We start from the raw sequence: 56,715 nt of genomic DNA on the forward strand, positions 1-56,715 counted from the left end.
GCGAAATTCCTTGTCGGGTAAGTTCCGACCTGCACGAATGGCGTAACGACTTCCCCACTGTCTCCAGTATAGACTCAGCGAAATTGAATTCCCCGTGAAGATGCGGGGTTCCTGCGGTCAGACGGAAAGACCCCATGCACCTTTACTATAGCTTTACGCTGGCATTTGTGTCGGCATGTGCAGGATAGGTGGTAGGCTTTGAAGCAAGGACGCTAGTTCGTGTGGAGCCGCAAGATGAGATACCACCCTTATCGTCATAGATGTCTAACCGCGGCATAACAGTGTCCGGGACAGCGTATGGTGGGTAGTTTGACTGGGGCGGTCGCCTCCCAAAGAGTAACGGAGGCGCGCGATGGTGGGCTCAGACCGGTCGGAAATCGGTCGCTGAGTGCAATGGCATAAGCCTGCCTGACTGCGAGACTGACAAGTCGAGCAGAGACGAAAGTCGGTCATAGTGATCCGGTGGTCCCGCGTGGAAGGGCCATCGCTCAACGAATAAAAGGTACGCTGGGGATAACAGGCTGATAATGCCCAAGAGTCCATATCGACGGCATTGTTTGGCACCTCGATGTCGGCTCATCACATCCTGGGGCTGGAGCAGGTCCCAAGGGTATGGCTGTTCGCCATTTAAAGTGGTACGTGAGCTGGGTTTAGAACGTCGTGAGACAGTTCGGTCCCTATCTGCCGTGGGTGTAGGAATATTGAGAAGAGCTGACCCTAGTACGAGAGGACCGGGTTGGACGAATCTCTGGTGGACCTGTTGTGGCGCCAGCCGCATTGCAGGGTAGCTAAATTCGGACGGGATAACTGCTGAAAGCATCTAAGCAGGAAGCCTCCTTCAAAACTAGTATTCCCTTGAGAGCCGTGGAAGACCACCACGTCGATAGGCCGGGTGTGGAAGCGTAGCAATATGTGAAGCTTACCGGTACTAATAGCTCGATTGGCTTGATCGTTCTCATTAATCTATGTCCGCATAGACTGTGAAATGATCGGCTCAGACACCAGACCAACACTCCTTGCATGGGAGAGTTGTTGGTCCAATACAAAACATAACCAGAATTCACTCATACGTTTTTCGCTGACCTTGTGGTTCTTGCGAGGAGCCCAAGACCCGATCCCATCCCGAACTCGACCGTCAAATTCCTCCGCGCCAATGGTACTAAGTCTTAAGGCTTGGGAGAGTAGGTCGCTGCAAGGTCTGCCAAAAACGTATGATCTCATTACGATGTCGAAAAAGAATAAAAGAAGCCCTCACTGGAAACAGTGAGGGCTTCTTGCGTTCAAAAAAACCAAAATAACAAACAAAACAAACGCCAAGGGCCGCTGGAACAACGCCGTGCTCAGAGGGTTGCACAAGGGGAGAGGCCGAGATGGAACAGGACAGGCTGAAACCCGACTGCGACAGCTGTGCAGCATTGTGCTGCATTGCCCTGGCGTTCGATCGTTCCCTGAAATTCAGCTTCGACAAGGCGGCCGGCGAGGTGTGCCGGAACCTTGATGGCTGCCATGCCTGCACCATCCACAGTTCGTTATCTGCGCAGGGCATGGGCGGATGTGTCCAGTTTGATTGCCATGGCGCGGGTCAGCGGGTGACCCAGGATTTGTTTGGCGGTCGCTCCTGGCGGGACGAGCCCGCCATTGCCCCTGCCATGTCCGCGGCCTTCCTGAGCATGATGGATGTTCACGCTGTGCTGGCGCTGATTGATGCAGCCAGGCAATTGCCCCTGTCGGCGGCGCGTGAGCGAGAGAGGGCGACCATAGCAGCTACGCTTGCTCCATCTGAGCCGTGGACCCTGAGTTCATTGCGTGAAGCGGTCGCGGGCGACGTGGTGCCGCGTGCGCGCGCGTTTCTCAAATCACTGGCAGCAGAGCCACAGGTTGAGAGTTTACGGGGTTCTGCCCGGTCGATACGTTGAGGGGGCGGGTGACATCAGAACCCGTTCGTCGTGTCTGTCTCCTACACATGCAAAGTTGGTCAATGCGCTACTTCTTCATTCTCGTCAGTTTGCTGGCCCTGATGTTCCCCGCCCATGCACAGACGAGCCTGTTGGGGCTTGGGGACTCGAGTGAGACCGCCTCTGAAGCGACAGGGAGCACCGACGCCAGTATCGATGCGCTGATCAAGATCATCGAGAATGACGAAACCCGGGCAGCGCTGATCGAGCGGCTGCAGCAGGCAGAGGGCGGCGAAGCGAGTGCGTCCGCCAGCGAACCGGCGTCTGCGGATCTGAGCATTGTCCGACAGGTGGCGGAATATACCCAGGCAGCGGCCGAAGGGGCTTCGGCCACCATTCTATCGCTGGGCGCGGTGTTCATGGATCTGCAGGCCGGAATCAGCGGGACCGATGGCGCCAGCCTGTCGATGTTCATGGATGTTGTCGGTCCGGTTCTGCTGGTGGCTGTTGGGCTGTTCGGCAGCTATCTGGTGCTACGCATGCTGGCGCATCTCTTGAGCGGCCGCATGGCTGCCGGCCTTGAGCGCAAGGGATGGCTGCGCCGTGTGGTTGGTGCCTTGCTCGCTGTGCTGATTGACCTGAGTACCGTGTTACTGGCCTGGGGCATCGGCTATGTGGTGGCCCTGAACTTTTCCGGCGCGACGCCGGGCCGGATGGGTATCAACCAGTCATTGCTGCTCAATGCTTTCCTGCTGGTGGAAATTACCAAGCTTGTGGTGCGTGCCGTATTGGCGCCGCGACTGCCAGCGCTGCGCATGCTGCCGGTGACGGATGACAATGCTGCCTATTGGTTTTTCTGGATCAGCCGGATCATTTCGCTGATTGGCTATACGTTCCTGTTTATCGCGCCGCTACTGGCAGCCAATCTGTCCCCCGCCATGGCCGCGGCGGTCAAGGTGCTGGTCATGGCCACGGCGGCCACCATTGCCATCATCATCGTGATGCAGAACCGGGATGATGTCCGCAACTGGCTGAACAGCCGTGCGGAAAAGCGTGAGGACGGCCTGGGTCACTTTCTGGTGGCGCTGGGGCGCTCCTGGCACGTAATCGCCATCGTCTATCTGCTGGCCCTGCTGGTGGTGTGGTTTGCCAATCCCGAGGAGGCATTGCCCTTCATGCTGGCGGCGACCGTGCAGTCGGTACTTGCCGTTATTGTGGGGGTGGTGATCGTCAGTGTGATTACCCGTTTTGTCAGTACCGGGCTCAACCTGCCCAGCGACATCAAGGACCGTTTGCCGCTGCTCGAGACCCGGTTGAAGGCCTTCGTTCCCAAGGTCATGCAGGTCGTACGCTGGGTGGTGATCGTGGGCGTGGTGCTCGCCATCGCGCAGGCCTGGTCGGTGTTTGATTTCGCGGGCTGGATCAGTACCGATGAAGGGCAGGGGTTTGCAGGGTCGGTGATCTCGGCTGCGCTGATCATTCTGGTGTGTCTGGTGCTCTATGTGGCGGTATCGTCATGGATCGAGTTCCGGCTCAACCCCAATTTCGGCTCGGTACCGACAGCGCGTGAAAAGACGCTGCTGGGTCTGTTCCGCAATGCCTTCACCATTGCTCTGGTGGTGTTCGGGGTGATGCTGGCGCTGGCCCAGATCGGGGTCAATATCGCGCCATTGCTGGCCGGTGCCGGTGTCATCGGTCTGGCCATTGGCTTTGGTGCCCAAAGCCTGGTGCAGGATATAATCACGGGCATCTTCATCCAGTTCGAGAATGTGATGAACGAGGGCGACGTGGTCGCCGTTGGTGACAAATCCGGCGTGGTGGAAAAGCTCACCATCCGCTCGGTGACCATTCGCGACCTGAGCGGCACCGTGCATCTGATCCCGTTCTCCTCGGTGTCTCAGGTCAGCAATATGGTGCGTGGGTTCTCCTTCCATCTTTCGGAAATGGGCGTGGCCTATGACAGCGATATTCCGGCGGTCAAACAGGCGATGTTTGATGCGTTTGATCGTCTGATGGAGACCGAGCACAAGGACCATATCCTGGACAATCTTGAGATGCATGGCGTCACCGGGTTTGGCGATTCCGCCATTACGGTGCGGGCGCGCATCAAGACGGTGCCGGGTGAGCAGTGGTCGACAGGCCGGGCCTATAACGAGATCATCAAGAGCGTGTTTGAAGAACGCGGTATCGAGATCCCCTATCCACACGTCACCTATGTGGCGCCTGCCAGTCCATCAAAGCCGTCCAAATCCACCAATATGCCACCCCAGGTGGAGGGCACCGCCAAGGCGCTGGAAAGTGACGGCCCCAATGAGGCTGATGATGGTGGCAGCGAGCGCTAGCGGCTAACGGCTTTGTGAAGCGAACAGAGGTTTGCCTTAAACCCCTCTTAATTTGGTGGGTTAATAATGTGATACGCGCCTGTTGCGGCACAGCCGGCGCAAGCTTTGCAAAATTGCGTATCACGAGGCTCGTCATGTTTTTTGCGGACGGCAACACTGTTCCGTTTTCTCGCCGCCTGTCGGCTCTGGCTCTGGGGGCTCTGCTCAGTCTGGGCAGCCTTGCGCCCGCCTGGGCCAATAGCGCCGATTTCGTGCGCTCGCTATGGCCACAGGCTGAAGCGCGCGGGGTCAGCCGGTCGGCGTTCGAGAAAGCCTTTGCCAGCTATAGCTATCAGCCCAAGGTGATGGAGCTGACGCGCAAGCAGCCCGAATTCAGCCAGACCGTGCAGCAATATCTGGCCAAGCGGGTCACCGATGGTCAGGCCAGCAAGGGCCGGGCCATGCGGCAGGAGTGGAACCAGACCCTGACCGGGGCGCAGCAGCGCTGGGGCGTGCAGCCCGAGATCGTGCTGGCCATCTGGGGCATGGAAACCAATTTTGGTGGCTTCATGGGGGGCGAAAATACCGTGCATGCGCTGGCCACGCTGACCGAGGGCGGCTATCGCACGAGCTTTTTCCGCGAAGAATTGCTGACAGCGTTGCGCATCATCAGTGACGGGCATGTGAGCGCTGATAACATGACGGGATCATGGGCCGGTGCGATGGGTCATACCCAGTTCATGCCGACGAGCTTCATGCGCTATGCGGTCGACTATAATGGCGACGGACGCAAGGATATCTGGAACTCGGTGCAGGATGCGCTGGGCTCCACGGCAAATTACCTGAACAGTTTCAAATGGCGACCCGGCGAGACCTGGGGCTATGAGGTCAAGCTGCCCAGCGGTTTCGATTTCGCCAAGGCACGCAGCATGGACCGGGCGCCGCTGAGCCAGTGGCAGGCCATGGGCATCCAGCGCACATCGGGGCGGGCCTTCCCGCGACCCAATGATGTCGGCCGGCTCTATATGCCGGCGGGGGCCAGCGGACCGGTGTTTCTGCTGCTGCCCAATTTTGATGTGATCAAGCGCTACAATAATTCGGACAGCTATGCCCTGGCAGTTGGTCATCTGGCGGACCGCATTATCGGCGGCGGCGATTTTGCCACGCCATGGCCGGCCGGGGACTTTGCGCTGAACGCGGCGCAGCGTGCCGAGCTGCAGACCCTGCTGACGCGCGCCGGTTTTGATACCGGAACGCCCGATGGCAAGATCGGTCCCAAGACCCGCGCGGCGGTGATCGCCTATCAGAACCGGGTGGGTCTGCCTGCTGACGGATTCGCTTCCGGGCGCCTGCTGCAGCGCCTTCAACGTTAGCAGTCTGTTAACCATACGGTAACGGTTTGGGAACACTCTGGACCTGCTTAAGTAGAGGGCAGGCGAGTCTCAGCGATCGAGACGCCTGCCCTCGCCCATTTCCGTACCATGGTTGGACTGCCACAAATTGTTCGGTTTTATCCGCTACCGATCCGCTTTCCTTGTCGAACGCATAAGCTCATGAAAATCCTGATCATCCGACTTCGTCGTGCCAGCGCGGCGCTCTTGCTGCTGGTGGCCGTTCTGCCCGTGCCCGCTTTTGCGCTCTCGGTGATGGACCCATTCAACCTGCCCACCGCCATGGATGGTGGCACCGTCAAGGTCGGGGATGGCGTTGCCTATGCAGATGGGCCACGGCATCGGCTTGACGTCTATGCGCCTGAGGCGCGGGGGGCAGCGGCGCCCGTGGTGTTCTTCATCTATGGCGGCGGCTGGAACCGTGGCGAGCGCAGCGATTATCAGTTCGTGGGGCGGGCCCTTGCGGCGCGTGGCTTCGTGGCGGTGATCGCCGATTACCGTCTGGTGCCCGAGGTGCAGTATCCCGGGTTCCTGGAAGACAGCGCCAAGGCGCTCAAATGGGTGCAGGACAATATTGCCAATTATGGCGGTGATCCCAAACGGCTGTTTCTGGCAGGCCATTCGGCGGGCGCCTACAATGCGACCATGCTGGCGCTCGACCCGTCATTCCTGCGCGAATACGGGGTGAACATGAACATTCTGGGGGTGGCGGCGCTATCGGGGCCGTATGACTTCTATCCCTTCGAATATGGCGAGGTACAGAATGCCTTTGGCGGTGCGCCGAACCCGGAAGGCACCCAGCCGATCAACCTTGTGACCAGTCAGACCCCGCCCATGTATCTGGCGACCGGCACCACCGACCCGATCGTGCGCATGCAGAATACCGAGCGGTTTGCGCAGAAGCTCAAGGATAGCGGGATTTGGGTGACCACGCGCTACTATGAAGGCTTTGGCCATATGGAGCCCGTGATTGCCATGGGTGCGGTGTGGCGTTGGCGCATGCCGGTGCTGGACGACATGGTGGCGTTCTTCCAGATGTTTGGCGCCTTTCCAAGCGGTGTGCCCTATGTGGCCGTCGCGCCCGATGCCCCCGAGCAATTGCCGGAGGCGATCGCGCCGATGGACCAGATCGTGCAGCAACTCAATGCGATGTTCCAGCCCATCGAGAACTGACGCTGGCGCGGGAATCGCGCTAGCGTTGCGGCATGGGCGATCATCTCAAGTTTGCCGGCGCTGATGCCGCGACGCAACGCGCGGCGCTGGTGCAAATCATGCGGTCGCAACCCGAACTGATGGATGTGCTTGAGGGGCTACGCGCGTTGGCGCTGCCCGATCCGTTGCTGACGTCCGGCGCGATCTACAACACGGTCTGGAACCATCTGACGGGGCGACCGGCCCTGTCCGGGGTCAACGATATAGATGTATTCTATTTCGACGGGACCGATCTCAGCTGGGGCGCCGAGGACAAGATGATCAGGGCGCTTGAAGCGCGCTTTGCTCACCTTCCCGTGCCCGTGCAGGTCCGCAACCAGGCGCGGGTACATCTCTGGTTCGAGCAGAAGTTCGGTAGTCCATTCACGCCGCTGACATCGTCCTCCGAGATGCTGGGGCGCTACGCATCCAAGACCCATGCTGTTGGTGCGAGATTGCTGGCGGATGGGGAGTTCGAGGTCTTCGCGCCGTTTGGGCTCGACGACATGTTCTCGTTCCGCATGGTGCCCAACCCCGTGCTGAACAATCGCATCGCCCATACCAAGAAGGGCGAACGGGCGCTAACCTTCTGGCCTGAGCTGACCCTGGTACCCTGGCCCGATTGAGGGCTTTGCGGCCCCAAACAAAACCGCCCGGCGCACGGCCGGGCGGTTTGAAATTGTCTTTGGTGCGATTGGCTCAGTCTGCCTGATCGGCAGATGCCGAATTGAGCTGGCCGTATTTCTCAGGACCAATCTTGTCGAGCAGTTCGAGCTGGGTTTCAAGAAAGTCGATGTGACCTTCCTCGTCCGTCAGCAGCGCCTCGAACAGGTTCTTGGAGACATAGTCGCCCAGTTCCTCGCACAGCTCACGGCTGGCCTTGTAGGCGGCGCGGGCTTCGTACTCGCCGGCCAGATCGGCCTCGAGCACTTCCTTGATGGTCTGTCCGATGCGCAGAGGCGCAACGCGCTGCAGATTGGGATGACCCTCGAGGAAAATGATGCGCTCGATCAGACGATCTGCGTGATGCATTTCCTCAATGGATTCTGCGCGTTCCTTGCTGGCCAGCTTCTTGAAGCCCCAGTCGTCCAGGAGACGGAAGTGAACCCAGTACTGATTGACCGCACCAAGTTCAAGAAAGAGGGCCTCGTTAAGCCGCTCGATGACTTTTGCTTCGCCTTTCACGACGTACTCCGCTTCGTTGCTGCTTGAGTTTTTCCAGCCCAGACTGCAGTGAAACGAGTTCGCCGGCGGGAAGGGCTTGCTGTGCGTGGTAGTTTTCGGTGACCCGCACGATAATGTCCACCACATTCGGCACGCAACCGCCGCATTTGGCACGGCGATTGAGCTCGCTGTAGACCATTGCCGGCACCACCAGTTGCCACGGATCGGCGCGCAGGAGATCCAGGACTATGTCCTCAATCTCTTTGGACGTGATCATATTGCACTGGCAAACGAGCATTGGGACAGCCGTATAGAACGCGAAAACTTGCTGGCCGCATAAAGCGTCTTCATTAGGTGAATGTCAATGTCAGATTTAGCTGCAGATGTGTCAGCGGCGAGCGGCGAGCCAGTCGAGCAGCGCTTCAGCGGGCATCGGGCGGGCCATGAAGTAGCCCTGACCTTCCTGACAACCAAGCTGACGCAAATGGCTATAGGCGAACTCGGTCTCAATGCCTTCGGCACAAACGCGGAAGCCAAGGCCCTGGGCTATGGAGATGATGTGGCGCAGCAGAAAGTCCTCATCGCCGGGCTCCTTGAGCGGGCGGACGAAGGACTGGTCAATCTTGAGCACATCGGCGGGGATGTGAGCGATATAGGAGAGATTGGAATAGCCGGAGCCGAAATCATCCAGTGCGACATCCACTCCCGCCTCGCGCAGGCGGCCGAGTTGTTCGACCGCACAGGCTGAGTTGGTAGCCAGTGTGCCTTCGGTAAATTCAAGTTCGATATGATGGGGTTCCAGCCCAGCGGCGTCGCAATGGTGCAGTAGCACTTCGTCAAACCCGCCTTCTGACAGGTTGACGGGCGAGGCATTGATTGAGACGCGCATGGCATGGCCAGCGTCGATGAATTGACGGTTCTGCGCCATGGCGCGAACCATCACCCAATCGGTCAGCGGGGTTATCAATGCAGTCTGTTCAGCCAACGGAATGAACTCGGCGGGCGAGATCGCGCCCAGATCAGGATGGTTCCAGCGCAACAGGGCTTCAACCCCATGACATTGGCCGGTCTGCAGGTTGATGCGGGGCTGGTAGTGCAGCGCCAGTTGATCGGTCGCGGCCATGGCATGGGGCAGATCGGCCAGCAGACGGAAGGCGCGCAGATGGGCAGCGTCCGATTTGTGGTTGTAAAAGGCCATGCCATCGGCGGCATTGCGGCTGTCCTGAGCGGCCACCAGCGCCGCGCGCAGAGATTCTGCGGCGCCCTGTGCCGCGCTGAGGGGAACAAGCCCGACGCCCACATGGGTTTTGATGGGAATGGCGTTGATGGTAATTGCGCTGGTAAATGCCTTGGCAATTTCAGACGCAACCGCCGGGTATGTGGTTTTGTCCTGGACCGGCAAGACCACCGCGAAGCTGAGTACGCTAACGTGATAGATGGTCACGCTGTCGGGCAACAGCGACGCCAACAGGTCGGCGCCAGAGCGTACAAAATCTTCGGAAAACGCCATGCCCAGCGCGCGCAGCGTTTCATTGTATTGCCTGGCGTCCGCGAGCGTGATCAACACCAGCATGGAAGTGGACCGGGACTGCGCATAGCTGTCGAAATGCTCGATGAACTGTAGCCGATTGGGCAGGCGCGTGACGTGGTCATAGCGACCAATCTGCGCCAGAAGGGCAGGGTCGAGCGGGACACGCGGGTCAGCGAACGCCGTTGGCGAGGCCATTTTCTTTCGCAGTATTGGCTGGTCCACGCGTGGTTTCCCTCTGCTCCGGCTCGGAGGATTGTCTGACAATATGTCGCAGCGCCTTAAGCGTGCGTGAATCTGTTCGCCATCAATGGGTAATCAGTGAAACAATTTTGACGCCTGGACCGTATCTTCCGAGATATACAACAGGGACATCATGGCCATCTCCATACTCGGCATCATCAATAGCCTCAGCCCCAAGGATGCAGGCTCTCGCAAGGTAGCGCGCAATCTGGCGTATGGCCCTGCGGAGCGCCAGAAGCTCGATATCTACGCGCCACGCGACAGGCAGGATAATTTGCCGGTTGTGGTGTTTTTCTATGGTGGCTCATGGAATGACGGCAGCCGGGCACACTATGATTTTGTCGGGCGCGCCCTGGCGGCGCAGGGCTTTGTCACAGTGATTGCCGATTATCGGTTACTGCCCGAGGTGGAGTATCCGGGATTTCTGGATGATTGCGCTACCGCCGTTGAGTGGATTGCGGGTAATATCGGCTTGCATGGCGGAGACCCGGAGCGGCTCGCGCTGATGGGGCATTCGGCTGGTGCCTATAATGCGGTCATGCTGGCGCTGGATCCAGGCTTGCTGAAGCGGCGTGGTCTGCTGGGGAAGGTGCGGTGTACTGTCGGGCTGTCGGGCCCCTATGACTTTTTTCCATTTGATGGGCCGATCTCGCTGCGCACGTTTGGTGCCGTCAGCGAGCCCATGAGCACTCAGCCCATTCATTTCGTCAGTGCTTCGGCACCGCCAATGTTTCTGGCCAGTGGTGACAAGGATACGCTGGTCTATCCGCGCAACACGCGCGCGCTGGCGCAGCGCCTGAAGGTGGTCGGTGTTTCGGTGCACGAGCGGCACTACGCCAATCTTGGTCATCCCGGAACGCTGCTGGCGCTCGGTCGCCCAGCGCGCAGGATCGCCCCGGTGCTCAAAGAGGTGGGGATTTTCCTGCACCAGCACCTCGACGTGCGCCAGAGCGTCGCTGCTTAGTTTCGGAAACCGCCGCACCCTTGTCATGCTGGCGACGCGCCGCAATGACTGCAGCTGAGGCTGCAGTGCGATGGGCCGAGGAAAAGAACTCGCGATGCGCCAGGATCAGAATGGTCAGGCCACACACCAGGATCGGTAGCCATTCGGACACGAACCAGGCCACTGTTGCGACCGAGAAATAATAGGCGCGGATGCCGCTGTTGAAGTTGCGGGCCCCAAGCGAGTTCATGCGTGAAATGGCGTTGATCTCTTCCTCGGAGGCGCCGTTCTCGTGATCGACTGCGCCCAGCATGATGCAGAAATGGTTGAACTGGCGCAGCGACAGGGTGAAGGCGAAAAATGCCATCACGAACATGATCAGCATGACGACCAGATGGAGCTGGACGTCTAGCGAGGTATAGACGCGGTCCAGTGACAGGGAGTCGAGCGCTGCCATCAAGGTGGGGACCTGCCCGAATACCGCAAAGATCGCCAGGATCAGCAATACTGCGGTGGAGGCCAGAAAACTGACCGAGCCCATGATGTTGCCCGACAGGATTGCATCAAAGGGCGATTCGCGAAGCGCCGCATTGGCCACCCAGCGCCGCCGCTGCATATTCATGATGGTGGAGAGCGAGGGGCGCAGCTTCTCGATCTGCGGCACGATGATATTGTACGTCAGATAGCACAATAGCGGCAGAAAGGTCGTGATCAGTGTGGTCGACAAGGGCGCCCCCGCAATTGCGTGTTCGCCCTTGTTATAGCGTGATCCGTCAAAAAGGCGACGGCCTCAAATCGTGCGCGGGAACTGGCGGTGTACCGCGTCGATCTCGCCGAGCACTTCGGGAGACAGTCTCACATCGGCTGCCCCGATAGCCAGTGCCAGTTGGTCGGTATTGGTGGCGCCAATGATCGAGGCTGTGGTGAAGGGCTTTGTCAGGGTGAAGGCAATCGCCATCTGGGCCGGGTCCAGACCATGCTTGGCAGCGATCGCCAGATAGGCGGCGACGGCTGCCTCGGAATGCTGATTGTAGCGCCAGAACGCCTTTTGATAGTCGCCACGGCTGCCAGGGGGCACCGCGCCGCCCTGGTATTTACCGGTCAGCAAGCCGCCGGCAAGGGGAGAATAGGCCAGTAGGCCAACCTGTTCGTGGTGGCTGAGTTCGGCCATGTCCAGATCGAACTGGCGTCGCAGCAGGCTATATTCGTTCTGCACCGAGGCCACGCGGGGCAGGCCCCTAGCCTCGGCAATGCGCAGCCATTGCGCAATACCCCAGGTTGTCTCGTTGGACACGCCGACATGACGGATCTTGCCTTCCTTGACCAAGGCACCAAGTCCCTCGAGCATATCCTCGATATTGGCCAGCACGTCGGCGGTATCCTGGGTGTGCGGGGCGTAATTCCAGGAGCCGTCAAAATTGTAGCTGCCGCGCGAGGCCCAGTGGATCTGGTAGAGGTCGATATAATCGGTCTGCAGGCGCTTGAGGCTGTCATCCACCGCGATGCGGATGGTCTTGGCGCTGGCGCGGGAATTGTCGCGCATGAAATCGACGGGACCGCCGGCGATCTTGGAGGCAAGGATCCACTGATCGCGCTTGCCGGTCTTTTTGAACCAGGTGCCGATGATTTCTTCGGTCCGCCCCGATGTTTCGGGACTGCGCGGCACCGCGTAAATCTCGGCGGTGTCCATGAAATTGAGCCCGGATTCAAGCGCCATGTCGATCTGGGCGTGGCCCTGCTCTTCGGTGTTCTGGCTGCCCCAGGTCATGGTGCCCAGGCAAATTTCAGTGACCCGCAGATCGGTGCGGCCAAGCGGATTCAATTTCATTGTGACAAATCTCGGGTGCGGTATCGGGATGGGATCACATTAAACGATCTCATCTTGAATGGTAGGTTTGGGGCGCAAAAAACCGCGGCGTCAAAAAAGCGTCACTTAAGCGCGTTTGGGGGTTGAGCTATCAAACGCTTCCCCCTATATAGCCCTCACGTCGCGGCACGGGCCGCACCGATGATAGCCAATCAGGCATTGTTATCGACTTTGACGCGGGATGGAGCAGCCCGGTAGCTCGTCAGGCTCATAACCTGAAGGTCGCAGGTTCAAATCCTGCTCCCGCAACCAAAAAAGCCCAGTAAGCTCATTCGAGTTTACTGGGCTTTTCCTTTTTGGGTTCCCGCTAGCGTTTGCCGGGCAGGGGCATGGCGACGACTTCGGCGAGCATGTCGAGCATGCCGGCGACATTGGCCTGCGCGATAGTCTGGCCCTTCTCGGCGGTGGCGATGGCCGCGTTGCCGACAGCGCCTGATGGATTGATGTCCGAAGCGATCCAGGAATAGACGTGGCCGAAGGCGCCTGTGGGGCGGAGATAGCGGAATTGCTGTTCGTCGCGGGCAGCAACGGAGCCAAAATCCTCGGCGCGCGCCATATCCACAAGTTCCGGGCGAAAGTGCAGGATGAGTGAGGTCTCGGCATCTCCGCCGTGAATGCCGTGGCGACGTTCGAGGTCGGAAAGCACGCCGTCAGGCATAAAGCGCCAGCCGCTCTTGACCGCAAGCATACCCGCTCGCACGCGCAATTCGCGCGCGACGATGCCCATGATCTCTTCATTGCCCCCATGGGAATTGACGAAGACGATCTTGCGCACCCCGGCGCGGGCGACTTCAAGACCAATCTGGGTCCATGCGTCGATCAGGTTGGTCGCGGTGTGGGTTATCGTGCCTTTGGCCCAGATGTGTTCGTTGGACTTGCCAATGGCCTGAACCGGCAGCACGCGAATATCGAGTTCATCGGGCGCGCTGGCGACCAGCAACTCCATCATCGAGGTGTTGATGATGGTGTCGGTGCCCACCGGCAGATGGGGGCCATGCTGTTCGACCGCAGCGATTGGAAGGATTGCGATAGTCTTTTCGGGATCGAGATTTTCGAATTCGCGGGCGGCAAAGTCGGTCCACCAGATTTTACGCATGCGAGTAGTCCTCAGGCTGGTCCGGCCGCAATGGCCTCGATTTCAACGACGAATTCAGGCCGGGCAAAGCCGGTAACGATCATCAGCGTGGATGCGGGATAGGGTGGGGCGAACAGCGCATTGCGCACTGCCATGTAATCGTCCAGATGCGCCCGCCCCGTCACATAGGCGTTGATGCGCACGATGTGCTCCATGCCCATCCCGGCCTCGCGCAGAATGGCTGCGATATTGTCAAAGCAGATCCGGGTCTGGGCGGCACAATCGGGGGGCACATGCTTGTCTGCGGCAATGCCCAATTGTCCTGAGCAGAACACCAGTCGCTGTCCCGCAGGGACGACAACGCCGTGACTGTAAGGCGCAAAGGGCGGGTGAATTTCGGGGGGATTGAGGGGCGGGGTCATGGTTTTCCGTAGGCTTGAGCGCGGAGGCTATCGAGCGGACATACACTTGACCAGTGCAAAAGCGACGAAACTGCACGCATAGCAGGCATTCACCCGATATGCCTATTTTTTGGGTTCACAGCCGCGGTCGAATACGGAAGTCTCTCAGACCGGCGAGAGAGCTCGCGACAATTTCATGCTGCGGCACCAAGACCGCAGCGCAGGGAGCGCAAATATGCATGTTTCGATCAAGACGACCCTTCTGGCTGCCATGGCGCTGGCTGCGCCAGCAGTCTCAGCGCAGGAGCTGGATGCGGTGACCTTTGGCACCAACTGGCTGGCTCAGGCCGAGCACGGTGGCTATTATCAGGCTGTGGCTGACGGTACCTATGAGAAGTATGGCCTGGATGTCAGCATCCGGCAGGGTGGGCCGCAGGCACCAAACGGGCAGCTGCTGATTGCCGGCCAGCTCGATTTCTACATGGGTGGCATGTCCACCATCGACTCGGTCAAAGAGGGCATTCCTGTCTTGGCCGTGGCGTCGATCTTCCAGAAAGACCCGCAGGTCCTGCTGGCCCATCCTGAGGCAGGGTTCACCGATCTGGCCAGTCTGGCCGGCGCGAGCAAGATCATCATGGGCAAGGACGCGTTCTTTGCGGGCTACTACCCCTGGATGAAGTCATCGCTGAGCGGTTTCACCGATGAGCTCTACGAACCCTACACTTTCAATCCGGCGCCGTTCATTGCGGACGAAATGGCGGTGCAGCAGGGTTACCTGACGTCTGAGCCCTACGAAATCGGCAAGCAGACTGGCTGGGATCCAAAAGTATTCTTGCTGGCCGACTATGGCTACGACCCCTACTCGACCACTATCGAGACACGTCAGGACATCGTGGACAACGATCCGGACATGGTGCAGCGTTTCGTCGATGCGACCGCGATTGGCTGGTACAATTACCTCTATGGCGACAACACGGCCGCCAATGAGCTGATCAAGGCCGACAATCCTGAAATGACAGATGGTCAGCTCGCCTATTCGCTCGAAAAGCTCAAGGAATACGGCATCGTGGTCTCCGGTGATGCCGAAGAAAACGGCATTGGCTGCATGACCGATGCGCGCTGGAGCGATTTCTACGCGACCATGATCGAGGCCGGTGTCTATGAAGAGGGCATCGATATCTCCAAGGCCTACACCACGCAGTTCACCTGCAAGGGTGTCGGGATGGAACTGGCCGCGGCCGAATAAGCCTTTGAAAGCTTCCGGTGCGGGCGCTCCTGCCCGCGCCGTTTAGCCCTAATCCGGGTTGGTATAGTGACCGATATTGCCTTGTCTGCGGCTCCGGCCGCATCGCCTCAGACTGCGCGCCGCCTCGTGGTGGCCATGCATGATGTTTCCAAAGTTTTTTCCAACGGTACCCTGGCGCTCAAGGGCATGTCGCTTGATGTGAAGGCTGGCGAGTTCATTTCGCTGCTGGGCCCTTCGGGCTGCGGCAAGTCCACCGCGCTGCGCATTATTGCCGGCCTGGGTGCGCCCTCTTCGGGCAGCATCGACTGGCCGTCTTCGCGGATCAATTCCAAAGGGCTGCCGGAAGGCGATGTCGGGTTCGTGTTTCAGGACCCAACGCTGATGCCCTGGGCCACCGTGTTCGACAATGTCTTCCTGCCGCTCAAATTGCGCGGCATCTCCAAAGCTTCGGCTACCGAAACCATTATGGAAAACCTGGCCTCGGTCGGGCTAGCCGATTTCGCCGCTTCCTATCCGCGCGAACTATCAGGTGGCATGCGCATGCGTGTTTCAATTGCGCGTGCCATGGTCACCAAGCCCAAGCTTCTGCTGATGGATGAGCCTTTCGCAGCGCTTGATGAAATCACGCGACAGAAGCTCAATGACGATGTGTTGCGGCTATGGAAGCAGCATGGCGTCACGGTCATCTTCGTGACCCACTCGGTCTACGAGTCCGCATATCTATCGAGCCGCATCGTAGTGATGCGCGCGCGCCCGGGGCAGGTCTATACCGATATGGCTGTGACCCAGCCGGCCGAGCGTGATCAGGCCTATCGGGTATCGGAGGGGTATCGGCAAACCTGTCAGGATGTGTCCGATGCCTTGCAAGGCGCCATTGGCGCGGCGGAGGTGCACTGATGAGCACTGTTCCAAATACAGCCAGCGAAGCTGGAACCGATAGCGCTGCAGGCGTGCTGCTGGCGCAAACACCCAAAAGCGACAAGATCCTGCAGATCGTTATTCCGGTCACCACCCTGGTGCTGACCATTGCGCTCTGGCAGTTGCTGGTCACGATCAACGAAATCCCGCGCTATATTCTGCCCAGCCCGGTGGATGTGGCCATTGCCCTGTTCACCGATTCAAGCACGCTGTGGCCTGCGATGATGGTGACGGTGAAAATCACCTTGATGGCGCTGGCCCTGGCATTGGTTGGCGGGGTCGGCCTGGCCATTCTGCTGGTGCAATCGCGCCTGCTGGAGCTAGCGCTGTTTCCCTATGCGGTGGTGTTGCAGGTGACCCCGATCATCGCCATTGCGCCGTTGCTGCTGATTTATGCGCCCGATACCCAGACCGCCCTGCTGATCTGTGCGTTTCTGGTGGCGTTTTTTCCGATCCTGTCCAACATGGCGCAGGGGCTCAAGAGCGTGGACCATAACCTGCTCAATCTGTTTGAGCTCTATGGAGCTTCGGGCTGGCAGACCCTGTTCTATCTCAAGATTCCGGCGTCGATGCCGTACTTTATGGCTGGGCTGCGGATTGGTGGTGGTCTGGCGCTGATTGCCGCGGTGGTAGCCGAATTCGCTGCCGGTTCGGCCGGGCAGGGCTCGGGTCTGGCGTTCCGGCTGATCGAAAGCCAGTATCGCATGAACCTGCCGCGCATGTTCGTCTGCCTGATCATGCTGAGCGCTATCGGCATCATCATTTTCGGGCTGACCTCACTGATCTCCTGGCTGGTGCTGCACCGCTGGCATGAGAGTGCCATTCGGCGGGAGAACTGAGATGACGATCACACTTCCGGCAGCGGGCAGCTACACGCTGCGAAATGCTTCGGTGCCCGCCTCGGTGATGGACGACGCTGCTTCCGGCGCGCTGCGCACGGTTGATATCGCGGTGACCGGTGGGGCAGTCAGCGCCATCACCCCCGCCAGTTCATCGCCGACAGCAGGCGGCATTGATCTGGACGGTGGCATCGTCCTGCCAGCCTTTGTTGATCTGCACACCCATCTGGACAAGGGACATATCTGGCCACGTCGGCAAAATCCTGATGGCACCTGGATCGGTGCGCTGATGGCGGTGCTGGACGACCGACAGGCCAACTGGGCGGCGTCGGATGTGGAGCGGCGCATGGATTTTGCGCTGCGCTGTGCCTATGCGCATGGCACGGCAGCAATCCGCACCCATCTGGATATGGCACCCCCACAGCATACGATCAGCTGGGATGTATTCGAAGCGATACGCGCGCGCTGGGCAGGGCGCATTGAATTGCAGGGTGTGGGGCTGATGGGCCCTGACACCATTCTGGATCCGGCTGCATTGCGCGCAATCGCCGAGCGGACCAAGGCGGCCGGTGGCGTGCTGGGCGGCTCGACAGCGGTCCATGCCGAGAACCCTACAATCATGCGGCGCCTGCTCGAAATGGCTGGCGAATTCGATCTGGATATCGACCTGCATACCGATGAGTCGCCTGATCCTGCCGCAAGCGCCTTGCGCAGTCTGGCAGACGCCGTGATTGAAACGGGTTTCACAGGCACTGTGGTGGCAGGCCATTGCTGTGCGCTGGCCAACCAGCCTGCCGATCAGGCGCAAGCCACGATCGAGCGCGTGGCGCAATCTGGCGTGGCGGTCGTGTCGCTGCCCATGTGCAATATGTATTTGCAGGACCGCGACAATGTCGACCGGGTGCGCACACCGCGCTGGCGTGGGGTCACCTTGCTCAACGAACTTAAGGCGGCAGGTGTGCCGGTGGCCATTGCCTCGGACAATACCCGCGATCCTTTCTATGCCTATGGCGATCTGGACGGCTTTGAGGTGCTGCGCGAAGGCGCGCGCATTCTGCAGTTTGATCATCCTCAGGCTGATGCCTTTGCCTGGGCGCGCTCGGTGGGCGCTGACCCTGCCGCGATTGCCGGGTTTGCGCATGCTGCAAAGCTGGCGGTGGGCGTTTCTGCCGATCTGGTGCTGTTTGGTGCCCGCAACTGGACCGAACTGATGAGCCGCCCCCAGTCGGATCGCACCGTGCTCCGCGCCGGTGCGGCCATCGACACCACATTGCCTGACTACCGCGAACTCGACGACCTGATGGGACCACACCTGTGACGATAACCAGCTTCCGTGCCGAACTCGGCGACATTCCTGTTGAAGACCATCCCCGCATCGTGCAGCAGCGCAGCCGCGATCACTATTGGTACTCGCCCGTGCTCAAGGCCAAGCTTGATCATGTGACCGCAGAGATCGTTGTTTCCCCGCGCAACAATGAAGAGGTCAAGACGGTGCTGCGGGCGGCCTTCAAGCACGGCATCGCGATCACGCCGCGCGGCGCGGGTACCGGCAATTATGGTCAGGCCATGCCGCTATCGGGCGGCGCGATGCTCAACCTGATGAATATGGACAAGGTGCTCGAAATCAAGCCGGATCGGGTGCGGGCGCAAGCCGGTGCGGTGATGGAAAAAATCGATCAGGAAACGATCGCTGCGGTGGGTGGTGAATTGCGCTTTCACCCCTCGACCTATCGCATGGCTTCGATCGGCGGCTTCATCGCCGGTGGGTCAGGTGGCGTCGGTTCGGTCCGCTGGGGCGGCCTGCGCAATCTGGGCAGCATATTGGGGCTCAAGGTCATAACCTGCGAGGCCGAGCCGCGTGAACTCGATCTGGTGGGAGAGGACATTCTCAAGGTGGCCCATGCCTATGGCACCAATGGGATCATCGTTGAAGCAGAGATGCCGCTGGCGCCAGCCCATGGCTGGATCGACATGGTGGTGGGCTTTGACAACTATATGGATGCCAGTCGCTTTGCCCTGGGCGTGGCGCTGCAGGACGGTCTGCTGGTCAAGGAAGTCTCGACTTATGCGGCCCCGATTCCGGAGGCCTATTTCAATCGCCACAAACCCTATCTCAAGGATGGTCAGTCGGTTGTGCTGCTGATGGTGGCGCCGGTGGCCGCCGATGCGATGACGCTGTTTGTCAGCCATCACAAGGGTGATCTGCGATACCGCTCCGACAAGGCGACTGAAGAAGAACTCAAGCGCCTGCCGCCGGTCTATGAACTGGCGTGGAACCATACGACGCTACGTGCGCTCAAGGTGGATCCGACCATCACCTATTTGCAGACGCGCTATCCCAGCCTTGAGCATCTGGAAAAGATTATCTCGCTGCTGGGCGATGAATTGCCCATGCATATCGAGGTGACGCGCCAGGATGGCGTGGTCACTTTGGCGGGGCTGCCACTGGTGCGATACACAACCGAGGCGCGGCTGGATGAGATTGTGGCCATTCATGAAGCCAATGGGTGCGATGTGTTCAATCCACACCGCTATACGCTCGAAGAAGGTGGCATGAAGCGCACTGACCAGAAGCAGCTCGATTTCAAGCGACAGTCCGATCCAAAGGGTATTCTGAACCCCGGCAAGATGGTGGCTTGGGAGAATCCGGATTTTGATTTTTCGGCAGGCAAGGTCTGGCTGTTTGATGGTCTCAACTCGGTAGGAGCCGCCTGATGCGTGTCCATGTCATTCACGCACACCCGGTGGAAACAAGCTTTAACCGCGCCTTGTTCAATGCCGCGGTTGATAGCCTGGCCAAGGCCGGGCACAGCGTCGACGCGCTCAATCTTTATGATGAGGAATTCCCCGCCGTGCTGACCCGCGAAGAGCGTCTGGGCTATCACGAGGTGCCGGACAATATCACGCCGGCCATCGCCCCTTACGTCGAGCGTCTGCGCGCGGCAGACGCGCTGGTTGTGGTGCATCCGGTGTGGAATTATGGCTATCCGGCCATTCTAAAAGGCTATTTCGACCGGGTATTCGTGCCTGGGGTGTCCTTCACCATGGAAGGGGGCGACGACCGAGGGCGGCTGGTTCCATGCTTGACCAACATCAGGAAAGTCGCGTTCATCACCAGCTATGGTGGCAATCGGCTGCGCAGCTGGGTGATGGGTGATCCGCCGCGCCGGCTGGCTATGCGCTGGGGCTGGGCAACCTTTCGGTCCCGACCACGCTATCTGGCACTGTACGACATGAACAACTGCACGCCGAACAGACTGGAGGGGTTCATTGATAATGTCCGCACAGAGATGAGCGCCTTCTAGTCGTACCCCACAAGCTGCTCCGCGCGTAATACTTGACACCTCTGCTCTGGATTTTTCCGGTAGCAGGCCAATTTCGCTTGGGTAATTTCTGGGCTGCAGGAAGTTTGACTAAAAGGTCAGTTTTCGTCTTGCCAAGGTCCTGCACTTGCCTCCTAGATAGGCGGCAGGGAAGCTTGGGCAGAATTTGCACAACCATGGGAAAGTCAGATGACCGATAAACTGAAATTGGGCAGACGCGCGTTCGTTACGACGATGGCGTTCGCAACAACGCTGGCATTGTCCGTTCCAACCTGGGCACAGGACGTGCTCAAGGTTGCGGCGATCTGGACGGTTCCGGTGGAGCAGCAATGGGCGAGCCGCCTGCACAATGCGCTGGTGGCTTCCGATGAGCGTGGCGACATTGAGTATGTCTACTCGGAGAACACCTCCAATACCGATTATGAGCGCGTGATGCGTGAATATGCCGAGCAGGGGATTGGCCTGCTGGTCGGTGAAGCGTTTGGCGTCGAGCAGCCGGCTCGCGAAGTGGCCGCCGAATATCCCGAGATCAAGTTTTTGATGGGCTCCTCACTGCCGCCGGCCGAGCCCAATTTCGCAACCTTCGACAACTTCATCCAGGAGCCAAGCTATCTCACCGGAATGATCGCTGGCGCCAAGACAGAAACCAATATGATCGGCATGGTTGGCGGATACGCCATTCCCGAAGTGAACCGGTTGATGAACGCTTTCATGGCCGGGGCGCTGTCGGTCAATCCGGATGCCAAGTTCTCGGTCAACTTCATCAATTCCTGGTACGATCCCCCAAAGGCCAAGGAAGCGGCCTTTGCCATGGTCGATGCAGGTGCTGATATTCTTTACGCCGAACGTTTTGGTGTGTCCGATGCGGCCAAGGAACGGGGCATTCTCGCGATCGGCAATGTCATCGACACGGCTGCCGATTATCCCGGCACCATTCTGGCCAGCGCGCTCTGGCATGGCGAGCCCATGATCGATCAGGCCATTGCCGATGTGAAGGGTGGCAGCTTTTCCGCCAGCGACTACGGGATCTACGCCTTCATGAAATATGGCGGCTCGAGCATGGTTGCCGATGCTGATTTGGCCGGTGCCGACGTGGTAGCTGCCGCTGAAGCCAAGGGCGCTGAAATTACCGCCGGGACCTTCGAGGTCGAAATCGACGACACCGAGCCAAGCTCGACAATGTAGTCTTGTTGCCGGGCGCCAGATGCGCCCGGCACAACATGCCTGGGGGATTTATGCAGCAGGCTGACGTCGTGCTTTCGCTTGAGGGCATCACCAAGCGTTTTGGCAAGCTCGTGGCCAATGACGGGCTTGATCTGAGCCTGGCGCGCGGCGAGATACTGGCCCTGCTGGGCGAGAATGGCGCCGGCAAGACCACGCTGATGAATATCCTGTTCGGCCATTATGTGCAGGATGCCGGAGTGGTCCGCGCGGCCGATCAGGCCGGTGCATTGCAGACATTGCCCAGTGGATCGCCAGGTGCGGCGCTGGACGCCGGTATCGGCATGGTGCACCAGCATTTTACTCTGGCCGAGAACCTGACGGGCCTGGACAATATCCGGCTGGGCACCGAGCCATTGCTGGCGCTGGGTGGGCGTCGTGCTGCTGCACGCAAGAAGGTGCAGCAGATCATTGCCGAAAGCGGCCTGGAGGTCGATCTTGACCGCCGCGTGGCAAGTCTGACCGTAGGCGAGAAGCAGCGGATTGAAATTCTCAAGGCGCTCTATCGCGATGTTCGTGTGCTTATACTGGATGAGCCGACGGCCGTGCTGACTCCGCAGGAAGCCGATGGGCTGTTTGTGGTGCTGCGTCGACTGGCCGAGAACGGGTTGGGCGTGATCTTCATCTCCCACAAGCTGGGCGAAGTGCTGGCCGTCTCGCACCGCATCATGGTGCTGCGCGCCGGCCGCAAGGCCGGGGAATTGGTGACCGCAGATGCAGATCGCCGCGCCATTGCCGATCTGATGGTGGGCAAGGCTGTTGCCGAAGTCAGCCGCACCGCGGCGAGCCCAGGCAAGACGCTGCTTGAATTTGACGATGTGAATTTGCGGCAATCATCAAACCGGCAATCGCTTCGCGGCGTCAGCTTTGCGCTGCGGGCTGGCGAGATTGTTGGCCTTGCGGGCGTTTCCGGCAATGGTCAGGCCGGTATTGCGGCGCTGATTTCTGGGTTGTCGGTGCCCGATCAAGGGGCGTTGCGCCTATACGGCAAGCCCGTCACTCAGTCCGACCCGCGCACGCTGGTCGCGGCGGGGGTGGCCCGCATGCCCGAGGATCGCCAGCATGACGGCGTGGTGGGCACGATGAGCGTGGCCGACAATATTGCCATTGAAGAAATTCGTGCCGATGGTTTTTCGCGCTTCGGGCTGCTCGACCGCAAGGCGATGCGGACCCGCGCCAGCAGTGCCATCACCGATTACGATATTCGCTGCCCGGGGCCAGAGGCCGAAGCGCGGCTGCTTTCGGGCGGCAATGTACAAAAGCTGATCCTGGCGCGAGTGCTCGAGCGTGCCCCTCGCGTCATTTTGGCAAATCAGCCGACGCGGGGGCTCGATGTGGGGGCGCAATCTGAGACTCATCGTCGCATCATTGCTGCCCGCGATCGTGGTGCAGCCGTGCTGGTGATCTCCGAGGATCTTGATGAATTGTTTGCGCTGGCTGACCGGTTTCTGGTTATCCATGCCGGAGAGGTCAGCGAAGCGGGCCCTTCCAGTGCGCTGGACCGGGGCACGGTTGGGCTATTGATGGCCGGACAGTCCGGGAATGTGGCGGTGTCCGTATGAGCTTTCGTCTTGAACCCCGCGCAGATGCCTCGTTTGCGCTCAAGCTGATGGTGTCGTGCGGCGCCGGGTTGGCGGCGTTGCTGCTGGTGGCCATTCCCGTGCTGTTTGCCGGTGCCGCGCCCTTTGAGGCTTATGGGTTGATTATTCAGGGCGCGTTCGGCTCGATGTTTGCCCTGTCTGAAACCCTGACCCGCGCCACGCCGCTGATCCTTACCGGGCTGGCGGCCGCGGTCGCCTTCCGGGCCAAGCTGTGGAATATCGGGGCCGAGGGACAGCTCTATATCGGGGCGCTGGCCGCGGTTCTCATAGGCGGTGGTCTGCTACAACTGCCGGCGGCGCTGCTTATTCCCACAGTGATGATTGCCGGCTTCATTGCCGGCGGATTGATGATGGTGGTGCCGGCCATCCTCAAGCAGCGCTTCGGCGCCGATGAGGTGGTGGTGACGCTGCTGCTCAATTTCGTCGTCATCCTGCTGGTGCAAATGCTGATCGAGGGCCCGCTGAAGGACCCACTGGCGATGGGGTGGCCGCAATCGGTGCCGTTGCTGGCGGAGGCGCGGCTGCCAAAGCTGCTGCCGCGTCTGCGCATGCATTGGGGGCTGGTAATCGGGGTGACTTCGGCACTGCTGCTTTGGGTCATGGTGCGCAAGACGGTACTGGGCTTTGAAATTCAGGCGGTGGGCGAGAACAAGGCGGCGGCCCGGTTTGCCGGTATTCCGGTCAATGCCACCATGCTCAAAGTGGCGCTGTTTTCGGGTGGTCTGGCGGGGCTGGCCGGGGTTAGCGAAGTTGCCGGCGTAAAGGGGTATCTCTCGGCTGATCTGTCGCCGGGCTTTGGTTATTCAGGGATCGTGGTCGCCATGTTGGCGGGGCTGTCGCCCATCGGCACGGTCTTTGCGGCGATCTTCGTGGCGGCGGTGTTTGTCGGTGCGGATTCGATGAGCCGGGCTACGGGCATCTCCAATTACTTAGCGGACCTTGTGGTAGCGCTTTCTCTGCTGTGCGTACTGGTCGGCGGCTTTTTTCTACGCTTCCGCATTCGCTACGAAGCAGCGGCCAGGCCGGCTGGAGGCGCCTAGATAATGGATGTACTGCTTGAGATTTTCGGGTCTGCAAATTTCTGGGCTGCCGCCATCCGCATTGCCACGCCACTGATCTTTGGTGTGCTGGGGGCGCTGATCTGCGAGCGCGCCGGGGTGCTCAATCTAGGCATTGAGGGCATTTTTGTTGCGGGCGCGATGGCGGGCTGGCTGGCGGTTTATCTTGGCGTGGGATTGTGGGGTGGGGTGCTGGTGGCTGCGTTGGCCGGGGCAGCCTTTGGTCTGTTGCACGCCTTCCTGACCGTCATTCTGGGGCTTTCCCAGCACGTCTCGGGCATTGGCATTACGCTGCTGGCGACCAGTCTGAGCTATTTCACCTATCGAACGGCCTTGCCCGATGTCAGCTCGCCGCCGCGCATTGTGCCATTCCAGCCACTGGATATTCCTGGTCTGACCGATCTGCCTTTTATCGGCCCGGTACTGTCGCAGCAGACATTGTTGACCGTGCTGGCTTTTGCCTTGGTGGGCGTGGTGGCGCTGGTGCTCTATCGCACGCCTCTGGGCCTGGCGATTCGCGCAGTGGGTGACAATCCCGCTGCCGTCGAGGCACAGGGGCTCTCGGTGCAGGGGCTGCGCATTGGCGCGGTCGTGGCTGGCTCGGCGCTGATGGCGCTGGGCGGGGCGTTTCTGACCATGTCGGCGTTCGACGCGTTCTTCTTTGGCATGGTCAATGGCCGGGGGTGGATCTGCATTGCGCTGGTGGTGTTTGCTTCCTGGCAGCCCGGCAAGGCGCTGCTGGGGGCGCTGCTGTTTGGTGCCTTTGATGCATTCCAGATCCGGCTGCAGGCCGAGATTGGTCAGGTGGTGCCGGGCCAGGTGTTCCTGATGCTGCCCTATCTGCTCTCCATCGTTGCGCTTGTATTGGTTGCGCGGCGGGCCGACTATCCACGCGCGCTGCTGCAGCCCTGGTTCAAGGGCCAGCGTCACTAGTTCATGTCCTGAGGAATTATCGTGTTCGATCTCAAGCTCACCAATGCCAGTCTTGCTGATGGCACCACCGGCGTCGATATCGGTGTCAGCGCGGGGCGCATTGCCGCCATAGAGCCCCGGCTTGAGGGCGAGGCCGCCGAGGTGATCGACGCCGAAGGGCAGCTGGTGTCGGCCCCGTTCGTGGATTGTCACTTCCACATGGACGCGACGCTATCCCTTGGTCTGCCACGCTACAACGAGAGCGGGTTGTTGCTCGAAGGCATCCAGATCTGGGGTGAACTCAAGCCGCTACTGACGCAGGAGGCGGTAATCGAGCGCGCCATGGCCTATTGCGATCTGGCGGTCAGCCAGGGGCTGCTGGCCATTCGGACCCATGTCGATATCTGTGATGACCGTCTGTTGGGCGTTGAGGCCCTTCTCGAAGTTCGCCGACTGGTCGCGCCCTATATCGACCTGCAATTGGTGGCCTTTCCACAGGATGGCTATTATCGCTCGCCCGGCGCGGTGGAGTTGCTCAATCGCGCCCTCGATATGGGCGTCGATGTTGTCGGCGGCATTCCGCATTTCGAGCGCACCATGGCCGACGGTGCGGCAAGCGTCGAAGCGCTGTGCCGGATCGCGGCGGACCGTAATCTGCTGGTCGATATGCATTGCGACGAAACCGATGACCCGCTCAGCCGCCATATCGAGACACTGACCGCGCAGACGCAGCGCCTGGGGCTGGGTGGTCGCGTGGCTGGATCGCACCTGACCTCGATGCACTCAATGGACAATTACTATGTGTCCAAGCTGCTGCCGCTAATGGCCGAGGCCGGCGTCGCTGCCATCGCCAATCCCAATATCAATATCGGTATTCAGGGTCGGCACGACAGCTACCCCAAACGGCGCGGCATGACCCGCATCCCCGAAATGCTGACCTATGACATCACCTGCGCCTTCGGGCAGGACTGCATGATGGACCCCTGGTATTCGCTGGGGCAGGCCGACATGCTTGAGGTTGCTTCGATGGGTCTGCATGTTGCGCAGATGACCAGCCGCGATGCCATGCGCCAGTGCTATGCGGCCGTTACCACCGGGCCGGCCAAAATTATGCATCTGGATGGCTATGGCGTGGAAGTTGGCTGCAAGGCCGATATGGTGTTGCTACAGGCGACCAATCCGATTGATGCCATCCGGCTCAAGGCCACGCGACTAGCGGTGATCAAGTCGGGTCGCGTGATTTCGCGCACCGCGCCCCGATTGAGCGCGCTGGGGCTGCCAGGGCGGCCACAGCGATTAGATCCATCGAGGGTCGGCCCGCAGGCTTGATCAGACGGGCAGGCGGGAATTGCCGGTCTCGTCGAATACCACGGCGCCATCGGTGGCGATGGTGAGTTGCAGGGTCTGATCGGGCTTGAGGTCGTGATCCTTGTCGAGCACCACCAGCCAGCTTTCTCCCGACGGCAGGCGCAGGCTGACATTGGTTTCATTGCCCAGCCGCTCGACCAGGCTGACCTGACCCACCAGATTGCCCGATGTGGTCAGTGCCAGATTGTGGGGGCGGATGCCCAGCGTGACCGTGTCACCGATCTTGAGACCATCAGTAGTGGCGGGAATGCTAGCGGAGGCAACGTCCTTGCTCGAGACCGTGACCGCGCCGGGGCTGATGGCCTCGATCATTACTTTGGTAAAGTTCATCTTGGGTGAACCGATAAAGCCGGCAACGAACAGATTGGCGGGCCGCTGATAGAGTTCGATGGGCGAGCCAACCTGCTGCACGACGCCGCCATTGAGCACCACGATCTTGTCGGCCAGCGTCATAGCCTCGACCTGGTCATGGGTCACGTAGATCATGGTGGCGCTGAGGTCCTGATGCAGCTTGGCCAACTCCATGCGCATGTCGACACGCAGTGCCGCATCGAGATTGCTCAGGGGCTCATCAAACAGGAACACCTCGGGCTGGCGCACGATGGCGCGGCCAATGGCGACGCGCTGGCGCTGGCCGCCCGAAAGCTGGCTGGGTTTGCGATCGAGCAGATGTTCCATCTGCAAGATGCGCGCGGCGTCACGGATCTTCTGGTCGCGCACATCCTTGGGGGTCCTAGCCAGCTTCAGCCCGAAGCCGACATTGTCGTAGACCGTCATGTGCGGATAAAGCGCGTAGCTCTGGAACACCATGGCGATGCCGCGGTCGCGTGGCTCGACCTGATTGCACAGCACATCACCGATCCACAGTTCACCCGAGGTGATGTCCTCTAGCCCGGCAATCATGCGGAGCAGGGTGGACTTGCCGCAGCCCGAAGGGCCGACGAATACCACGAATTCGCCCTGCTTTACGGTGAGATCGACGCCCTTGATGACTTCGACTGCGCCATAGCTCTTATGCAGTGATTTGAGTTCGAGTCCGGCCATCTGCCTGCCCCTTCTGAATAGTGATAACTGTCAATCAGCCTTTGACCGCGCCTGCCGTCATGCCGGCAACGATCTGCCGGTTGAAGAACAAGAAGACGATCAGCGGTGGAATGGTGATGAGCAGGATGTTGGTGAACAGCAAATTGTAGGACGTGTTGAACTGGCTCTGGAAATTATACAGCGTCAGTTGCACCGTCGCGTTCTGGTTGCCCGGCAGGTAGTAGAGCGGGTTGGTGAAGTCGTTGAAGATGGTCACTGACTGCACCACGATATTTGTCACGGTGACTGGCCATAGCAGCGGCATGATCACGCGGAAAAACACATCCATCGGCCGTGCGCCATCGATGATGGCGGCCTCATCGAGATCACGTGGAATGGTCGCGATAAAGGCGCGATAGAGCAGGATGGAGAACGGCAGGTGGTAGGCGATCTCGATCAGGATCAGGCCATGCAGTTTGGCAAACAGCCCCAGACCCTGCAGCAGCACAATGGTGGGAACGATGGCCGGTGGGATCATCAACCCCGCCAGGATCAAGAATTCGATCATGCCATTCCAGCGGGTCTTGCGGCGCTGCAGCACGAAGCCAACCATGGCGGCGAAGATCACCAGCAGGGTAACGCTTGATACAGTCAGAATGGTGGAATTGATGAAGGCGGTCAGCAGCATCCAGTTGCGGGTGGTGACCACCTCGACGATGTTCTCCCAGAGATAAATGCCCTGCGGCCAGGAAAAGTCGAGCAGATTGGCCTGTTGCTTGCCCTTGAGTGCGGTGAGCAGGATGAAGGCGAAGGGCACCAGGAAGACCACGGCCGAAACCAATATGGAAACGATGGTCAGCCAGTAGCGGCGTAGAAAGCTCATTCGTGACCCTCCTTGCGGTTGAGCAGCATGGTCAGGGGCACCACAAGGATGGCGATGAGCACGAAGAGCACCACATTGCCGGCGGTCGACAGGCCATAAAAGCCGGCCTGGTATTGCTTGTAGATCACCGAGGCGATGGTGTCCGAGGAGAAGCCGGGGCCGCCGCGTGTCATTGCCCAGATCAAGTCGAACGTGCGCAGGCCGCCAATGAAGCTGAGGGTGATCACGGTCACCGTAGCCGGGCGGCAGAGCGGCAGGGTGACGTACAAAAAGCTCTGGAAGGATGTCGAGCCATCAATGCGGGCGGCCTCGTAATAGTCCTTGGGAATGGCGACAATGCCGGCGATATAGATCACGGTGGCGAGGCCAACGCCTTTCCACACATCAACGAGCGCGACCGAGATCAGCGCCAGATTGGGATCGACCAGCCAGCCGGGGCCTTTGATGCCCAGCGCGGCCAGACCTTCATTGATCATGCCCTGTGTGGGGTGCATCAGCACGGTAAAGGTGATGCCCACGCCGACCGTGGAGACCAGCACGGGAAAGAAAACCACCGAACGCAGATAGCCGCGTGCAGCGATCTGGCTGGTCAGTAGCACGGCCAGCAACAGCCCCAGGATCACCTTGAGCCCCGAACTGATGACGGCGTAAATGACGGTATTGAGCAGGCCTTTGATCAGGAAGGGTTCGCGGAAAAACTGCGCGAAATTGTCCAGCCCGATAAAGGTGGAATTGAACAGGGTCCAGCGGGTCAGGCTGAAGTAGAACGAGGCGAAGGTCGGCGCGAGAAACAGCACGCCATAGATGATGGCGGCGGGCAGGAAAAACCAACCCGGATAGGTTGTAGCGCGGGAGCGTGCCGGGCTGGTGACGGTGGCCATCGCGATAGTCCTCAGACGTCAAAAGAGTGGTTCCGGGCAGGAATCTCCGCCCGGAACATGTCATTGTGGGAGTTGCTTACCAGCCTTCGAGGCCGAGTTGCTGGGCCTGCTTGCGCACGTCCTGATCATACAGGGCGGCGCCGTCTGCCGCCGAGCGGATGCCCGACCCGACTTCCACCGTGATCTGTTCCAGGGCAGGCCCCTTGATAGGCGAGAGGAACTCCAGCGCAGGCGCATTATTCCCGCCGTCTGCGAAATATGGCAGCATGTCGCTCACGGCTGGCGGCACATCTGCTGGCAGATCGCAGCCGCTGATCAGGTATGGCCCGGTCGCCCCAACAGTGTCGTTGCGGATGGCACAGGCTTCCGGGCTGGCGACGAAAGCAGCGAATTTCTTGGCGGCTTCTTCATTGCTGGTGCTTTGGGGAATGTACAGGGAATCCGGCATCCAGGTGGTCAGGCCATTGGAGCTGTCACCGGGCTGGGCAAAGAAGCCGACATCGGCCAAGTGATCAGGATTGCCCTCAGCTATCGCACCGATGGCGAAGGTCAGCATGGGATAGTGCGCGCCTTCCCCATTGGCGACCATGCGGATGCCGTCACTGTACTTGGCTGCGCCGAAGTCCTCGTTCATGTAACCAGCCTGAGAAACAGCCTCGAGCCGTTCAAAGCCGCTCATTGCTGCCGGCGTGGTGGCATATTTGGCCGTGCCGGCTGTGTACTCCTCGGCAAAGGCGGGAACTGCTGCCTGTACGTTGTAATAGTCCGCCAACACAAACAGCTGGCTGGTCCAGGTGTCGCCATAGGTCTGGATCACGGCAACCTTGCCGGCAGCCTTGATCTTCTCGTTATTGGCCATGAATTCGTCCCACGTGGTGGGGACTTCAAGGTCGAGTTCATTGTAGATCGGAATATTGTACAGGATGCCGCCGCCCATGGCCGTTGCATAGGGCGCGCCGTAGACCTCGCCGCCCGAAGAGACGACAGACTTGAAGCTGTCCTGCACATTGGCCTGCCAGGGCTCATTGGTCAGGGGCAGCAGGTTCTGCTGGGGGTTGATTGCCTGGAATAGTGAGCCCGAGTTGTAGGTGAACACATCGGCCATCACGCCTGTAGCCAGCCGTGTCTTGACGATGTTGTCACCTTCGCCGCCGCCCGGGCGGGTTTCGATGTCGATGCTGATATCAGGGTTTGCTACTTCAAAGGCTGCAACGTAGGCCTCGAACACGGGGACCGTCTGGGGCCCGTTGTCGATCAGCAGAGTCAGATTGACGCTCTGGGCCCATGATGGCGCAGATAGTGCCGTAAAGGCCAGTAGGCCGACGGCAAAACGCGCCGTCTTGGTGAAATTGGCAGTCATTGGTTTCCTCCCTATTGAACTGCATGCTTGGTCGGCTCGCTATGCGCCCCCTATGGGGTGCGCACATTGACGTTGGGGCGATCGTGCGCTTGGCGCACGGGCACCGAATAGTCGAAGGTGATGGTGTGTTTGCCGGGGCTCAGTGTCGGTTCGGTACCTGCCATGATGGTGGCGCCATCAAGCTGGGCATTGCGATAGGCAGGGGACAGGCGCAGACGCCCTGTGCTGCCCTGAGGGACTTCGACTTCATAGCGGACATGGTCGCCATCAAGTGCCCAGCCAGCCCGGATCAGACCGCGCGGGCTGTCGTGATGGGCGGCCACAGGCGACAGGCCATCGAGGATGGTGGGTTCAAAAATGATGGATTCAAAACCAGGCGCCGCCGCGTCGGGCCGGAATCCGGCGACACCTTCCAGAAGCCACTGGCACACAGCACCATAGGCATAATGATTGTAGGAGTTCATGCGCGGATTGTAGATGGTGCCATCGGGTTCGATGGCGTCCCAGCGTTCCCAGATCGTGGTGGCGCCCATTTTGACCTGGTAGAGCCAGCCGGGCACATCCTCCTGCAGGAAGACATCGGCGGCTAGGCCCAGCTCTCCAATCTTGACCAGGGCCGGTAAAAGGGCCGGCGTGCCGATGAAGCCAGTGCCGATGCGTCCGTCGCTGCGGGCGATGGCATTTTTGAAGTAGCGCTTGGCGGCAGCGTGTTTGTCGGCGGGGATCAGATCGTGCAGGAAGGCCAGCGCATAGGAAGTCTGGTCGTCTCCACCGACGCGGCCTGACGGGGTAATGAACTCCCGGGCAAAGGCGGTTTTGACTTGTTCGGCCATGTCGGCCAGACGCTGGGCCGTCTTGGTGTCACCGGAAATTTCGGCAATCTGGCTGACCAGTTTTGCGGTGATGTGCAGGTAAAGCGTGGCAGCGGCATCATCGCTTATGGTGGGCAGCGGCTTGGCGCTGGGTCCCTTGGGCTGGAGCCAGTCCCCAAATGAAAAGCCTCGGGCGCCCCAGGCGCGGGGTGGCTGAACAATCGGGCCGTCGCTGATAGACCAGACGAAGTCGACCCATTTGACCATGGCGGGTAGCACTTCGTTGAGGATCGCTGTGTCGCCATAGTGCAAGTAGACTTGCCACGGCACGACCGCGATAGCGTCACCCCAGCCCGTGCTGCCGAAAAAGCCTGGATAATGGGTGTCATCCATCTTGGTGGGGTCGGGAACCACATGGGGTACAGCGCCGTCTTCGCGCTGATCGGCCATGACATCACGGATCCATTTGTGGAAGAAACTCTGGGCGTCGGCCAGGTAACAGGCCGTGCCCGCAAAGACCTGTGCGTCGCCCGTCCATCCCAGTCGCTCATCGCGCTGCGGGCAGTCCGTGGGCACTTCAATGAAGTTGGAGCGTTGCGACCAGATGGTGTTGAGAAACAGACGATCCACCAGCTTGTTGGCTGAGGTGAAGCTTGCCTTGATTTCGGTCACCGAGCTGATCGGCACCGAGACCACATTGGAGACTTCGGCCTTGCCCTCAATGGTGATGCGAGCGAAGCGAAAGCCCTGGAACGTAAAAAGCGGGCGGTAGTCTTCGGCGCCATTGCCGCTGAGCGTATATTCAATGCGGCATTCAGCGGTGCGCAGATTGCCATTGTAGAAGACGCCGTCCTTGTCGAGGATTTCGGCGTGCTCAACGATGACGCGAGCGCCGGCTTCGCCGATAACGGTAAAGGCGACATACCCGCCGCAGTTCTGGCCGAAGTCGTAAAGGATGCGGCCCGCGTCATCGCGCCAGGTCTTGGTTGGCTGCAGGGGCTCAAGTTCACGAACGGGCGTGGTTTCGTGGGCCACCAGGCGCGCAGTGTCAAAGGCGATAGCCTCGCTGCCGGCGGTCGCGGTCTGCGCGAAGCTGGCGTCGTAGATTTCACCAAAATAGATGCCGGATTTGCGCACCGGCAGTTCGCCGCTTTCCCAGCTAGCGTCGGTCGACAGCACTACGCTGCCATCACCATCGAGCAATTGGGCAATGGCGGCGATACGGTCGCCCCATGTATTGAAGATAGGACGACCGCCCCACATCATCTGAGAGCGCAGCCAGCCGTCAGCCAACCAGATTTCCATGGTGTTTTCGCCGGCCACCAGCAGGTCCGAAACATCATAGGTCTGAAAGCTCAGGCGGGTTTCATAGCTGGTCCAGCCAGGTGTCAGAATATCGTGGCCGACCCGCTGGCCATTGATGAAGCAGACATAGAGCCCCAACGCACTGATATGCAGGGTCTGGCCATTGGCGAGGGTGTTCAGCGTGAAGGCCTTGCGCAGGAACGAGCCGGGCGTGCCGACACCGTGGTCGCTGAGCGGCGCCACCATCTGCGCAACCCAATTGACGTCGACCGGCTGTGTGGATGCGGCATGCATAATCGCTGCGTCGTTCACGCGGAATTCCTCCCATAGACACCGGTAGACCCGGTTGTAGACTGTTCTACGTATAGCGTTCTACATTTTGATTGGCTTGGCAATAGGCACCTTGCTGAAAACATGCGAGAAGTGGTCGAAACGAGGAATCCCAAAGTCGCATGGCCAAGACCGTATCGTCCCCACCCAAGCCCGCAGAGCGGATCACGATCCGCGAAGTTGCCCAGGATGCGGGCGTATCGGTTGCGGCGGTGTCCAAGGTGCTGCGGGATGCCTATGGGGTCAGTGATGCGTTGCGTGCCAAGGTGCGCGCTTCGATGGATAAGCTCAACTATCGCCCCCGTGCATCGGCGCGCGGCATGCGCGGCAAGACCTATACGCTGGGGCTGATCTTCCCCGATCTGCGCAACCCGTTCTTTGCCGATGTCTATGCCGGGGTAAACTCGGCGCTCGAGCGCACGCAGTATCAGGCCATGCAGGGCTTCAGCACCACGCCCGCCGCTTTGATTGAAGCGATGATTGATCGGCAGATGGACGGGTTGATCCTGATTGGCCCCAATGAAAGTGCTGCCTCACTGGCGGCCACTGGCGCGCGTCTTCCACTGGTGACCATTGGCCAGCATGACAAGAGTGGCGACGGATATGACACGGTCAATAATGATGACCAACTCGGCGCTCGTCTGGTCGTTCGTCATCTTGTTGGCAATGGTTTTCGCAATATTGCCATGCTCAGCCTGATGCAACCGGCCTCCACGGTCATTGAGCAGCGCGAACTGGGTTATCGGCTCGAAATGATGGAGCAGAAATGCGGCGGGACCATCAACATCGTTCGCGCGCCACAGGTCGTACGCGACGTACAGGTGGCTGTGCGGCGATTGCTCGAAAGCAAGGATCGGCCTGATGCGATCTTCTGCTGGACTGATCTGATGGCGTTCGAGGCGATCAGCGTCGCGGTTGACCTGGGGCTGTCCGTGCCTGACGACATTGCCATTGTCGGCTATGACAATACGATGTTCTGTGACTTCGCCCAGAACAGCCTGACCAGCGTGGACCAGTCCGGTGAATTGCTGGGTCTACAGGCAGCGCGTCTGGTTGTTGAGCGTATCGATGGGCGTAGCGCCGCCGATCATTTTACGGTGCCTCCGCGTATCGTTGCGCGAAACAGCTCGCGCCCACGCAAGCCGATCTGAAGGCAATAGCTCGCTGAATCGTTGGGTCGATTGGACCGCGTTGACATCGTGGTGGGGACCGCGCATTTTCCCAATCCTATATCGTATCGGATTTCCCTTATGACGCTGGTTTCGGTTCAAGATTGCAGGCGCGCCGCACAGGTTGCGCTTGAGGGCGCAGGCGTTGATGTCGAGGCTGCCCAGTTGCAGACCGATCTGCTGCTGGATGCGGAGCTGCGTGGCGTACCCTCACACGGCTTCTTGCGCTTGCAGCGGATCATTGAGCGCATTGGCAATGGTGTCGCCGATGCTCGTACGCGGGGTTCGCACCATTGGCGCAGCGACAGTTTTCTTAGCGTTGATGGCCAACAAGGGCTTGGTCCGGTGGTGGCGCAACATGCCGCAGAAGTCGCTGGCGCGCGGGCGCGGCAGACCGGAATCGCGGTCGCGGCGATCAGCCACAACAATCATATCGGCATGCTGGCCTGGTATGCCGAAGCGATCGCCGAGGCCGGGCTGGTCGCGATCATCCTGACCACCAGTGAAGCGCTGGTGCATCCGTTTGGCGGCAGCGTGGCGCAGCTGGGTACCAATCCCATTGCCATTGGCGTGCCGACCGAGGCCGGTCCTTTCGTCATTGATCTGGCCACCAGCCTGGTGTCGATGGGTGAAATTCACGACCACGCACATCGCGGCGCAAAGCTGCCCGAGGGTTGGGCACTGGATGCCGAGGGCCAGCCCACTACCGACCCCAATGCCGCCAAGTATGGTGCCATTGCCCCGTTCGGCGCGGCCAAGGGCTATGCGTTGGGTCTGGGGTTTGAATTGCTGGTGACAGCACTAACTGGTGCGGCGCTGGGACGCGACGTCACCGGCACGCTCGACGCCGAACGCCCCAGCAATAAGGGCGACGTGTTTATTGTGATTGATCCGCTATCGGGGCAGGGGGCGGCGTTGTCGGCGTATCTCGAGACCGTGCGCAAGACCAGGCCCATGCCCGGCTTTGACGCAGTGACCATTCCCGGCGAGCGTGGCCGGGCGCGCAAGGCGGCGCGGTTGTCGGCGGGGATTGAATTGGCGGACAATGTCTGGGCCACCATGCAAAAACTGCGCGATGCGGCGCTGGCCGAAAAGGAAGCACCATGAGCCTGTTCGCCCTGCAACGCGCGCCGCGCACAATCGTATTCGGGTCCGGTCAACGGGCCTCGCTCGCCATGCATGCCCGCGCCCTGGGTCAGAAGGCGCTGATCGTCACCGATGAACGGATGGGCGGCGGCGCCGCGCTTGGCGAACTGGTCGATGCGCTCAAGACTGCCGGTGTTGCGGTGGCGGTGTTTGATCGCACCCTGCCCGAGGTGCCGCTGGACTGCATTGATCAATGTGTAGCCTTTGGCCAGAGCTTTGGGCCTGATCTGGTGATCGGGCTAGGCGGTGGCTCATGTCTGGATATGGCCAAGGTCACGGCCGTTCTGCTGGCTCATGGTGGCTCGCCGCGTGATTATTTCGGTGAGTTCAAGGTGCCCGGCCTAGTGCTGCCGCTGATTGCCGTGCCGACAACATCGGGCACAGGGTCTGAAGCAACGCCGGTAGCGGTGGTCGCCGATAGCGAACGCCTGCTCAAGGTAGGTATTGCCAGTCCGCATATCATTCCGCTGGTGGCCATCTGCGATCCCGAACTGACGCTGAGCGCGCCAGCCGGTCTGACCGCGATTGCCGGTGCCGATGCACTGACCCATGCCATTGAAGCGCTGACGGCGGGACCGCGCAGTGTTGATGCCGGGACCAGCCATGAGCATGTGTTTGTCGGCAAGAATGCGCTCAGCGATGGCCATGCGCGCGAAGCCATTGGCTATCTGGCGCGTGGTTTGCGCCGCTCAGTCGAGAACGGCCAGGATCTCGCCGCCCGCGAAAGCGTGATGCATGGCGCGCTATTGGCCGGACTGGCCTTTGGCACGGCGGGCACCTCGGCTGCGCATGCCATTCAATATCCGGTCGGCGCGCTGACCAAGACAGCACATGGCGCAGGCGTTGCGTGCCTGCTCCCCTATGCCATGACCTTCAATCTGGGCCATGCAACAGCTTCGATGGCCGAGGTCGCTGTGGCGATGGGTGTGGCCGAAGCGGGCGATGATGACCGGGGCAATGCCGAGCGGGCCATTGTGGCGGTTGAAACCCTGTTTGGCGCCATCGGCATTCCAGCCAATCTTGCGGCGCTGGGTCTGGCTCAAGATCAGCTGGACTGGACCGCTGAACAATCTCTGGGGGCTGCGCGTTTGGTCAAGAACAATCCGCGTCCACTCGATCTGCCTGCCATGCAGGCCATTATCAATGCGGCTTTCTCCGGCGAACGCCACCGGCTCGCCAATTAAGGAATCTAATTTATGCTGTCTCTTCCTGAAGCACTTAAATCCTTTGGCATTGAAGCTGCCGTCAAGACGGACCTTTATATTGGTGGCGCCTGGCGCGCCGGGGCCGAAGGCAAGCGGATCGACGTGCTCGATCCCTCCACCGGCAAGGTCATTGCCAGCATTGCCGATGCGACAGTCGATGATGGTCTGGCGGCGGTCAAAGCCGCCCATGATGCCCTGCCGGCATGGGCCGCAATGGCGCCCCGGCAGCGCGGCGAGATCCTGCGCAAGTGCTGGGAGCTGATGGTGGCGCGCACTGAGATGTTCGCCCGGCTAATCAGCCTTGAAAATGGCAAGGCGCTGCCCGATGCGCGCGGTGAAGTCACCTATGCGGCCGAGTTCTTTCGCTGGTTTTCCGAAGAAGCCGTGCGGCTGAATGGTGATTTTTCGACCGCGCCGAGCGGCAATAACAAGATCCTGGTGACACATCAGCCGATCGGGGTTTCCGTGCTGGTGACGCCGTGGAATTTCCCCGCCGCCATGGCGACCCGCAAGATAGGTCCGGCCCTGGCCGCGGGCTGTACCGTTGTGCTCAAGCCAGCCACCGAAACACCGCTGACCGCGTATGCAATGGCCGCGCTGATGGAAGAAGCGGGCGTGCCCGAGGGCGTGGTCAATGTCGTCACCACTTCAAGCTCGGGGAAGCTGGTTTCGGCCATGCTGCATGACGATCGGGTGCGCAAGCTCTCTTTCACCGGCTCGACCGCGGTGGGCCGCAAACTGCTGGTTGAAGCGGCCGATCAGGTGATCAATTGCTCGATGGAACTGGGCGGCAATGCCCCCTTCGTTGTGTTTGATGATGCCGATCTGGACAAGGCGCTCGATGGCGCCATGGTAGCCAAGATGCGCAATGGCGGCGAGGCCTGCACGGCGGCCAATCGCTTTTATGTACAAAGCGGCATTGCCGAGCGCTTTGCCAAGGGACTGGCCGAACGCATGGGCAAGATGACGGTGGGCGTCGGCTATGACGAGACCGTCACCTGCGGTCCGCTGATCAATCAGGGCGCGGTCGATCAGATGGGCGATCTGGTCAAAGACGCAGTGGCTAAGGGCGCCAAGGTACTCACCGGTGGAACGGCCAACGGTGGCGAGGGTTTCTACTTTCCCCTACCGTGTTGACCCAAGTGTCTGGCGACGCCGAGATGGTGCGCGACGAGATCTTTGGCCCCATTGCGCCGATCTCGGTGTTCGAGACAGTTGACGATGTGGTGGCCCTGTCCAATGACAGCGAATATGGGCTGATCGCCTATGTGTTCACCGAGGACCTCAAAAAGGGCCTGAAGGTTGCTGAGCGGCTTGAGGCCGGAATGATCGGGCTCAATCGGGGTCTGGTGTCGGATCCCGCCGCGCCGTTTGGCGGGGTCAAGCAGTCGGGTCTTGGCCGCGAGGGTGCGCATCATGGCATCATGGAATTCTGCGAAACCAAATATATCGCTGTGAGCTGGTAGATGGCGGTTCCAAGTGCGGTGGCCGGATTGCTCCGGCGACCGGCCCGGTTGGGCGACGAGGTCTATAGCGCTATCTTTGCCCGCATCATGTCACTGGAGATCGCGCCGGGCACGCGTATTTCGGTAGACGCGGTGGCCCGGCAACTGGGTGTGTCGCAGACTCCGATCCGTGAGGCGCTGACCCGACTTGAGGCCGAGGGGCTGGTCATCAAGACTCATCTGATAGGCTATAGCGCGGCGCCGCAATTGAGCGCGGCACAGCTGGCCGATCTCTATGAGTTGCGCCTGTTGCTCGAGCCGTTCACCGCGCGGCGGTGTGCGGAAATAATGCCGGAGCCGGTGATCGACCACCTGGCCAGCCTGTGCGCGGAAATGGAAACGCTGTCGCGCAGCGAAGGGTTGGATGCCTATGCGCAGTTCGCCCAGCTCGATATGGCGTTTCACGATCAGCTGGCCGCAAGCGCCGGGAACGGTCTGGTAGTAGAGGCACTCTCGCGGCTGCACACCCATGTGCATCTGTTCCGTCTGGTGTTCAATGCGCGCGCTACCGACACGGCGCTGGCCGAGCACGACGCGATCGTCAAAGCGATTGGGGCGCGCGATCCGGACGCGGCTGAAGCAGCAACGCGCCGCCATATTATTGAATCGCGCGACCGGTTCGCTGCGCGCTAGGTTTGCGGGTTTTCAGCACGCCACCACATTGACGGCCAGGCCGGCCAGGCTCGTTTCCTTGTAGCGCTCGCTCATGTCCAGCCCGGTCTGGCGCATGGTCTCGATACAGGCGTCGAGCGGCACCGCATGTGTGCCATCACCCTTGAGCGCCAGTGATGCAGCGGTCACTGCCTTGACCGCGCCAAAGGCGTTGCGCTCGATACAGGGGATCTGGACAAGGCCGGCGACGGGATCGCAGGTCATGCCCAGATGATGCTCCAAGGCGATTTCAGCGGCGTTTTCGACCTGTTCGGGGGTGCCGCCCATAATGGCGCAGAGGCCGCCGGCCGCCATGGCCGAGGCCGAACCCACTTCGCCCTGACAGCCCACTTCGGCGCCAGAGATCGAGGCATTGTGTTTGATGATGCCGCCAATGGCAGCGGCGGTCAGCAAATAGTCGCGAATGGTCTGGGGCGTGGCGGCGGCGTTAAACTTGAGGAAGTAGCGCATTACGGCGGGGATGACACCGGCGGCACCATTGGTGGGTGCGGTCACGACGCGACCGCCGCCAGCATTCTCTTCATTGACGGCCATGGCGTAAAGACTGAGCCAATCATTGGCCATTAGCGGGGTAAGCTCGTTGCGCTGCCATTGCGGTTCGAGCTGCTCGTGGATGGCCTTGGCGCGGCGCTTCACGTTAAGTCCGCCGGGCATCACACCGCTTTGCGCGATGCCGCGGTCAATGCAGCCATCCATGACATCCCAGATTTCGTCAATGCCACGATCAAGCGCAATCCGTTTGCGGGTGGCTTCTTCATTGGCCCGCTTCATGGCGGCGATCGACAGGCCTGAGGCTGCGGCCATGGCCAGCATGTCCTTGGCATGAGCAAAGGGGTAGGGCACATCGGCCTGCGCTGGTGAGGCGTGCTTGAGGGCTTCGAGTTCTTCGGCGCTGACCACAAAGCCGCCGCCAATGGAATAGAAGGCGCGGCGCAGCAGCAATTGGCCATCGTTGTCATAGGCCGCGAACTGCAGACCATTGGGGTGGCCGGGCAGGACGGTGCGTTTGTCGAACAACAGATCGACTGCGGGTCGAAACCGGTACTGGGCATGGCCGGGTGGATGCACTGTCCCGCTTGCTTCGACCGCAGCGACCAAACCATCCATGGCATCGGGGTCGACGGTTTTGGGATCCTGTCCGCACAGGCCAAGGGTGACGGCACGGCCGCTGCCATGGCCAATGCCGGTAAAGGCCAGCGAGCCGTGCAGGCTGGCGGTCAGCGCCGCTGGGCGGGCATTGGCGGCGCGTGGCCAGTCGCTGCTGGCCAATTCATCGAGAAAGCGCCGGGCAGCGGTCATGGGTCCCATGGTGTGGGAACTGGAGGGGCCGATACCGATTTTGAAGACGTCGAAAATTGACAGGAACATGCCGCCATAGTGGCAGAGCGGCGCGCCGACGCAAGGGGTTACCAGGGCAGGGGCAAACCAGTGTGATCGAGCAGTTGACCGCTCTCAATGGGGCGGAGACGTTCAATCACACCGAGCAGCCTGTCGGCGGCAGCCTCGGGTGGCACAGGCGTATAGGCATTATTGCCGAAAGGGGCGGACAGCGTAGTGGCAACAGTGCCCGGATGCATGGAGACACAAATGGCTTCAGGCCGGTTGCGCCGCAATTCGATGGCTGCGGTGTGCAGCAACTGGTTGAGCGCTGCCTTGGCAGCGCGGTAGCCATACCAACCGCCCAGATGATTATCGCCGATACTGCCCACCTTGGCGGAAATGGCGGCAAACACGGCCTTGCCGTGACGCGGCAATAGCGGCAGCAGGTGCTTGGCCAGAAGGGCCGGGCCGGTGGCGTTGATGGCAAAGCTGCGCGCCAGATTATCGGCGTCCAGATGGCGCCAGCTTTTTTCGGGCTGCATGGTGTCGTCGTGCAAGAGACCAGTGGCGACAACAACCAAGCGCAGAGGGAGACCAATTTCGACAATCCTGTCGGCGGCGCCTGCGATGCTGGCTTCATCGGTGAGGTCAAAATCGCCTGCGGCGCGCGATAGTCCAAGCGCCTGCTCAAACTGGCCGCTTTTGACAAGCGCAGTCTGCACCGCGTGGCCAATGCCGCCGCTGGCGCCAAATACTACGGCCAAGCCGCCATTGGGGAAGGATTGCAGCTGTGCGGTCATGTTGGAGCCTCCGTGCTAGCTCATACGCGGCATGGCATCGGCTGGTTCAGATCGTTTCAGAATCGGCAACAGTGTGTGGTGGTATTGGCGATTGCGCTGGACGCCGATGGCGTCGATATCTGAGTGAGCAATTTTCAGGAGGTCTACGATGGCCGATTACCAGTATCGCGAAGCGGCAGGTGCTGATGCCAATGCACCGCTATTTGTGGTGTTCCATGGCACCGGTGGTGACGAGAACCAGTTTTTCGATCTGGCCGGTCAGTTGATGCCAGGTGCGCGCATTGTTGCACCACGTGGCGATGTCAGTGAAGGCGGTGCGCTGCGCTATTTCCGGCGCACGGGCGAAGGCGTCTATGACATGGAGGATCTGGCCCGGCGGACTGCGCAAATGGTTGGTTTTGTTGAAGCTCGTAAGGCCGAGAACAAGCCCGGCGCGGTGATCGGGCTCGGCTATTCCAATGGTGCCAATATCCTGGCCTCGGTGCAGTTTGCAGCGCCCGAACTGTTTGACGCCACCGTTCTGATGCACCCGCTGATCCCGTTTACTCCGCCCACGGCCGACTTCAGCGCGGCAAGAGTGTTGATCACCGGCGGGCAGCGCGATCCGATTTGCCCGTCGGTCCAGACCCAGGGCTTGCATGACTACTTCGTTGCCCAAGGCGCCGAGACCACGTTGAGCTGGCATGCCGGTGGGCACGAAATTCGTCCCGAGGAACTGCGTGAAGCCCAGACGTTTCTGGCCTCGATGCAGCCATAGCCAAATCGTGCTGCCTGCGCCTCCGTTCGGGGCGCAGGCGTGACAAATCGCCAGCGCGAGCAATCCGTTAGTGGCTTTTTGACGGGTCTTTTGAGATAGTGTGATTCAGGGCGGAGACGCCCCCTCCCTTGCGAGCGAGGCGCACCATTTCCGATCTTCGACACAAAATCGCCAGCAGCCTTCGTGTGCGCGTGCTGATTTTCGTGCTGCTTGGGTTTGCCGCGGTCGCTGTTCCCGCCTATGCGGCCTTTAACTGGATGGTGGGCACCACCATCATCCAACTCGGCACGCTATTTGCGGAAAAGCAGATCCTCTATGATCGCTATCGCGGGCTTGAGGCGCTGACACGCGAGGTTTCGCTGGCCGAAACCCTGGCGGGATCGCAGTCGATCCGCGACTGGGCCAACAATGAGAGCGACCCTGTCCTGCGGCGACGCGGCATCGCCGAACTCGAGCATTTTCGCCAGTCCTTCACCGACCACAGCTATTTTTTTGCCATGGGTGGGTCGGGCAACTACTATTTCAATGACGCCAGCAATAGCTATGCGGGCGATCAGTTCCGCTACACGTTGGACCCCGACAATAGCCGTGACGCCTGGTATTATCGCACTTCAGCGCTGGGCGAAGGCTGTCATCTCAACGTCGATAATGATGCCAATCTGCGCGTCACCAAGGTTTGGATCAATTGCGTGATCCGCGAAGGTCGCAACGTGCTCGGCATTCTGGGCACCGGCATTGATCTGAGTGCGTTTATCGATGAGGTGGTCAATGTCCCGCAAGTGGGTGTGACCTCGCTGTTCGTGGACCGGCTTGGCGCTGTGCAGGCGCACCGCGACAAGGATTTGATTGATCTGAGTAGCCTGACAGCGGAAATGAGTGCCAAGCGCACCGTGTTTTCCCTGGTCGACAGCATGCTTGATCAGGAGGCGCTTCGTCTGCTGATGGAGGATGTTGCGGCGGGCGACGTATTGGTCAAATCCCAGTTTTTGCGCGTCGGCGGCAAGGATGTTCTGGTGGGCGTGGGCTATCTGGACAAGCTCGGTTGGTTCAACGTCACGCTGATGGATATCGATACCATTATTGATCGCCGGCTGTTTGTGCCGATTGGGTTGCTGCTGGCAGCCATGATGGGTCTGGTGGCTACGGTGATGGTGCTGGTATTCAAACGGCAGGTGCTGGACCGGCTTAGGCTGCTCGAAAGTGTGGTGCGCAGTGCGCAGGCCGGCGATTTTGGTCCGGTGCGGGCGATTGGCGCAGCGCAGAAACCCGACGAGGTGGGCCGTTTGTCAACGGCGTTTGCGGAGATGGCCGAGGTTGTTTCGGAGAATACCAGCGAGTTGGAAAACCGGGTGCGGGCGCGTACCGAAGAACTCGAGCAATTGGCGTTCCGCGATGGTCAGACCGGCATTGCCAATCGCCGGGGCTTCATGGCGGCGTTCAGCGCTGTGCCTGAAGGCCAGCGACAGGGGCTGCTACTGGTCGATATCGATCATTTCAAGATCATCAACGACACGTTCGGGCACGCAGCGGGCGATGCGGTGGTGGGCGAGATCGCGCAGCGTATCGTGGCTGCAATCGGCCCCGGCAATGTCTGTGCACGCTGGGGTGGCGATGAATTCATCGCCCTGTTGCACAACATGTCGTCGCAAAAGCTGACCGAGCTCGCTCAGGGTGTAATGACCACCATCAATGGTCGCCCCATTGCGCTACCCGACGGGCGCTCCTGCATGGTCACCACCAGCGTGGGTGCGTGTCTTATTGAAGCTGGCGAGTCCATCGAAATGGCCACGGAGATGGCCGATACCGCCCTCTATATGGCCAAGGGCGCTGGCCGCGATCAGGTCGTGGTGTTCAACCCAGAATCCGCTGCTCAACCGCGCGCTGCCCGCGGCTAGCAATTGTTGTGTCACTGCCGGGGTGTATAGTTGTTTCGCCAAGCAAAGGCTTTGACGTCAGGTAAAAAAAACGGAGGGGAGATGATATGCGCATACTGTCCAGATTATCGCTGACCCTATCGCTTTGCCTGACCATTGCCGCCTGCAGTGGCGGCAATACGGGCTTGCACAATATTCAGTTCTCAGGCGCTGCGGAGGCCTTCCCGGCCGATTATCAAGTCCGGGCCCGTCGCTATCTTGGCGCTGAGGCAGGCTCGACGGTCGCGGTTTCCTATCCCCGACTCACGCTGGGGGAAACAGCGTTGAGTCCCAAACGTTGGTACGTCTGTCTGCGGGGTCTGGAGCCAACAGGATCGGCCCCCGATGGGTTCAGGCCGGTTCTCGAAATCGCCGAAAATATGATGAGTGCACAATCGCGGCCGGGGACTTATGACGTGGTGCTGGTCCTGCGCGCCAGCGGCACCAGCACAGCTATCAAGGGTTATGACAGCCCACTGTGTCGCGAGGGGCGTTACGAGGTCCTGGCGGCGGCATAGTCATGCAGTTCAAGGTCACCCATGCCCGCTATATTGCTGACCGACGGCGGCTGGAATTTACCGCGTCAGGCGAGCGCAATGGCTGCCTGTTCACGGTCGTGACAGATGTGACGTGTCTCAAGGAACCGCAGACTCCCGAGAATGTGCATCTGGTGGCGCTGGCGCGGCTGACAGAAATCTTCCGGCAGCGTAGCGCGTCAGGCTTCTAATTGTTCAGGCCTTGATATCGGACCATTTGGGGTGGCGTCGAAACTGGGCAACTACATAGGAGCACACCGGGGTGATTCTGAAACGGTTCTTGCGGGCATCGGCGACGGCGAATTCCACCAGCTTTGCCGCGATGCCGCGGCCTTCAAACGATGGCGGCACGCCGGTGTGGTCGATGATGATGCCGCTCTCGGTCTTGCGATAGGTCATTTCCGCCTCGGCCGTCGGGGAGAGCTTGATGACATAGCGGCCGCTGGTTTCGCCATCTTCGCGTTGGACAGTCATTTCATTGTCGTTCATGGCGCGGCCTTGCTGCTGGAGTGAAGGAAGATATGAGGCTGGCAAGCTCGCAGTGCAAGCGGGTTCAGCCGGTGGTGTCATTCTGACCCCAGCGCGCCTGTATAGCGCGGCCAAATTTGCCCAGCCAGGGCGCAAAGAAAAGCAGAATGTGGCGATGGAAATGCAGCAGCACAAACAGGGCGGCGAGGATCAGTGAACCGAGCATGATGACCAGTTCAAGCGAAAGCCCGATGGATTTGAGCCATGCGGTGAGCAGCAGGCCGGGCAGCAGATGGGCGGCGGCCCAGAGCAGCGCTGAACTGACATTGATGATCGTGAAGCGGGCATAGGGCATGCCCATGATCCCGGCCACACCGGGAATGACGGCTTTGACACCCGGAATGAAGCGGCCCACAAAAACAGCCTTGCCGCCGTGACGGGCAAAGAAGGCCTCGCCGCGTTGAATCAGCGCACGCTGATCGCGGAAGGGCCAGATTTCGGTGATGGTATCCTTGAGAAAATGGCCGATCAGATAGGAGAGCGCATCGCCAATAACCGCGCCCAGCACGGCCGCGAAATAGACTTCCCAGAATGGCAAGCGCCCCTCGGCGATAAGTCCGCCAGCTAGCAATAATACCGGCGTTGAAGGCACGAAAAGGCCCAGCACGAAAATCGCTTCACCGATGGAAATGGCGAAAATGAACCAAAAGGTTAGCCAGAAATTTCCCGAAACGGCGTTGAGAAAAATCTGCAGATCGGCCGAGATGTTGTGGAACAGATCGAACATGCCGGCGGGCTCTCATGGGCTTGGGCCGGGCGAACCGTCCAGCAGAGGTTGACTTATGGCCGCCTGAACGTTGAGGCTCAAGCTTTATCCTAATGAGAATGCCATGAGCCAGTTGCTGCACCACATGATTGCTTCCGGACCACGACCGGTAGCCCCCTTCTCCCACGCCGTTGAAAGCGATGGATGGGTGTTCGTTACCGGCCAGATGCCGACCGACCCAGAAGCCCCTGATGCGGAACTGCCAATAGGTATCGTCGCGCAGACCACGCGGGTGATGGATAATCTCAAGGTGGTGTTGGCCGGCATTGGGCTTGGGTTGGAGCACATCACCATGGCGCGCATCTACCTGACCCAGTTCGAACGCGACTATGACGGTCTCAATCAGCTCTGGCCCAGCTTCTTTGAAGCAGGGAAGTTGCCAGCGCGGACAACCATTGGGGTCACGGCGCTGGCAGTGGGTGCATTGGTCGAAATCGACCTGATCGTCAAAAGGCCTTAGGCCGACCAAGCCTTGACGGACTGCTGCTGCTCGCCCAAGCCTTCAATACCCAGACGCATGACATTTCCAGGCTTGAGCCAGACGGGCTCAGGCTTGACGCCCATGCCAACACCGGGCGGGGTGCCTGTGGTGATGATGTCGCCGGGCTGCAGGCTCATGAACTGGCTGACATAGGCGACAACGTGGGCGACACCGAAGATCATGGTCTTGGTCGAGCCGTCCTGAAAGCGCTTGCCGTCCACTTCGAGCCACATGCCCAGCTGCTGGGGATCAGCGACTTCGTCGCGCGTGACCATCCAGGGGCCGATGGGGCCGAAGGTGTCTGCAGACTTCCCCTTGACCCACTGACCGCCACGTTCTGTCTGGAAATGGCGCTCTGAAAGATCGTTGACCACGCAATAGCCGGCCACATAGTCCAGGGCATCTGCTTCATCGACATAGCGGGCTTCCTTGCCAATGACGACGCCGAGTTCGACTTCCCAGTCTGGCTTGATCGAGTTCTTGGGAATGATCACATCGTCGTTGGGACCGATTATGGCACTGGTGGCCTTCATGAACAGAATAGGCTCAGCAGGAATTGGGGCGCCGGTTTCGGCAGCGTGATCAGCATAATTCAGGCCGATGCAGATGAACTTGCCGACATTGGCCACGCAGGGTCCGATGCGGTCGCCGGCGTCAAGCTGGGGCAGGGAGCTGATGTCGGCGGCAGCAATCTTGGCCAAACCGTCGGCGCCCAGCGTGGCACCGCCGATGTCATCGACGATACCGGAGAGATCGCGGATCGAGCCGTCTTCGGCCAGAATGGCGGGCTTTTCTGCGCCCTTGGCGCCAATACGAAGCAGTTTCATGTGCAGAGGTCCTTTGTCCCGTAAGCCGTTGCCATCGCAATAAGGCTAACATGTTAGTGTGTCGAGGGCGACCTTGGTCCAATCCGTTCGGTTGGGACAATCAATCGGCTGGCCGGATCACGCCTTTCTTGAGGATGATATTGCCATAAAGCCGGCTCTCGCCGCTCTGCACGATGGCGTAGCCCTTTTTGACGCGCTCGTAGAAGGCAAAGCGCTCCAGCGAGGAAATGCTCATGCTCGGCTCGTGCTGCTGCAGGATGCCTTCAAACGCATCGACGACGGGTTCGCGGCGGGTCGGATCGCCCACGGTCTGCATGACGATGGCGGCCTCATCAACGAAGTCGTCGAGCGGCAGCAGGCTGAGTACGGCGTCCAGAATCTCGGTGGCGCTTATGCCGTCCATGCGCACCAGAGCCGGGCCCGATGAATCTGCTGGGAAATTGGCGTCGACAATGGTGATTTCGTCGCCATGGCCCATGGCGCGCAGAATTGCGAGCAGGTCTGGTCCGAGAATGGGTGGGATGGACTTGAGCATGAAATGGCCTCCTCAGCCGAAGGGAAAGCTGTCGCTGTCGGTGCCCAGTGTGGCGCCGTCGGCGAACAGTTCCGGGTGTTCGCGGGCAAAGGCGAAAAGTTCCACCATCACTGCGTCGATATGAGCGCGGATGGCGGCAATGGCCTGCTGCTCTTTGCCGGCCAGAATGCCGTCGAAAATGGCCTGATGTTCGGCAATGGTAATGGCCAGGCGCCGGGGTGTGACAATCAGCCAGCGGGCGCGGTCGAGATTGGCGCGGGCCGAATCAATGATGCCCTTGATCTTGGTGAATTCCATGGCCCGATAGATAATGTCGTGGAACTCGATATCGATCTCGTGAAAGGTTTCGGCATCGTCGCGTTCGGCGGCTTCGCGCTGCTTGGCCATATTGGTGTGAAGGGCGTCAATCAATCCGCTGTCGTGACGGCCAATGAAGACGCGGAGCGCTTCACTCTCGAGGCCTTTGCGGATCAACATGTATTCGCGCACATCGGCGATGCGCACCAGCGAAACGGTCGAGCCGCGTTGCGGGGCGATGTCCACCAGACCTTCAGTCTGCAGGCGCGCCAGCGCCTCGCTCACCGGAAAACGGGAGACACCCAATTGCTCGCAGACCAGCGACTTGTCGATGGCGCTGCCGGGCGGCAGGGCGAGCGACACAATGGCGTGACGCAGCACATTGGTGACCTCGGTGGTCACATTGCCTCTGGTCAGCACGATAGGTGCGCTCAGAAAAGAATAAGGACTTGCTTCCGTTTTCATGCTAACATGTTAGTTAGAGCCGTGGTGCTTTACAACGCCCATCGCTGCCTATTGCCGGCGCAATCTGGCGGTTTATGACGGCGAGGTAAAGCACAGTTGAGATCCGACCCCTGAAAGCACATCCATGTCTGACACGATGACCCGTCCACAGCCGCGTACGCTGGTGTTGAACCCGGCCGACAACATTGCGGTGGCCCTGAGCAATCTTGATGTAGGCAGCGTCACGTTGCAGGGGCCGTCCATCGTGCGGCGTGTGCCCAAGGGGCACAAATTTGCCATCCGCCAGATCGCTCAAGGTGAGCCTATCCTGAAATTCGGTCAGATCATCGGTTTTGCCAAGGAAGCCATTGTGCCGGGCGACTGGGTGCATGAGCACAATTGCGGCATGGGTGGTCCCGATGGCACGTTGAGCCATGACTATGCCTTTGCCGAAGGTGCCGTGCCGCCCGAGATGATTGCGGTGGAAGACCGCGCGACCTTTGAGGGCTATCGCCGGGCAAATGGCAGTGTCGGCACGCGAAACTATGTGGGCATCCTCACATCGGTGAACTGCTCGGCGACCGTGGCCAAGTTTATTGCCGAAGGCATCAACCGCTCCGGTGTCCTTGATGATTATCCCGAGATCGACGGCGTGGTACCGTTCGTACACGGCACGGGCTGCGGCATGGAAAGCCGTGGCGAGGGGTTTGATATCCTTAAACGCACGCAATGGGGCTACACTTCCAACCCCAATCTGGGGGCGGCCATGCTGGTTGGCCTGGGCTGTGAAGTGTTCCAGATCGGTCGCATGAAGGAGATGTATGGCATCACCGAAAGCGACACGTTCCAGACCATGACCATTCAGGAGCGTGGCGGCACGCGCAAGATCATCGAATGGGGCATCGAGCAGATGAAGGAAATGCTGCCCATTGCCGCGCGCGCCAAGCGCGAAACGGTCGATGCGTCGGAACTGACGCTGGCCCTGCAGTGCGGTGGCTCGGATGGCTATTCGGGCATCACCGCCAATCCAGCACTGGGTTATGCCGCCGATATTCTGGTGCGCAATGGTGGTACCGCCATCCTCAGCGAAACCTCGGAAATCTATGGCGCCGAGCACTTGCTGACGCGGCGCGCCGTGTCGCGCGAGGTCGGTGAAAAGCTGATCAGTCGCATCCACTGGTGGGAAGATTACACCAAGCGCAACCATGGCGAGATGAACAATAATCCATCGCCCGGCAACAAGCTGGGCGGTCTGACAACGATTTTGGAAAAGTCGCTCGGCGCGGCAGCAAAGGGTGGCACCACGCCGCTCACGGCCGTCTACGAATATGCCGAAAAGATCACCGAAAAGGGATTTGTGTTCATGGACACACCCGGCTTCGATCCGGTCTCGGCGACGGGCCAGGTGGCTGGTGGCGCCAATGTTCTGGCCTTCACCACGGGGCGCGGCTCGGCCTATGGCTGCAAGCCAGTGCCTTCAATCAAGCTGGCGACCAATTCGGACATGTATGAGCGCATGACCGAGGATATGGACATCAATTGCGGCGACATCATCGATGGCGTTTCGATCGAGGACAAAGGCCGCGAGATCTTTGATCTTATTCTCAAGACAGCCTCTGGCGAGCAGACCAAGTCGGAAGCTCTGGGATATGGCGACAACGAGTTTGTGCCCTGGCAGGTCGGCGCCACGATGTAGCGATCGGTTATTATCTCAGCCGATAGACTGACGCCTGCCGTTGTGTTGTCTGCCGCGCGTCACCGACATCGCCGACTGCGTATGAAGCTATTGGTACGAGTTGATCCACGGGCAGATCGCGGCGCTGTGGGTCGCCGATCAACACGGTGATGCCGACTGCATGACAGCGCTGCAGAAAAGGCAGCATCCGGCCTGCCGTTTCCGCATTGTAGAAGACGTCACCGCCTGCGATCACAGCGATATCGATCGGCGGTGGGCCGTCCAGATCAATCTCGACAAGGTCAATCATACAGCAATTGGCAGTCGCATTCAGCGCTATGGCCGCCCGGCCATAGGCGTCGATTTCGGCGGCGATGGCCGTTGCGCCCGCCATGGTGGCGGCTATTCCGACAAGGCCTGATCCCGCCCCCAGATCAAGTACGGTCCTGCCAGCGATCAGCTCGGGATGCGCCCTAAAGTGGTGGGCGAGCGCCAGGCCACCAGCCCAGGCATAAGCCCAATAGGGAGCCGCCGCGTCGCCGGTTTTTGCCTTGGCCAAGTGGGACAGGCGGCTGCCCGAGTGGGCTATATAAAGACTGATTTCGGGCAGGCCTGGCACAGCTTGCAGCTGCAAATTGGCTTTTATGAACGCGGTAGCATCGTGGCTCAACGCCGCTGCACCCCCTGAATATTGACATGGGTCGACATCAGGAACTGGTTGCAGGTGATGAATAGCCGGTTCCGCTTTGGTCCGCCGAACTCCACGTTGGCGGTCTTGGCGCCGGTGTGGATGCGGCCAAGCAGTGTGCCTTGGGGGTCATAGACATTTACGCCCAACCCGGCACTGCTCCAGATATTGCCCGCAACATCAAGACGGAACCCATCAGAGAGCCCGCTATCGATATCGGCGAAGACCTTGGGACTGGTCAACCGGGCGCCGTCGACATTGAACTGACGGATCTGAATGGGCCATTCGGGGTCATGGCTGCGACCGGTATCTGATACGTAAAGCAGCGATTCATCGGGCGAAAAGGCCAGTCCATTGGGCTTGGCAAAGTCGTCGGCGACCACGGTCAGTGAGTTATCTGCGGGATCAAAGCGATAGACGAAGCAACCGGGCTGCTCCTGTTCAGAGCGATAGCCCTCATAGTCCGAAACGATGCCGTAGGGCGGATCGGTGAACCAGATCGTGTCATCGGATTTGACCACCACGTCATTGGGTGAGTTGAGGCGTTTGCCCTGATAGCTATCGATCAGAGTAGTGATCGTGCCATCATATTCGGTGCGCAGTACGGCGCGGGCACCGTGCGAGCAGGAAATCAGCCGACCCTGACGGTCGCGGGTGTTGCCGTTGACGAAATCGGAGGGTGCGCGAAATGTGGTAACGCCAAGTCCGGGCACAAATTTTAGCATGCGATTGTTGGGAATATCGCTCCACACCAGGTAATTGCCATCGGCGAACCAGACCGGTCCTTCGGCCCACAGGCACTGGTCGTAATGGGTTTCGAGGGGCGCGATGCCGATCGTGAGTTCCTTGAACCGGTTGTCGATAATCTCAAGTGCGTCGCCGCTGACTGCCATAGTCGCCCCCTCTCGTTTTGTGCGCATTTGATGGCAAGCAGTGTCGAGTGGCAAGTCGATCTGTCATGAGATGTGGCGGCCCGTCAGCCCGACGAGCGCGAGGTCCCTCGTTTCTCAATACTCGCGATGTATGCAGTGCTTGGACGCGTCCCACCAGCAATTGACGACTAACATGTTAGTTGCTAGGGCATGCGGACAGTTCAGGAGCGCCGCACATGTCCAGTCTCGACAAGATCCTCACCGTTGACGAGATGAAAACCCGGGCGCGGCGTTCAGTGCCCAAGATGTTCTTCGAATACGCCGACTCCGGCAGCTATACCGAGGGCACTTATCGCGCCAATGAGAGCGACTTCAACAAGATCAGCCTCAAGCAGAAGGTGGCCGTCAATCTCGAGGGACGCAATCTCAAGACCGAGATGCTGGGCAAGCAGATCACCATGCCTGTTGCGATTGCACCTGCTGCGACGGGCGGCATGCAGATTGCTGATGGCGAGATCAAGGCCGCCAAGGCAGCCGAGAAATTCGGCGTGCCCTTCACGCTCTCGACCATGGCGGTGTGCTCGATCGAGGATATTGCCGAGAACACGAGCGCGCCATTCTGGTTTCAGCTCTATGTGATGCGCGACCGCGACTTCATCGAACGGTTGATTGATCGGGCCAAGGCAGCGAAGTGCTCGGCGCTGGTACTGACCATGGATCTGCAGATCCTGGGCCAGCGTCACAAGGACATTCACAACGGGCTCTCCACCCCGCCCAAGTTCAACGCCAAATCGGTGTGGCAGATGATGCAGCACCCCTTGTGGTGCGCGCGCATGCTGGGCACCAAGCGGCACACCTTCCGCAATATTGTGGGGCATGTGGGGGGTGATCACGATCTGGCTTCGCTCTCGGCCTGGACGGCCAGCCAGTTTGATCCAACGTTGAACTGGGCTGATATCGCCTGGGTGAAGAGGCGCTTTGGCGGGCCGGTAATCGTCAAGGGCGTGCTGGACCCTGAAGACGCCAAGGCTGCGGTCGACAATGGTGCTGATGCAGTGATTGTTTCCAATCATGGCGGTCGCCAGCTTGACGGCGCGCCCTCCACCATTCGGGTTTTGCCCGAGATCATGGATGCCATTGGCAAGCGCACGGAAGTCTATCTCGATAGCGGCATTCGCTCGGGTCAGGATGTGGTCAAGGCGCTGGCCTATGGTGCCAAGGGCACCTTTATCGGTCGACCCATGCTGTACGGGTTAGGCGCGGGCGGTGAAGCCGGTGTGACCCGGGTGCTGGAGATCATGCGCAAGGAACTCGACACCACCATGGCGCTGTGCGGCGAGCGCGACATTCTCGATGTCGGGCTGCACAATATCTATTCCAACGACATTCCTCCCCGCAATGCGCCGGTCGCCAACGCCTAGCTGCGATAACGTGCGGCGCTGATGTCACCTTCGGTGAGCTGGACGTAAACCGCCTGGGACACCGCTTGCATCTGATCGACGGGCAGGGTGCCAACCACTGTGCAGGTGATGCGGGCATTGGCCCAGTAAAAGGCCTCGGTATTGTCCACACTGGCCAATTGGGTGACCTGTTGCCGGTCGGGGAGCGCGGCCGTCACATAGACGGTGATGCGCTGCTGGCTGGTATTCTCATACATTAGCTGGGCTGCCCGGCCGCCCAGTTCCGGTTCGCCCGGCAGTAGTCGACCACCGACCAAGACAAATCCCTGGGCGCTCAGATCGGGCATGCCCAGATTGGTGTCGAGACGGTTGGAGAGCCAGCTCGAGAGATGGGCACTGTCATCGCCGCCCACTTCGACTGCATGACGGTTTTCGGCGACAAAGACCGTGTGGGCATTGACTGCATCGGCGATCAGCGTGGCGCTGGCTGAGGGGGCATCAAAAACGGGTCGGGCAAACCAGCCGGCGCCCAGACCGAGTGCCAAAAGTACGACTGCCGCTGCGGCCCAGCGCCAGGTCCGGCTACGGTGCTGGATCTGTTCGGCGGCAATTCGGCGCGCGCGCAAGCGTGCCGGAACCGGTTCGGCAGCCACGGGGTCGAAAAGGCTCTGCAATGCCTGGGTCTGGCGCTGCATCAAGGCGAGTTCGGCGGCTGCGTCGGGATTGGCCGCCAGATAGGCCTGGACGGCCGGGATCTGTGCAGGATCCAGCTGTCCATCGACGAAGGCCATCAGTGTGTCACGGGTGATCAGGCTCATTTTACCGTCCTCAGATGCGGCTCGGCGGGTGTGCCTGTGGCCAGACGCAGGGCATGGCGGGCCCGGCCCAGCCGGCTCATCAGCGTACCTAGCGGGATTTTGAGAATGGCGGCGGCCTCCGCATAGGGCAGGCCTTCAAGGGCGATCAGCAGCAAGGCTTCCTTCTGCTCCAGTGGCAGGGTGTCGATAGCACGGGCCGTTTCGGCCAGTGCAATATGGCCCGGTTGCGGGGCGGGGGTCGAGGGCTCGGGAACGCGGTCAAAGTCCACCGGTTGGCCACGCCGCTGTGCCTGGCGCAATTGATTGCGATGCAGGTTGAGCAACACAGTGAATAACCAGGCGCGGACTGGTCCAGTGGGTCGGAACAGGCCGCGTCTGGAAATGGCGCGTTCGAGGCAGTCCTGAACCAGATCGTCGGCCAGATCGGCATTGCGTGTCAGCGCCCGGGCATAGCGCCGCAGGGCCGGTACGCAGGTTTCGACCTGATCAAGGAAATCGCTCACTGGACCGCCCGGGGCTTATTGAACTGCAAGATGCCAGACGCCGCCGACGCCGTCACCTGTGGTCTCGCCGGGCTGGGTATCGTTGATCCAATAATAGAGCGGCGCGCCCTTATAAGCCCACATGCTGGTGCCGTCGGTGCGCTCGACAACGCTGAATGCGTCATCTGCCGTGGCACCGTCATCGGCCAAGAGCGGGGGCCAGTTGGCGGCGCACTGATCGTAGCAATTGCTGACGTTTTCGCTGTCCTTGTCGAAAATGTAGAGCGTCATGCCATTGGCATCGGTGAGCACTGTCTGGCCAGCAATGTCGGCTGCTTTGACCGCGCCGCCAGCAAGCTCCTGGGCCAGGGTTGGTGCGGTCAGAAAGGCGAGTGCGGCAGCGCCTGCCAGAAATGAACGAATAAGCATGGAAATCTCCCTCTGGGTTCGGGCCACGAATGCGGCCTTCACTGACATCAACACCAGGCGCGGCGGTTTAATCCCGTCGATGGAAAAGAAATTGGGGTGGTCCGATTATGCTGTCTGAGCAACATGATGCTGGACACGACGGCGCTACATTGCTTTTGTAGCGCCAACTGGTGCGCGCCATCTGGGAGAGGGTGGACGTGACACTGGCATCGCACGCAAAAGTGCGTGCGAGTTAGGGAGAAATAGAATGAAGAGACGCGAATTCTTCAAGTCGGCCTCGGTCGCTACGATCGGTGCTGCGGCAGCAACAACGCTTGCCACACCTGCCATTGCTCAGGATGTCTACAACTGGCGCATGGTTACCACCTGGCCCAAGAACTTCCCCGGTCTGGGCGTTGGCGCACAGAAGCTGGCTGATCGCATCACCAATGCCTCGGGCGGTCGCCTGAATGTTCAGGTGTTCGCATCGGGCGAAATGGTGCCCGGCCTTCAGGCTCTGGATGCCGTGATCGACGGTTCGGCCGAAATGAGCCATGGCGCTGCCTATTACTGGCAGAACAAGAGTCAGGCACTGAGCTTCTTCACGGGGGTGCCATACGGCATGACCAGCCGTGAACTGGCTTCCTGGGTGCGCTATCTCGGCGGCCAGGAACAGTGGGACAAGATCTACGACCAGTTCGGCCTCAAGGGCTACCTGTCGGGTGATACCGGTACTCAGGCCGGCGGCTGGTTCAAGAACGAACTGACCGGCGTTGCTGATGTGCAGGGTCTGCGCTTCCGTACGCCTGGTCTGGGCGGTCAGGTCTGGGCCAAGCTTGGCGCCTCGGTGACCAATATGGCTGCTGGCGAAATCTTTGCTGCGCTGCAGTCCGGTACGCTTGATGCCGCTGAATTCGTTGGCCCGTACAACGATCTGGCACTGGGCTTCTATCAGGTCGCCAAGAACTACTACTTCCCAAGCTTTGTTGAGCCGGGTCTTGCCACCGAACTGGTGGTCAACAAGTCCAAGCTGGCTGAACTGCCCCCTGATCTGCAGGAACTGGTCAGCGTTTGCGCCCAGGCATCCTATGATGACGTGGCGTCGGACATGTACGCCAATGATCCGCGCGCACTGCGCTCGCTGGTTGATGATCACGGCGTTCAGGTCCGCGCATTCCCGGATGAAATCCTGGAAGCCGGCGCTAAGGCATCGATGGAAGTGATTGCCGAGATCCGCGAAGGCGGCGATGCACTCACCAAGGAAACGGCAGAGAGCTTTATCTCGGCCTTCAACCTGCTGCGTGAACGCACCGAAGGTACGGATGCACCGTTCCTCACCGCACGTCAGAAGTACATCAAGTACTAGGCTGTCAGCCGGATCGAACAAAGAAAAGCCCGGGCTCGCGCCCGGGCTTTTTGCTGTTTGGAATATTGCATCTGCCTAGTGGTAGAGCAGTTCGGGTAGCCATGTCACCAATTGGGGGAACATGAACAACAGGGCCAGGCCCACCACCTGCAGCAGCACGAAGGGGATGACCCCGCGATAGATCATGCCGGTGCTCACCTGTGGTGGCGCCACGCCGCGCAGATAGAACAGTGCGAAGCCAAAGGGCGGCGTCAGGAAGCTGGTCTGCAGATTTACGCCAACCATGACACCGAGCCAGATTGGATCGACGCCAAGCGTCAGCAGGACTGGTGCGGTGATCGGGATCACAATGAAGATGATCTCGAAGGTGTCCAGGATGAAGCCGAGCATGAACATGATCAACATGACGATGATGGTGGCGCCAATGGCGCCGCCGGGCATGTTGGACAGGAAGGCATGCACCAGATTGTCGCCGCCCATCATGCGGAAGACCACCGAGAATACGGCAGCACCGAACAGGATGATGAACACCATCGATGTGATGGTGGCGGTGGAAATCACTGCCTGGCGCAGGATGCTGAAGGTGAACTTGCGGTTGGCGATGGCCAGCACCATGGCGCCTACCGAGCCGACCGATGCGGCTTCTGTGGGGGTGGCAATGCCGCCCAGGATCGAGCCGAGCACGGCGATGATCAGCAGAAGTGGCGGCACCAGAGCGACCATGACTTCGCGGGCCAGGTGCTTTTTCTCATCTTCAGGAACCGGGGTTGCCGGCGCCGAAGCGGGATCGGTGATGGCTTTGTAGATCACCCAGCACAGGTACAGGCCGACCAGCATCATGCCGGGCAGCAGGGCACCGGCAAACAGTGCGCCAACTGAAACGGGTTCGGGCGCGAAGTTGCCTTTTTCCATCTGAACCTGGGCGTTGATGCCGGCAAGCATGTCGCCCATGAAGATCAGCACGGTGGAGGGTGGGATGATCTGACCCAGCGTGCCCGAGGCGCAG

At 60.1% G+C, this 56,715-nt stretch carries 54 protein-coding genes, 1 tRNA gene, 2 rRNA genes and 1 pseudogene (2 of these 58 running past the window's edge); 33 read left to right on the forward strand and 25 right to left on the reverse strand.

All coding sequences use genetic code 11. The features are described from left to right. The 7 genes from AC0L37_RS01495 to AC0L37_RS01525 form a co-directional block, all read left to right on the forward strand. Positions 1 to 953 (forward strand): 23S ribosomal RNA (locus AC0L37_RS01495) (it extends 1,767 nt beyond the left edge of the window). Positions 954 to 1,082: 129 nt separating this feature from the next. Beyond that, positions 1,083 to 1,198 (forward strand): 5S ribosomal RNA (gene rrf, locus AC0L37_RS01500). Between the two features lie 172 nt (positions 1,199 to 1,370). Next, a complete protein-coding gene (locus AC0L37_RS01505; RefSeq protein WP_282222190.1) occupies positions 1,371 to 1,916 on the forward strand; it encodes a hypothetical protein in 546 nt (181 codons plus the stop codon). Positions 1,917 to 1,978: 62 nt separating this feature from the next. After that, the gene (locus AC0L37_RS01510; protein WP_282222189.1) at positions 1,979 to 4,237 is read left to right on the forward strand and encodes a mechanosensitive ion channel domain-containing protein; all 2,259 of its coding nucleotides are present in this window, start codon (positions 1,979 to 1,981) and stop codon (positions 4,235 to 4,237) included. A gap of 134 nt (positions 4,238 to 4,371) precedes the next feature. Then, positions 4,372 to 5,589, forward strand: a complete 1,218-nt coding sequence (locus tag AC0L37_RS01515; RefSeq protein ID WP_212656728.1) for a lytic murein transglycosylase — start codon at positions 4,372 to 4,374, stop codon at positions 5,587 to 5,589. Positions 5,590 to 5,769: 180 nt separating this feature from the next. Continuing rightward, positions 5,770 to 6,780 (forward strand): alpha/beta hydrolase, encoded by a 1,011-nt coding sequence (locus AC0L37_RS01520; protein WP_282222188.1) that lies wholly within the window; start codon positions 5,770 to 5,772, stop codon positions 6,778 to 6,780. A 32-nt stretch (positions 6,781 to 6,812) separates the two neighbouring features. Further along, positions 6,813 to 7,424 carry a nucleotidyltransferase family protein gene (locus AC0L37_RS01525; RefSeq protein ID WP_282222187.1) on the forward strand — a complete coding sequence of 204 codons (612 nt, stop codon included), beginning with the start codon at positions 6,813 to 6,815 and terminating at the stop codon, positions 7,422 to 7,424. A gap of 73 nt (positions 7,425 to 7,497) precedes the next feature. Here the strand turns inward: AC0L37_RS01525 and bfr are convergent, their stop codons facing one another. From bfr to AC0L37_RS01540, 3 genes are all read right to left on the reverse strand, one after another. Continuing rightward, positions 7,498 to 7,983 carry a bacterioferritin gene (gene bfr, locus AC0L37_RS01530; protein WP_212656730.1) on the reverse strand — a complete coding sequence of 162 codons (486 nt, stop codon included), beginning with the start codon at positions 7,981 to 7,983 and terminating at the stop codon, positions 7,498 to 7,500. Continuing rightward, positions 7,949 to 8,239, reverse strand: a complete 291-nt coding sequence (locus AC0L37_RS01535) for a (2Fe-2S)-binding protein (RefSeq protein ID WP_435905433.1) — start codon at positions 8,237 to 8,239, stop codon at positions 7,949 to 7,951. Before AC0L37_RS01535 ends, bfr begins: the two co-directional genes overlap by 35 nt. Positions 8,240 to 8,350: 111 nt before the next feature. Continuing rightward, positions 8,351 to 9,688 carry a putative bifunctional diguanylate cyclase/phosphodiesterase gene (locus AC0L37_RS01540; protein WP_282222186.1) on the reverse strand — a complete coding sequence of 446 codons (1,338 nt, stop codon included), beginning with the start codon at positions 9,686 to 9,688 and terminating at the stop codon, positions 8,351 to 8,353. A 178-nt stretch (positions 9,689 to 9,866) separates the two neighbouring features. On the opposite strand from AC0L37_RS01540, the gene AC0L37_RS01545 reads away from it, so the two are divergent. Then, entirely contained in the window at positions 9,867 to 10,697 is an 831-nt protein-coding gene (locus AC0L37_RS01545; RefSeq protein WP_282222185.1) for an alpha/beta hydrolase, read from the forward strand. On the opposite strand, the gene AC0L37_RS01550 is transcribed toward AC0L37_RS01545, so the two are convergent. Further along, positions 10,636 to 11,403, reverse strand: coding sequence for a DUF599 domain-containing protein (locus AC0L37_RS01550; protein WP_282222184.1), 768 nt, complete (start codon positions 11,401 to 11,403; stop codon positions 10,636 to 10,638). The genes AC0L37_RS01545 and AC0L37_RS01550 overlap by 62 nt on opposite strands. 63 nt (positions 11,404 to 11,466) lie before the next feature. After that, positions 11,467 to 12,504, reverse strand: coding sequence for an aldo/keto reductase (locus tag AC0L37_RS01555; RefSeq protein WP_282222183.1), 1,038 nt, complete (start codon positions 12,502 to 12,504; stop codon positions 11,467 to 11,469). Positions 12,505 to 12,718: 214 nt separating this feature from the next. Here AC0L37_RS01555 and AC0L37_RS01560 point away from each other — a divergent pair. Further along, a tRNA-Met gene (locus AC0L37_RS01560) sits at positions 12,719 to 12,795 on the forward strand. A 55-nt stretch (positions 12,796 to 12,850) separates the two neighbouring features. On the opposite strand, the gene AC0L37_RS01565 is transcribed toward AC0L37_RS01560, so the two are convergent. Beyond that, positions 12,851 to 13,639, reverse strand: a complete 789-nt coding sequence (locus AC0L37_RS01565; RefSeq protein ID WP_282222182.1) for a creatininase family protein — start codon at positions 13,637 to 13,639, stop codon at positions 12,851 to 12,853. Positions 13,640 to 13,650: 11 nt separating this feature from the next. Next, complete coding sequence (locus AC0L37_RS01570) at positions 13,651 to 14,040, reverse strand: RidA family protein (protein ID WP_282222181.1); 390 nt, start codon at positions 14,038 to 14,040, stop codon at positions 13,651 to 13,653. Between the two features lie 214 nt (positions 14,041 to 14,254). Here AC0L37_RS01570 and AC0L37_RS01575 point away from each other — a divergent pair, with 214 nt between their 5' ends. From AC0L37_RS01575 to AC0L37_RS01625, 11 genes are all read left to right on the forward strand, one after another. Then, positions 14,255 to 15,265, forward strand: a complete 1,011-nt coding sequence (locus AC0L37_RS01575; RefSeq protein ID WP_212656738.1) for an ABC transporter substrate-binding protein — start codon at positions 14,255 to 14,257, stop codon at positions 15,263 to 15,265. 75 nt (positions 15,266 to 15,340) lie between these two features. Then, positions 15,341 to 16,162, forward strand: coding sequence for an ABC transporter ATP-binding protein (locus AC0L37_RS01580; protein WP_212659037.1), 822 nt, complete (start codon positions 15,341 to 15,343; stop codon positions 16,160 to 16,162). Next, complete coding sequence (locus AC0L37_RS01585; protein ID WP_269370057.1) at positions 16,162 to 17,022, forward strand: ABC transporter permease; 861 nt, start codon at positions 16,162 to 16,164, stop codon at positions 17,020 to 17,022. Before AC0L37_RS01580 ends, AC0L37_RS01585 begins: the two co-directional genes overlap by 1 nt. A 1-nt stretch (position 17,023) precedes the next feature. After that, positions 17,024 to 18,340: a cytosine deaminase gene (locus AC0L37_RS01590; protein ID WP_282222180.1), complete on the forward strand. Its 1,317-nt coding sequence runs from the start codon at positions 17,024 to 17,026 to the stop codon at positions 18,338 to 18,340. Then, on the forward strand, positions 18,337 to 19,737 hold the full coding sequence (locus AC0L37_RS01595; RefSeq protein WP_282222179.1) for an FAD-binding oxidoreductase: 1,401 nt from the start codon (positions 18,337 to 18,339) through the stop codon (positions 19,735 to 19,737). The genes AC0L37_RS01590 and AC0L37_RS01595 overlap by 4 nt, the downstream gene beginning before the upstream one ends. Beyond that, complete coding sequence (locus AC0L37_RS01600) at positions 19,737 to 20,327, forward strand: NAD(P)H-dependent oxidoreductase (protein WP_282222178.1); 591 nt, start codon at positions 19,737 to 19,739, stop codon at positions 20,325 to 20,327. Before AC0L37_RS01595 ends, AC0L37_RS01600 begins: the two co-directional genes overlap by 1 nt. Positions 20,328 to 20,534: 207 nt before the next feature. Next, the gene (locus AC0L37_RS01605) at positions 20,535 to 21,530 is read left to right on the forward strand and encodes a BMP family protein (protein WP_473313993.1); all 996 of its coding nucleotides are present in this window, start codon (positions 20,535 to 20,537) and stop codon (positions 21,528 to 21,530) included. A gap of 50 nt (positions 21,531 to 21,580) precedes the next feature. Next, positions 21,581 to 23,128, forward strand: a complete 1,548-nt coding sequence (locus AC0L37_RS01610) for an ABC transporter ATP-binding protein (protein WP_282222177.1) — start codon at positions 21,581 to 21,583, stop codon at positions 23,126 to 23,128. Beyond that, positions 23,125 to 24,207, forward strand: coding sequence for an ABC transporter permease (locus AC0L37_RS01615; RefSeq protein ID WP_282222176.1), 1,083 nt, complete (start codon positions 23,125 to 23,127; stop codon positions 24,205 to 24,207). Before AC0L37_RS01610 ends, AC0L37_RS01615 begins: the two co-directional genes overlap by 4 nt. Before the next feature lie 3 nt (positions 24,208 to 24,210). Continuing rightward, positions 24,211 to 25,158, forward strand: a complete 948-nt coding sequence (locus tag AC0L37_RS01620) for an ABC transporter permease (protein WP_282222175.1) — start codon at positions 24,211 to 24,213, stop codon at positions 25,156 to 25,158. Between the two features lie 18 nt (positions 25,159 to 25,176). Then, entirely contained in the window at positions 25,177 to 26,466 is a 1,290-nt protein-coding gene (locus AC0L37_RS01625) for an amidohydrolase family protein (RefSeq protein WP_282222949.1), read from the forward strand. Here AC0L37_RS01625 and AC0L37_RS01630 read toward each other — a convergent pair whose 3' ends face one another. From AC0L37_RS01630 to AC0L37_RS01650, 5 genes are all read right to left on the reverse strand, one after another. Beyond that, positions 26,467 to 27,549, reverse strand: a complete 1,083-nt coding sequence (locus AC0L37_RS01630) for an ABC transporter ATP-binding protein (protein ID WP_282222174.1) — start codon at positions 27,547 to 27,549, stop codon at positions 26,467 to 26,469. Between the two features lie 34 nt (positions 27,550 to 27,583). Beyond that, entirely contained in the window at positions 27,584 to 28,411 is an 828-nt protein-coding gene (locus tag AC0L37_RS01635) for a carbohydrate ABC transporter permease (RefSeq protein WP_282222173.1), read from the reverse strand. Further along, the gene (locus AC0L37_RS01640) at positions 28,408 to 29,292 is read right to left on the reverse strand and encodes a carbohydrate ABC transporter permease (RefSeq protein WP_212656750.1); all 885 of its coding nucleotides are present in this window, start codon (positions 29,290 to 29,292) and stop codon (positions 28,408 to 28,410) included. The genes AC0L37_RS01635 and AC0L37_RS01640 overlap by 4 nt, the downstream gene beginning before the upstream one ends. Before the next feature lie 76 nt (positions 29,293 to 29,368). Then, positions 29,369 to 30,652, reverse strand: coding sequence for an ABC transporter substrate-binding protein (locus tag AC0L37_RS01645; RefSeq protein ID WP_282222172.1), 1,284 nt, complete (start codon positions 30,650 to 30,652; stop codon positions 29,369 to 29,371). A gap of 50 nt (positions 30,653 to 30,702) precedes the next feature. Next, positions 30,703 to 33,063, reverse strand: a complete 2,361-nt coding sequence (locus AC0L37_RS01650) for an alpha-L-rhamnosidase (RefSeq protein ID WP_282222948.1) — start codon at positions 33,061 to 33,063, stop codon at positions 30,703 to 30,705. A gap of 158 nt (positions 33,064 to 33,221) precedes the next feature. On the opposite strand from AC0L37_RS01650, the gene AC0L37_RS01655 reads away from it, so the two are divergent. From AC0L37_RS01655 to AC0L37_RS01675, 5 genes and pseudogenes are all read left to right on the forward strand, one after another. Then, positions 33,222 to 34,250, forward strand: coding sequence for a LacI family DNA-binding transcriptional regulator (locus AC0L37_RS01655; RefSeq protein ID WP_269370073.1), 1,029 nt, complete (start codon positions 33,222 to 33,224; stop codon positions 34,248 to 34,250). 99 nt (positions 34,251 to 34,349) lie between these two features. Continuing rightward, entirely contained in the window at positions 34,350 to 35,375 is a 1,026-nt protein-coding gene (locus AC0L37_RS01660) for an Ldh family oxidoreductase (protein WP_282222171.1), read from the forward strand. Then, positions 35,372 to 36,598: an iron-containing alcohol dehydrogenase gene (locus tag AC0L37_RS01665; RefSeq protein ID WP_282222170.1), complete on the forward strand. Its 1,227-nt coding sequence runs from the start codon at positions 35,372 to 35,374 to the stop codon at positions 36,596 to 36,598. Before AC0L37_RS01660 ends, AC0L37_RS01665 begins: the two co-directional genes overlap by 4 nt. Positions 36,599 to 36,610: 12 nt before the next feature. Continuing rightward, positions 36,611 to 38,085, forward strand: a pseudogene (locus tag AC0L37_RS01670) (NAD-dependent succinate-semialdehyde dehydrogenase). Beyond that, on the forward strand, positions 38,086 to 38,757 hold the full coding sequence (locus AC0L37_RS01675) for a GntR family transcriptional regulator (RefSeq protein ID WP_282222169.1): 672 nt from the start codon (positions 38,086 to 38,088) through the stop codon (positions 38,755 to 38,757). A 12-nt stretch (positions 38,758 to 38,769) separates the two neighbouring features. Here AC0L37_RS01675 and AC0L37_RS01680 read toward each other — a convergent pair whose 3' ends face one another. Continuing rightward, on the reverse strand, positions 38,770 to 40,164 hold the full coding sequence (locus AC0L37_RS01680; RefSeq protein WP_282222168.1) for an L-serine ammonia-lyase: 1,395 nt from the start codon (positions 40,162 to 40,164) through the stop codon (positions 38,770 to 38,772). A gap of 38 nt (positions 40,165 to 40,202) precedes the next feature. Next, complete coding sequence (locus AC0L37_RS01685) at positions 40,203 to 40,916, reverse strand: SDR family NAD(P)-dependent oxidoreductase (RefSeq protein ID WP_282222167.1); 714 nt, start codon at positions 40,914 to 40,916, stop codon at positions 40,203 to 40,205. Between the two features lie 148 nt (positions 40,917 to 41,064). Here AC0L37_RS01685 and AC0L37_RS01690 point away from each other — a divergent pair, with 148 nt between their 5' ends. The 4 genes from AC0L37_RS01690 to AC0L37_RS01705 all read left to right on the forward strand — a co-directional run bounded on the left by AC0L37_RS01690 (position 41,065) and on the right by AC0L37_RS01705 (position 44,313). Further along, positions 41,065 to 41,673, forward strand: a complete 609-nt coding sequence (locus AC0L37_RS01690) for an alpha/beta hydrolase (protein WP_282222166.1) — start codon at positions 41,065 to 41,067, stop codon at positions 41,671 to 41,673. 185 nt (positions 41,674 to 41,858) lie between these two features. Further along, positions 41,859 to 43,568, forward strand: a complete 1,710-nt coding sequence (locus AC0L37_RS01695; RefSeq protein ID WP_269370081.1) for a GGDEF domain-containing protein — start codon at positions 41,859 to 41,861, stop codon at positions 43,566 to 43,568. Between the two features lie 86 nt (positions 43,569 to 43,654). Continuing rightward, complete coding sequence (locus tag AC0L37_RS01700) at positions 43,655 to 44,104, forward strand: hypothetical protein (protein WP_282222165.1); 450 nt, start codon at positions 43,655 to 43,657, stop codon at positions 44,102 to 44,104. A gap of 2 nt (positions 44,105 to 44,106) precedes the next feature. Continuing rightward, complete coding sequence (locus AC0L37_RS01705) at positions 44,107 to 44,313, forward strand: hypothetical protein (RefSeq protein WP_212656761.1); 207 nt, start codon at positions 44,107 to 44,109, stop codon at positions 44,311 to 44,313. A 4-nt stretch (positions 44,314 to 44,317) separates the two neighbouring features. Here the strand turns inward: AC0L37_RS01705 and AC0L37_RS01710 are convergent, their stop codons facing one another. Further along, the gene (locus AC0L37_RS01710) at positions 44,318 to 44,596 is read right to left on the reverse strand and encodes a GNAT family N-acetyltransferase (RefSeq protein ID WP_212656762.1); all 279 of its coding nucleotides are present in this window, start codon (positions 44,594 to 44,596) and stop codon (positions 44,318 to 44,320) included. A 79-nt stretch (positions 44,597 to 44,675) separates the two neighbouring features. After that, complete coding sequence (locus AC0L37_RS01715) at positions 44,676 to 45,377, reverse strand: DedA family protein (protein ID WP_282222164.1); 702 nt, start codon at positions 45,375 to 45,377, stop codon at positions 44,676 to 44,678. Between the two features lie 112 nt (positions 45,378 to 45,489). Between AC0L37_RS01715 and AC0L37_RS01720 the strand changes: the two genes are divergently transcribed. Then, positions 45,490 to 45,876 (forward strand): RidA family protein, encoded by a 387-nt coding sequence (locus AC0L37_RS01720; protein WP_212659040.1) that lies wholly within the window; start codon positions 45,490 to 45,492, stop codon positions 45,874 to 45,876. On the opposite strand, the gene AC0L37_RS01725 is transcribed toward AC0L37_RS01720, so the two are convergent. The 3 genes from AC0L37_RS01725 to AC0L37_RS01735 all read right to left on the reverse strand — a co-directional run bounded on the left by AC0L37_RS01725 (position 45,873) and on the right by AC0L37_RS01735 (position 47,958). Next, entirely contained in the window at positions 45,873 to 46,724 is an 852-nt protein-coding gene (locus AC0L37_RS01725) for a fumarylacetoacetate hydrolase family protein (RefSeq protein ID WP_212656764.1), read from the reverse strand. The genes AC0L37_RS01720 and AC0L37_RS01725 overlap by 4 nt on opposite strands. 100 nt (positions 46,725 to 46,824) lie before the next feature. Beyond that, positions 46,825 to 47,259, reverse strand: a complete 435-nt coding sequence (locus tag AC0L37_RS01730) for an RbsD/FucU family protein (protein ID WP_212656765.1) — start codon at positions 47,257 to 47,259, stop codon at positions 46,825 to 46,827. Positions 47,260 to 47,271: 12 nt separating this feature from the next. Further along, positions 47,272 to 47,958 carry a GntR family transcriptional regulator gene (locus AC0L37_RS01735; RefSeq protein WP_212656766.1) on the reverse strand — a complete coding sequence of 229 codons (687 nt, stop codon included), beginning with the start codon at positions 47,956 to 47,958 and terminating at the stop codon, positions 47,272 to 47,274. A gap of 187 nt (positions 47,959 to 48,145) precedes the next feature. Here AC0L37_RS01735 and AC0L37_RS01740 point away from each other — a divergent pair, with 187 nt between their 5' ends. Continuing rightward, positions 48,146 to 49,696, forward strand: a complete 1,551-nt coding sequence (locus AC0L37_RS01740; RefSeq protein WP_212656767.1) for a UxaA family hydrolase — start codon at positions 48,146 to 48,148, stop codon at positions 49,694 to 49,696. Positions 49,697 to 49,706: 10 nt separating this feature from the next. On the opposite strand, the gene AC0L37_RS01745 is transcribed toward AC0L37_RS01740, so the two are convergent. Next, positions 49,707 to 50,309 carry a class I SAM-dependent methyltransferase gene (locus AC0L37_RS01745; RefSeq protein ID WP_282222163.1) on the reverse strand — a complete coding sequence of 201 codons (603 nt, stop codon included), beginning with the start codon at positions 50,307 to 50,309 and terminating at the stop codon, positions 49,707 to 49,709. Between the two features lie 32 nt (positions 50,310 to 50,341). Next, entirely contained in the window at positions 50,342 to 51,256 is a 915-nt protein-coding gene (locus AC0L37_RS01750) for an SMP-30/gluconolactonase/LRE family protein (RefSeq protein WP_282222162.1), read from the reverse strand. Between the two features lie 215 nt (positions 51,257 to 51,471). Between AC0L37_RS01750 and AC0L37_RS01755 the strand changes: the two genes are divergently transcribed. After that, a complete protein-coding gene (locus AC0L37_RS01755; protein ID WP_282222161.1) occupies positions 51,472 to 52,656 on the forward strand; it encodes an alpha-hydroxy acid oxidase in 1,185 nt (394 codons plus the stop codon). Here AC0L37_RS01755 and AC0L37_RS01760 read toward each other — a convergent pair. From AC0L37_RS01760 to AC0L37_RS01770, 3 genes are read right to left on the reverse strand one after another with little or no spacing between them, the layout of a single operon-like run. Next, entirely contained in the window at positions 52,653 to 53,453 is an 801-nt protein-coding gene (locus tag AC0L37_RS01760; RefSeq protein ID WP_282222160.1) for an anti-sigma factor family protein, read from the reverse strand. The genes AC0L37_RS01755 and AC0L37_RS01760 overlap by 4 nt on opposite strands. Beyond that, the gene (locus AC0L37_RS01765) at positions 53,450 to 53,956 is read right to left on the reverse strand and encodes a sigma-70 family RNA polymerase sigma factor (protein ID WP_212656772.1); all 507 of its coding nucleotides are present in this window, start codon (positions 53,954 to 53,956) and stop codon (positions 53,450 to 53,452) included. Before AC0L37_RS01765 ends, AC0L37_RS01760 begins: the two co-directional genes overlap by 4 nt. Positions 53,957 to 53,971: 15 nt before the next feature. Further along, a complete protein-coding gene (locus AC0L37_RS01770; protein WP_282222159.1) occupies positions 53,972 to 54,364 on the reverse strand; it encodes a COG4315 family predicted lipoprotein in 393 nt (130 codons plus the stop codon). 247 nt (positions 54,365 to 54,611) lie between these two features. Here AC0L37_RS01770 and AC0L37_RS01775 point away from each other — a divergent pair, with 247 nt between their 5' ends. Next, complete coding sequence (locus tag AC0L37_RS01775) at positions 54,612 to 55,709, forward strand: TRAP transporter substrate-binding protein (RefSeq protein ID WP_212656774.1); 1,098 nt, start codon at positions 54,612 to 54,614, stop codon at positions 55,707 to 55,709. Positions 55,710 to 55,784: 75 nt separating this feature from the next. Here the strand turns inward: AC0L37_RS01775 and AC0L37_RS01780 are convergent, their stop codons facing one another. After that, positions 55,785 to 56,715 carry the 3' portion of a TRAP transporter large permease gene (locus AC0L37_RS01780; RefSeq protein WP_212656775.1) on the reverse strand. The gene runs 461 nt beyond the window's last position, so the window shows 931 of its 1,392 coding nt (coding positions 462–1,392); its start codon lies beyond the right edge, outside the window — the gene reads right to left on this strand; the stop codon is at positions 55,785 to 55,787.

It is taken from the genome of Devosia sp. J2-20, from assembly GCF_055808475.1.

Bases quoted from the DNA above. Each gene is read 5' to 3' on its own strand.
- AC0L37_RS01505 (WP_282222190.1), top strand. From the start codon at position 1,371: ATGGAACAGGACAGGCTGAAACCCGACTGCGACAGCTGTGCAGCATTG.
- AC0L37_RS01510 (WP_282222189.1), top strand. From the start codon at position 1,979: ATGCGCTACTTCTTCATTCTCGTCAGTTTGCTGGCCCTGATGTTCCCC.
- AC0L37_RS01515 (WP_212656728.1), top strand. From the start codon at position 4,372: ATGTTTTTTGCGGACGGCAACACTGTTCCGTTTTCTCGCCGCCTGTCG.
- AC0L37_RS01520 (WP_282222188.1), top strand. From the start codon at position 5,770: ATGAAAATCCTGATCATCCGACTTCGTCGTGCCAGCGCGGCGCTCTTG.
- AC0L37_RS01525 (WP_282222187.1), top strand. From the start codon at position 6,813: ATGGGCGATCATCTCAAGTTTGCCGGCGCTGATGCCGCGACGCAACGC.
- AC0L37_RS01535 (WP_435905433.1), bottom strand. From the start codon at position 8,239: ATGATCACGTCCAAAGAGATTGAGGACATAGTCCTGGATCTCCTGCGC.
- AC0L37_RS01540 (WP_282222186.1), bottom strand. From the start codon at position 9,688: ATGGCCTCGCCAACGGCGTTCGCTGACCCGCGTGTCCCGCTCGACCCT.
- AC0L37_RS01545 (WP_282222185.1), top strand. From the start codon at position 9,867: ATGGCCATCTCCATACTCGGCATCATCAATAGCCTCAGCCCCAAGGAT.
- AC0L37_RS01555 (WP_282222183.1), bottom strand. From the start codon at position 12,504: ATGAAATTGAATCCGCTTGGCCGCACCGATCTGCGGGTCACTGAAATT.
- AC0L37_RS01565 (WP_282222182.1), bottom strand. From the start codon at position 13,639: ATGCGTAAAATCTGGTGGACCGACTTTGCCGCCCGCGAATTCGAAAAT.
- AC0L37_RS01570 (WP_282222181.1), bottom strand. From the start codon at position 14,040: ATGACCCCGCCCCTCAATCCCCCCGAAATTCACCCGCCCTTTGCGCCT.
- AC0L37_RS01575 (WP_212656738.1), top strand. From the start codon at position 14,255: ATGCATGTTTCGATCAAGACGACCCTTCTGGCTGCCATGGCGCTGGCT.
- AC0L37_RS01585 (WP_269370057.1), top strand. From the start codon at position 16,162: ATGAGCACTGTTCCAAATACAGCCAGCGAAGCTGGAACCGATAGCGCT.
- AC0L37_RS01590 (WP_282222180.1), top strand. From the start codon at position 17,024: ATGACGATCACACTTCCGGCAGCGGGCAGCTACACGCTGCGAAATGCT.
- AC0L37_RS01600 (WP_282222178.1), top strand. From the start codon at position 19,737: ATGCGTGTCCATGTCATTCACGCACACCCGGTGGAAACAAGCTTTAAC.
- AC0L37_RS01605 (WP_473313993.1), top strand. From the start codon at position 20,535: ATGACCGATAAACTGAAATTGGGCAGACGCGCGTTCGTTACGACGATG.
- AC0L37_RS01610 (WP_282222177.1), top strand. From the start codon at position 21,581: ATGCAGCAGGCTGACGTCGTGCTTTCGCTTGAGGGCATCACCAAGCGT.
- AC0L37_RS01615 (WP_282222176.1), top strand. From the start codon at position 23,125: ATGAGCTTTCGTCTTGAACCCCGCGCAGATGCCTCGTTTGCGCTCAAG.
- AC0L37_RS01620 (WP_282222175.1), top strand. From the start codon at position 24,211: ATGGATGTACTGCTTGAGATTTTCGGGTCTGCAAATTTCTGGGCTGCC.
- AC0L37_RS01630 (WP_282222174.1), bottom strand. From the start codon at position 27,549: ATGGCCGGACTCGAACTCAAATCACTGCATAAGAGCTATGGCGCAGTC.
- AC0L37_RS01635 (WP_282222173.1), bottom strand. From the start codon at position 28,411: ATGAGCTTTCTACGCCGCTACTGGCTGACCATCGTTTCCATATTGGTT.
- AC0L37_RS01640 (WP_212656750.1), bottom strand. From the start codon at position 29,292: ATGGCCACCGTCACCAGCCCGGCACGCTCCCGCGCTACAACCTATCCG.
- AC0L37_RS01645 (WP_282222172.1), bottom strand. From the start codon at position 30,652: ATGACTGCCAATTTCACCAAGACGGCGCGTTTTGCCGTCGGCCTACTG.
- AC0L37_RS01650 (WP_282222948.1), bottom strand. From the start codon at position 33,063: ATGCATGCCGCATCCACACAGCCGGTCGACGTCAATTGGGTTGCGCAG.
- AC0L37_RS01655 (WP_269370073.1), top strand. From the start codon at position 33,222: ATGGCCAAGACCGTATCGTCCCCACCCAAGCCCGCAGAGCGGATCACG.
- AC0L37_RS01660 (WP_282222171.1), top strand. From the start codon at position 34,350: ATGACGCTGGTTTCGGTTCAAGATTGCAGGCGCGCCGCACAGGTTGCG.
- AC0L37_RS01665 (WP_282222170.1), top strand. From the start codon at position 35,372: ATGAGCCTGTTCGCCCTGCAACGCGCGCCGCGCACAATCGTATTCGGG.
- AC0L37_RS01675 (WP_282222169.1), top strand. From the start codon at position 38,086: ATGGCGGTTCCAAGTGCGGTGGCCGGATTGCTCCGGCGACCGGCCCGG.
- AC0L37_RS01680 (WP_282222168.1), bottom strand. From the start codon at position 40,164: ATGTTCCTGTCAATTTTCGACGTCTTCAAAATCGGTATCGGCCCCTCC.
- AC0L37_RS01685 (WP_282222167.1), bottom strand. From the start codon at position 40,916: ATGACCGCACAGCTGCAATCCTTCCCCAATGGCGGCTTGGCCGTAGTA.
- AC0L37_RS01690 (WP_282222166.1), top strand. From the start codon at position 41,065: ATGGCCGATTACCAGTATCGCGAAGCGGCAGGTGCTGATGCCAATGCA.
- AC0L37_RS01700 (WP_282222165.1), top strand. From the start codon at position 43,655: ATGCGCATACTGTCCAGATTATCGCTGACCCTATCGCTTTGCCTGACC.
- AC0L37_RS01705 (WP_212656761.1), top strand. From the start codon at position 44,107: ATGCAGTTCAAGGTCACCCATGCCCGCTATATTGCTGACCGACGGCGG.
- AC0L37_RS01710 (WP_212656762.1), bottom strand. From the start codon at position 44,596: ATGACTGTCCAACGCGAAGATGGCGAAACCAGCGGCCGCTATGTCATC.
- AC0L37_RS01715 (WP_282222164.1), bottom strand. From the start codon at position 45,377: ATGTTCGATCTGTTCCACAACATCTCGGCCGATCTGCAGATTTTTCTC.
- AC0L37_RS01725 (WP_212656764.1), bottom strand. From the start codon at position 46,724: ATGAAACTGCTTCGTATTGGCGCCAAGGGCGCAGAAAAGCCCGCCATT.
- AC0L37_RS01730 (WP_212656765.1), bottom strand. From the start codon at position 47,259: ATGCTCAAGTCCATCCCACCCATTCTCGGACCAGACCTGCTCGCAATT.
- AC0L37_RS01740 (WP_212656767.1), top strand. From the start codon at position 48,146: ATGTCTGACACGATGACCCGTCCACAGCCGCGTACGCTGGTGTTGAAC.
- AC0L37_RS01750 (WP_282222162.1), bottom strand. From the start codon at position 51,256: ATGGCAGTCAGCGGCGACGCACTTGAGATTATCGACAACCGGTTCAAG.
- AC0L37_RS01755 (WP_282222161.1), top strand. From the start codon at position 51,472: ATGTCCAGTCTCGACAAGATCCTCACCGTTGACGAGATGAAAACCCGG.
- AC0L37_RS01760 (WP_282222160.1), bottom strand. From the start codon at position 53,453: ATGAGCCTGATCACCCGTGACACACTGATGGCCTTCGTCGATGGACAG.
- AC0L37_RS01770 (WP_282222159.1), bottom strand. From the start codon at position 54,364: ATGCTTATTCGTTCATTTCTGGCAGGCGCTGCCGCACTCGCCTTTCTG.
- AC0L37_RS01775 (WP_212656774.1), top strand. From the start codon at position 54,612: ATGAAGAGACGCGAATTCTTCAAGTCGGCCTCGGTCGCTACGATCGGT.